50 protein-coding genes (2 of these 50 cut by a window edge) are annotated in these 57,671 nt (G+C 40.1%); 21 read left to right on the forward strand and 29 right to left on the reverse strand.

The window, feature by feature from the left end; genetic code table 11:
- The 6 genes from PHAL_RS0101350 to PHAL_RS23730 form a co-directional block, all read right to left on the reverse strand.
- Window positions 1–492, reverse strand: the 5' portion of a protein-coding gene (locus tag PHAL_RS0101350) for a DUF3450 domain-containing protein (RefSeq protein WP_016706601.1). 261 nt of this gene lie to the left of the window's left edge; only the first 492 of its 753 coding nucleotides appear in the window; its start codon is at window positions 490–492; its stop codon lies off the left edge, out of view.
- A gap of 276 nt (window positions 493–768) precedes the next feature.
- Window positions 769–1,386 (reverse strand): DsbA family protein, encoded by a 618-nt coding sequence (locus tag PHAL_RS0101355; protein WP_016706602.1) that lies wholly within the window; start codon window positions 1,384–1,386, stop codon window positions 769–771.
- 13 nt (window positions 1,387–1,399) lie between these two features.
- Window positions 1,400–2,485 carry a GGDEF domain-containing protein gene (locus PHAL_RS0101360; protein WP_016706603.1) on the reverse strand — a complete coding sequence of 362 codons (1,086 nt, stop codon included), beginning with the start codon at window positions 2,483–2,485 and terminating at the stop codon, window positions 1,400–1,402.
- A gap of 43 nt (window positions 2,486–2,528) precedes the next feature.
- Window positions 2,529–4,418, reverse strand: coding sequence for a methyl-accepting chemotaxis protein (locus tag PHAL_RS0101365; protein ID WP_016706604.1), 1,890 nt, complete (start codon window positions 4,416–4,418; stop codon window positions 2,529–2,531).
- 436 nt (window positions 4,419–4,854) lie between these two features.
- Window positions 4,855–6,126, reverse strand: a complete 1,272-nt coding sequence (locus PHAL_RS0101370; RefSeq protein WP_016706605.1) for a sugar MFS transporter — start codon at window positions 6,124–6,126, stop codon at window positions 4,855–4,857.
- Window positions 6,127–6,334: 208 nt separating this feature from the next.
- The gene (locus tag PHAL_RS23730; protein WP_084440771.1) at window positions 6,335–8,044 is read right to left on the reverse strand and encodes a polysaccharide lyase family 7 protein; all 1,710 of its coding nucleotides are present in this window, start codon (window positions 8,042–8,044) and stop codon (window positions 6,335–6,337) included.
- 360 nt (window positions 8,045–8,404) lie between these two features.
- Here PHAL_RS23730 and PHAL_RS0101380 point away from each other — a divergent pair, with 360 nt between their 5' ends.
- Entirely contained in the window at window positions 8,405–9,160 is a 756-nt protein-coding gene (locus PHAL_RS0101380; RefSeq protein WP_016706607.1) for a hypothetical protein, read from the forward strand.
- 5 nt (window positions 9,161–9,165) lie between these two features.
- On the opposite strand, the gene PHAL_RS0101385 is transcribed toward PHAL_RS0101380, so the two are convergent.
- From PHAL_RS0101385 to PHAL_RS0101395, 3 genes are all read right to left on the reverse strand, one after another.
- Window positions 9,166–9,678, reverse strand: a complete 513-nt coding sequence (locus PHAL_RS0101385) for an RNA methyltransferase (protein WP_016706608.1) — start codon at window positions 9,676–9,678, stop codon at window positions 9,166–9,168.
- Window positions 9,678–10,175: a YcgN family cysteine cluster protein gene (locus PHAL_RS0101390; protein WP_016706609.1), complete on the reverse strand. Its 498-nt coding sequence runs from the start codon at window positions 10,173–10,175 to the stop codon at window positions 9,678–9,680. The genes PHAL_RS0101385 and PHAL_RS0101390 overlap by 1 nt, the downstream gene beginning before the upstream one ends.
- Before the next feature lie 90 nt (window positions 10,176–10,265).
- Window positions 10,266–12,083 carry a DUF885 domain-containing protein gene (locus tag PHAL_RS0101395; protein WP_016706610.1) on the reverse strand — a complete coding sequence of 606 codons (1,818 nt, stop codon included), beginning with the start codon at window positions 12,081–12,083 and terminating at the stop codon, window positions 10,266–10,268.
- A gap of 145 nt (window positions 12,084–12,228) precedes the next feature.
- Between PHAL_RS0101395 and PHAL_RS0101400 the strand changes: the two genes are divergently transcribed.
- Entirely contained in the window at window positions 12,229–13,497 is a 1,269-nt protein-coding gene (locus PHAL_RS0101400) for a Xaa-Pro dipeptidase (protein ID WP_016706611.1), read from the forward strand.
- A gap of 191 nt (window positions 13,498–13,688) precedes the next feature.
- Window positions 13,689–16,100: a TonB-dependent receptor gene (locus tag PHAL_RS0101405; protein WP_016706612.1), complete on the forward strand. Its 2,412-nt coding sequence runs from the start codon at window positions 13,689–13,691 to the stop codon at window positions 16,098–16,100.
- A 56-nt stretch (window positions 16,101–16,156) separates the two neighbouring features.
- Here PHAL_RS0101405 and adhP read toward each other — a convergent pair whose 3' ends face one another.
- Window positions 16,157–17,167: an alcohol dehydrogenase AdhP gene (adhP, locus tag PHAL_RS0101410; RefSeq protein WP_016706613.1), complete on the reverse strand. Its 1,011-nt coding sequence runs from the start codon at window positions 17,165–17,167 to the stop codon at window positions 16,157–16,159.
- Between the two features lie 228 nt (window positions 17,168–17,395).
- Between adhP and PHAL_RS0101415 the strand changes: the two genes are divergently transcribed.
- Together PHAL_RS0101415 and PHAL_RS0101420 are read left to right on the forward strand one after the other, a co-directional pair.
- The gene (locus PHAL_RS0101415; RefSeq protein ID WP_016706614.1) at window positions 17,396–17,941 is read left to right on the forward strand and encodes a GbsR/MarR family transcriptional regulator; all 546 of its coding nucleotides are present in this window, start codon (window positions 17,396–17,398) and stop codon (window positions 17,939–17,941) included.
- A 443-nt stretch (window positions 17,942–18,384) separates the two neighbouring features.
- Window positions 18,385–19,566 carry a hypothetical protein gene (locus PHAL_RS0101420; RefSeq protein WP_016706615.1) on the forward strand — a complete coding sequence of 394 codons (1,182 nt, stop codon included), beginning with the start codon at window positions 18,385–18,387 and terminating at the stop codon, window positions 19,564–19,566.
- Window positions 19,567–19,770: 204 nt separating this feature from the next.
- On the opposite strand, the gene PHAL_RS0101425 is transcribed toward PHAL_RS0101420, so the two are convergent.
- Window positions 19,771–20,787: a lytic murein transglycosylase gene (locus tag PHAL_RS0101425; RefSeq protein ID WP_029215971.1), complete on the reverse strand. Its 1,017-nt coding sequence runs from the start codon at window positions 20,785–20,787 to the stop codon at window positions 19,771–19,773.
- A gap of 4 nt (window positions 20,788–20,791) precedes the next feature.
- Window positions 20,792–21,073, reverse strand: coding sequence for a YcgL domain-containing protein (locus PHAL_RS0101430; RefSeq protein ID WP_016706617.1), 282 nt, complete (start codon window positions 21,071–21,073; stop codon window positions 20,792–20,794).
- A 155-nt stretch (window positions 21,074–21,228) separates the two neighbouring features.
- Here PHAL_RS0101430 and minC point away from each other — a divergent pair, with 155 nt between their 5' ends.
- From minC to minE, 3 genes are read left to right on the forward strand one after another with little or no spacing between them, the layout of a single operon-like run.
- Window positions 21,229–21,933, forward strand: a complete 705-nt coding sequence (gene minC / locus PHAL_RS0101435) for a septum site-determining protein MinC (RefSeq protein ID WP_016706618.1) — start codon at window positions 21,229–21,231, stop codon at window positions 21,931–21,933.
- Window positions 21,934–21,938: 5 nt separating this feature from the next.
- Window positions 21,939–22,748, forward strand: coding sequence for a septum site-determining protein MinD (gene minD, locus PHAL_RS0101440; RefSeq protein WP_016706619.1), 810 nt, complete (start codon window positions 21,939–21,941; stop codon window positions 22,746–22,748).
- Between the two features lies 1 nt (window position 22,749).
- Entirely contained in the window at window positions 22,750–23,016 is a 267-nt protein-coding gene (minE, locus tag PHAL_RS0101445) for a cell division topological specificity factor MinE (RefSeq protein ID WP_016706620.1), read from the forward strand.
- A 43-nt stretch (window positions 23,017–23,059) separates the two neighbouring features.
- Here minE and PHAL_RS0101450 read toward each other — a convergent pair whose 3' ends face one another.
- The 3 genes from PHAL_RS0101450 to PHAL_RS0101460 all read right to left on the reverse strand — a co-directional run bounded on the left by PHAL_RS0101450 (window position 23,060) and on the right by PHAL_RS0101460 (window position 25,698).
- The gene (locus tag PHAL_RS0101450; RefSeq protein ID WP_016706621.1) at window positions 23,060–23,431 is read right to left on the reverse strand and encodes a YciI family protein; all 372 of its coding nucleotides are present in this window, start codon (window positions 23,429–23,431) and stop codon (window positions 23,060–23,062) included.
- A gap of 31 nt (window positions 23,432–23,462) precedes the next feature.
- A complete protein-coding gene (locus PHAL_RS0101455; RefSeq protein WP_016706622.1) occupies window positions 23,463–24,320 on the reverse strand; it encodes a YciI family protein in 858 nt (285 codons plus the stop codon).
- A 100-nt stretch (window positions 24,321–24,420) separates the two neighbouring features.
- Window positions 24,421–25,698, reverse strand: coding sequence for an RNA polymerase sigma factor (locus PHAL_RS0101460; protein ID WP_016706623.1), 1,278 nt, complete (start codon window positions 25,696–25,698; stop codon window positions 24,421–24,423).
- 183 nt (window positions 25,699–25,881) lie between these two features.
- Here PHAL_RS0101460 and PHAL_RS0101465 point away from each other — a divergent pair, with 183 nt between their 5' ends.
- On the forward strand, window positions 25,882–26,232 hold the full coding sequence (locus PHAL_RS0101465; protein WP_029215972.1) for a DUF2200 domain-containing protein: 351 nt from the start codon (window positions 25,882–25,884) through the stop codon (window positions 26,230–26,232).
- 97 nt (window positions 26,233–26,329) lie between these two features.
- Here the strand turns inward: PHAL_RS0101465 and PHAL_RS0101470 are convergent, their stop codons facing one another.
- The 3 genes from PHAL_RS0101470 to PHAL_RS0101480 all read right to left on the reverse strand — a co-directional run bounded on the left by PHAL_RS0101470 (window position 26,330) and on the right by PHAL_RS0101480 (window position 33,377).
- Window positions 26,330–27,334, reverse strand: a complete 1,005-nt coding sequence (locus PHAL_RS0101470; RefSeq protein ID WP_016706626.1) for an isoaspartyl peptidase/L-asparaginase family protein — start codon at window positions 27,332–27,334, stop codon at window positions 26,330–26,332.
- 69 nt (window positions 27,335–27,403) lie between these two features.
- A complete protein-coding gene (locus PHAL_RS0101475; RefSeq protein WP_016706627.1) occupies window positions 27,404–30,253 on the reverse strand; it encodes a discoidin domain-containing protein in 2,850 nt (949 codons plus the stop codon).
- Window positions 30,254–30,395: 142 nt separating this feature from the next.
- Window positions 30,396–33,377, reverse strand: coding sequence for a TonB-dependent receptor (locus PHAL_RS0101480; RefSeq protein ID WP_016706628.1), 2,982 nt, complete (start codon window positions 33,375–33,377; stop codon window positions 30,396–30,398).
- A gap of 395 nt (window positions 33,378–33,772) precedes the next feature.
- On the opposite strand from PHAL_RS0101480, the gene PHAL_RS0101485 reads away from it, so the two are divergent.
- Together PHAL_RS0101485 and PHAL_RS0101490 are read left to right on the forward strand one after the other, a co-directional pair.
- Window positions 33,773–34,513 carry a copper homeostasis protein CutC gene (locus tag PHAL_RS0101485; protein ID WP_016706629.1) on the forward strand — a complete coding sequence of 247 codons (741 nt, stop codon included), beginning with the start codon at window positions 33,773–33,775 and terminating at the stop codon, window positions 34,511–34,513.
- A complete protein-coding gene (locus tag PHAL_RS0101490; protein ID WP_016706630.1) occupies window positions 34,506–35,381 on the forward strand; it encodes a BadF/BadG/BcrA/BcrD ATPase family protein in 876 nt (291 codons plus the stop codon). Before PHAL_RS0101485 ends, PHAL_RS0101490 begins: the two co-directional genes overlap by 8 nt.
- Here the strand turns inward: PHAL_RS0101490 and PHAL_RS0101495 are convergent.
- Window positions 35,378–36,103: an AraC family transcriptional regulator gene (locus tag PHAL_RS0101495; RefSeq protein ID WP_029215974.1), complete on the reverse strand. Its 726-nt coding sequence runs from the start codon at window positions 36,101–36,103 to the stop codon at window positions 35,378–35,380. The genes PHAL_RS0101490 and PHAL_RS0101495 overlap by 4 nt on opposite strands.
- 159 nt (window positions 36,104–36,262) lie before the next feature.
- Here PHAL_RS0101495 and PHAL_RS0101500 point away from each other — a divergent pair, with 159 nt between their 5' ends.
- The 7 genes from PHAL_RS0101500 (at window position 36,263) to PHAL_RS0101530 (ending at window position 43,887) form a co-directional block, all read left to right on the forward strand.
- The gene (locus tag PHAL_RS0101500) at window positions 36,263–37,423 is read left to right on the forward strand and encodes a Gfo/Idh/MocA family protein (RefSeq protein ID WP_016706632.1); all 1,161 of its coding nucleotides are present in this window, start codon (window positions 36,263–36,265) and stop codon (window positions 37,421–37,423) included.
- 7 nt (window positions 37,424–37,430) lie between these two features.
- Window positions 37,431–38,486, forward strand: coding sequence for a sugar phosphate isomerase/epimerase family protein (locus PHAL_RS0101505; RefSeq protein ID WP_029215975.1), 1,056 nt, complete (start codon window positions 37,431–37,433; stop codon window positions 38,484–38,486).
- Window positions 38,487–38,501: 15 nt separating this feature from the next.
- A complete protein-coding gene (locus tag PHAL_RS0101510) occupies window positions 38,502–39,719 on the forward strand; it encodes an MFS transporter (RefSeq protein ID WP_016706634.1) in 1,218 nt (405 codons plus the stop codon).
- Window positions 39,720–39,755: 36 nt separating this feature from the next.
- Window positions 39,756–40,448, forward strand: a complete 693-nt coding sequence (locus tag PHAL_RS0101515) for a 3-keto-disaccharide hydrolase (protein ID WP_016706635.1) — start codon at window positions 39,756–39,758, stop codon at window positions 40,446–40,448.
- Between the two features lie 2 nt (window positions 40,449–40,450).
- A complete protein-coding gene (locus PHAL_RS0101520; RefSeq protein ID WP_016706636.1) occupies window positions 40,451–42,130 on the forward strand; it encodes a GMC family oxidoreductase in 1,680 nt (559 codons plus the stop codon).
- Window positions 42,131–42,132: 2 nt separating this feature from the next.
- Entirely contained in the window at window positions 42,133–42,891 is a 759-nt protein-coding gene (locus tag PHAL_RS0101525) for a gluconate 2-dehydrogenase subunit 3 family protein (RefSeq protein ID WP_016706637.1), read from the forward strand.
- A gap of 129 nt (window positions 42,892–43,020) precedes the next feature.
- Entirely contained in the window at window positions 43,021–43,887 is an 867-nt protein-coding gene (locus tag PHAL_RS0101530; RefSeq protein ID WP_016706638.1) for a sugar phosphate isomerase/epimerase family protein, read from the forward strand.
- A gap of 44 nt (window positions 43,888–43,931) precedes the next feature.
- Here PHAL_RS0101530 and rnd read toward each other — a convergent pair whose 3' ends face one another.
- The 3 genes from rnd to PHAL_RS0101545 form a co-directional block, all read right to left on the reverse strand.
- On the reverse strand, window positions 43,932–45,062 hold the full coding sequence (gene rnd / locus PHAL_RS0101535) for a ribonuclease D (RefSeq protein WP_016706639.1): 1,131 nt from the start codon (window positions 45,060–45,062) through the stop codon (window positions 43,932–43,934).
- A gap of 49 nt (window positions 45,063–45,111) precedes the next feature.
- Window positions 45,112–46,764: a long-chain-fatty-acid--CoA ligase FadD gene (fadD, locus tag PHAL_RS0101540; protein ID WP_016706640.1), complete on the reverse strand. Its 1,653-nt coding sequence runs from the start codon at window positions 46,762–46,764 to the stop codon at window positions 45,112–45,114.
- A gap of 121 nt (window positions 46,765–46,885) precedes the next feature.
- Window positions 46,886–47,737: an alpha/beta fold hydrolase gene (locus PHAL_RS0101545; RefSeq protein ID WP_016706641.1), complete on the reverse strand. Its 852-nt coding sequence runs from the start codon at window positions 47,735–47,737 to the stop codon at window positions 46,886–46,888.
- A gap of 100 nt (window positions 47,738–47,837) precedes the next feature.
- Here PHAL_RS0101545 and PHAL_RS0101550 point away from each other — a divergent pair, with 100 nt between their 5' ends.
- A complete protein-coding gene (locus PHAL_RS0101550) occupies window positions 47,838–49,127 on the forward strand; it encodes an alkaline phosphatase (RefSeq protein ID WP_016706642.1) in 1,290 nt (429 codons plus the stop codon).
- On the opposite strand, the gene PHAL_RS22675 is transcribed toward PHAL_RS0101550, so the two are convergent.
- The 5 genes from PHAL_RS22675 to PHAL_RS0101570 all read right to left on the reverse strand — a co-directional run bounded on the left by PHAL_RS22675 (window position 49,128) and on the right by PHAL_RS0101570 (window position 54,099).
- A complete protein-coding gene (locus PHAL_RS22675) occupies window positions 49,128–50,513 on the reverse strand; it encodes an EAL domain-containing protein (RefSeq protein ID WP_232321807.1) in 1,386 nt (461 codons plus the stop codon).
- 62 nt (window positions 50,514–50,575) lie between these two features.
- Window positions 50,576–51,058, reverse strand: coding sequence for a hypothetical protein (locus PHAL_RS24455; protein WP_232321806.1), 483 nt, complete (start codon window positions 51,056–51,058; stop codon window positions 50,576–50,578).
- Between the two features lie 96 nt (window positions 51,059–51,154).
- The gene (locus tag PHAL_RS0101560; protein ID WP_016706643.1) at window positions 51,155–51,484 is read right to left on the reverse strand and encodes a hypothetical protein; all 330 of its coding nucleotides are present in this window, start codon (window positions 51,482–51,484) and stop codon (window positions 51,155–51,157) included.
- Between the two features lie 64 nt (window positions 51,485–51,548).
- Window positions 51,549–52,259, reverse strand: coding sequence for a tRNA (adenosine(37)-N6)-threonylcarbamoyltransferase complex dimerization subunit type 1 TsaB (gene tsaB / locus PHAL_RS0101565; protein WP_016706644.1), 711 nt, complete (start codon window positions 52,257–52,259; stop codon window positions 51,549–51,551).
- Between the two features lie 13 nt (window positions 52,260–52,272).
- On the reverse strand, window positions 52,273–54,099 hold the full coding sequence (locus PHAL_RS0101570; protein ID WP_232321811.1) for an ATP-dependent DNA helicase: 1,827 nt from the start codon (window positions 54,097–54,099) through the stop codon (window positions 52,273–52,275).
- Window positions 54,100–54,507: 408 nt separating this feature from the next.
- Between PHAL_RS0101570 and PHAL_RS0101575 the strand changes: the two genes are divergently transcribed.
- Window positions 54,508–55,782, forward strand: a complete 1,275-nt coding sequence (locus PHAL_RS0101575) for a cation:proton antiporter (RefSeq protein WP_016706646.1) — start codon at window positions 54,508–54,510, stop codon at window positions 55,780–55,782.
- 21 nt (window positions 55,783–55,803) lie between these two features.
- On the opposite strand, the gene PHAL_RS0101580 is transcribed toward PHAL_RS0101575, so the two are convergent.
- Complete coding sequence (locus tag PHAL_RS0101580) at window positions 55,804–56,769, reverse strand: GGDEF domain-containing protein (protein WP_016706647.1); 966 nt, start codon at window positions 56,767–56,769, stop codon at window positions 55,804–55,806.
- Window positions 56,770–56,853: 84 nt separating this feature from the next.
- Window positions 56,854–57,087: a hypothetical protein gene (locus PHAL_RS0101585; RefSeq protein WP_016706648.1), complete on the reverse strand. Its 234-nt coding sequence runs from the start codon at window positions 57,085–57,087 to the stop codon at window positions 56,854–56,856.
- A 357-nt stretch (window positions 57,088–57,444) separates the two neighbouring features.
- Here PHAL_RS0101585 and hisG point away from each other — a divergent pair, with 357 nt between their 5' ends.
- A protein-coding gene (hisG, locus tag PHAL_RS0101590; protein WP_016706649.1) for an ATP phosphoribosyltransferase crosses the window boundary here: on the forward strand, window positions 57,445–57,671 show its 5' portion. The gene runs 673 nt beyond the window's last position; the window shows 227 of its 900 coding nt (coding positions 1–227); it begins with the start codon at window positions 57,445–57,447; its stop codon lies off the right edge, out of view.

Here is a 57,671-nt window from a genome sequence, read left to right on the forward strand (position 1 = left end):
ATCAACTTCCACTTGGTACGCTTCTAAAAGGCGGCGAAATTTCTCACTAGAGTTGATATCTGCACGATCCATCATGTCTTTTAGTGAAGCAATGCGCTTCGCACGCTCTTCTTTTAGAAAAGGCACATCAAGTGCAACAAATTGCTCAAGACCTGTGACCATGCGTAGCATTAATGGGGTAATTTGACGTTCAATAATAGAAACCTGATCCATTGATAGGTTAATGGCTTCCATTTCACTGATTTGATTACTAAGCTGTTTGCTTAGTTGAGCGTTATAAACCGTTAAACCATCAATTTCTTTATTGAGAGTTTTAAACTGTTGTAAACGCCCTTGCATTGAATCTGCAATCTTGTCTATTTTTGTTTGTGATTGCGCAGCTGATTGATTAATTTCACTGCTTTTATCGATAACCTTATCTAGATCATTTGCTTGCACTGTTGCACTCATGGCAACAATACTAGCTAATATCAATGGTTTAACGCCTTTCATCGCATACACCTTTACTCGTTAAATTAGCGGATTTGCTAGTTGCTTTATATCAATGCACGAGATTCTATAGATGAAAAATGACAAAGGTGTTGCGGTAAAAAGTCTGTTTTATGACAACAGCAATAAATTACAAAAAATGCCAACAAACGAATAATGAATTACTATTTAAGGTACCGCACGCTGAAGTACACGCTCATAGCGTAATAAGACTATGCAGCTAGGTAAACAACAGATGCGCTCTATCAGCAAGCACCTGCTAAGCTGCAATAAAATTTATCAATTAAGTACCGCTCGTATGCGGTTTATCACATCATCCGCATCGGTATAATTAACGGCAATGGCATGATACTGCTGCTGATGACGCAGCACTAACGATGGAAAGCCTTGTACTGGTAATTGCTGAACATAGGCTAACTCTTGTTGTAATTGCTGTTCAAGTTCAGCACTTTGCATTCGCGCTAAAAAAACGTCACTGTCGAGGTTAAGTTGCTGTGCAAAGCTCACAAGTGTGGATAGATCTGACGGGTTTTGTGCTTGCAAATAATAACCCTGTTGAATTGTCTGTAACATGGCTTGCTCTTTATCAAATTGGCGAGCAGCAATCACAGCACGACATGCCGGGTATGTACTGCGACGAGGCTGACAGTTTTTCCAAAAGTCAAAATTAAACCTTGCCCCCGTCTGAGCAGCAATTCGTTGCCAAGTTTGTTGTAAAAAGCGTTGCATATTCTCAGGCATTGGCTGATCAGAATCAGCAGCAAGTCCACCGACTTTATAAACGATATCGAGCTCAGAGGCTAACGCAGCGTAAATTTTTTGCCAACATTCTTTAAACCCCCAACACCAACTGCACATTGGGTCGTATACATAGATAAGCTGAGTACTACTGTTCATTATCATCCCCTTGCTAATTGCTTGACACTATTTTATTACGACCTTCACGCTTGGCTTGATATAAATACTCGTCTGCCAGCTTAACTGATTTATTAAAATCATCAATTTTTGTAACTTGGGCAGCTCCAATACTACAGGTGAGCCGCGTTAATTGCTGCTGTGTAAACGTTATCGTTTGTGCGGCAATGTGTTCCCTAAACTTATCAGCAACACTCAGTGCTACAGTCAGCTGAGTTTTTGGCAGTATTACCATAAACTCTTCGCCACCGTAGCGAACTTTTATATCAGATAAACGTAACTGCTCTTCAAGCATATTACTAAACTCAATGAGTACGTGATCGCCAAAGTCATGACCAAAGTTATCATTAATCTCTTTGAAATGATCAAGATCGATTAATAATACTGTAAAAGGTAAATACTGCTCAGGTCGTGATTTTGCAAGTGGCAAAAAATGGCTACTAACAAAACGACGATTTGCAAGCCCAGTTAACTGATCTGTATGTGCATCTTGCTTTTGCAGTAACGTCATCCGGGCAATTTCTAAGTGGCTTTTATTACGAAAGTATTCACCTATGAAGGTAAATAAAAACACTAAAATGAATGAAGCTGTAAAACGCACTTTTTCAGCATGACCATAACTTACTTGACCTATATCAGCACCAAATAAAAAAAAGCAAGTAAATGCTAATAAAACTGAGACGACAAAAAAGCCAACCCTTAAGCCTAATGTTGAAAAAGCGACAATAGGGTAAAACATCAACCAATAAAGCGCGGTATTTTGCTTACCACCGGTATACACTAAGGCTAAACATAAAACACAAATAATACTGAGCACCAATATTGCTACACAAGTTAACCGCCCAGTCGAAACAAAGTAAACAGCACAACCTAACAAAGTCACATCGGAAATCAAGAGCATTACCGTTAATAACGTTGCATAAACCGTATAATTGAGAATAAGTAATGTTGAAATCAATACCACTGCTATTGAGATCATCGTGAAAAATGTAAATGCACGACGCTGTTTTTCAGCGCTGTAAACACTTTCAATATTAATTAAATTTAGCCAACTGGGCTGACTTGGTTGTGACTTAGGCATTATTTATCTTATTTTTTAAAAATCATAACAACGAACAATCTAACTAAACTTTAAAACGTAATACCATTTTCTCAAGTTCATCAAACTGTTTTTTTAAGCGCGTACATTCTGCCAAGGTATTATTTAAGTTTAATTGGCCTTGTTGAGATAACTCACTTATTGTATGAATGTCATTATCGAGTGATTGAATAACTTGATTTTGTTCTGCTGTTGCATTGGCCACACCATGATTAACATCGTCAATTGCTTTAATTGATTGAGTGACCGCAGCCATTTTATCGCCCGCTATATGCGCTTGTTTTACGCTGTTTTCGCTTTCAACTAAGCTGTCTTTCATAACCGCGACAGCCTCTGCTGAGCCCTGTTGCAATTGACTTACTGTGTTTTCAATTTCTTGGGTTGATAATTGAGTACGATGAGCGAGTTGCCGTACTTCATCCGCCACAACAGCAAAACCACGACCAGCTTCCCCTGCACGCGCCGCTTCTATTGCCGCATTTAGTGCTAGTAAATTAGTTTGCTCACTAACCCCTTTGATCACCTCAAGTACTTGCTCGATACTAGCTGAATGCTCCGCCACACGATTAATAATATCTTGAGCTTGTTGCATATTGTTAGATAACACACCGATCGCGTTAATATTATCGGTTAATGAATTTTGGCTTTGTACAGACTGTGTATTTGCTTCCGTTGCAAGCGTAGATGCATCAGTAGCGCTATTCGATATCTCAATCGCACTGGATGACAATTGGTTGATTGCCGTGGCAACATTATCTGTACGTTTAGTTTGGTCGCTATACATTCTTAATGTTGATTGCGTTTGCTCGACTAAGCTTTCTACCGAACGCTCAAGTTCCACTGTAGTGGTTTTAACTTGTTCGATAGAGGTGTGAATTTTGTCTATAAAGGCATTGAAGTAACCTGACAACTCACCAAATTCGTCATCATTTTCAATTTCTAAACGGCGAGTTAAGTCACCTTCTCCTTGGGCAATATCTTTTATTGCTTCATTCAAACGTTGCATTGGTTGCATTAAATAACGCAATGAAAATTGCATCATAAAAATAGTTACTACAATCCCTAATAACATGTAGATAGCCGCCATGTTTCGAAATGAAGCAACCGAAGAAAAGGCAATATCTTTGTTGATCACAACGCCTAAATACCAATCAACATTTTCAATTCCTTTAATGCGTGTAAAAGAAACTAAATGCTCGTCACCATTGACTTTAAGCTCAACAAACTCAGGTTGTAACGCCAAATTTTTGCCAAATAAAGTAGCCATATTCTGATCATTAAACTCAGTATTAGGATGACTTAAAATACGGCCATTACTGTCGAGTAAAAACCCATAACCAAACCCTAAAAAGTCAATTTCATTGACTATTTTAGTGATTGTTTGCATATCAATATCTGCACCGGCAACCCCACTAAAACGGCCATTATTTAAAATGGGTGCTACCGCAGAGATCGTTAATTCATTCGTGGTCACATCAACATAAGGAGTGGTAAAAGCTGTGCTGGTTTTGTTTTCAACTAATTTATACCAAGGGCGGGTTGTTGCATCGTAATCGGCAGGTAGCACCACAGTTTGGTCATTAAGTACAAATGTACCATCAGGCTTGCCTATGTAAGTATTTTTGAAATCCCCCGCCATTTCGGCAGTGTTAAGCTGATTGAGCGTTAATGCCTGAGGATCATTTTGCTGATGAGTATTTGCTATCGATTTGACTATAGCAAGCTTATTATTGAGCCAATTCGCTATATTTTGAGAAACTGATTGAGAACTTTCTTGTAATACTAATGACAGTTGCTGTTGTGTCTGCGCGCGCATTGACATAAAGTTATTGATAGTGAATAACCCCAGCACCAGCACAAGTACAACGGACGCTGCGATAGTCACCTTAGTGGTAAATTTAAGCGAGCTGTGCATAACATACCTATTTTTGTTTTTATCATTGTTAACAACTTACTTTTTAACAAAATAAAATTACTTTGTCTTAACTATTCCTAAAAAGTAGCCATATCACAGACAAAAATACGACAAAAGCATGGTTAATATCACAGTGTCAAAATAAAAAATCAACACGCTTAAGCAGCACAGCTAATCAGATCGTAGCTTTAAACCAATTCAGCAAGCCATTGATTGCTCAGGGTAACTACTTTGGAACGTTCCACTACATTTTTAATAGCAGCCTACTGAATACGTATTCAATAGTAAATCAACGCAGGTTATTTTGTTGTTTTGAAACTCGAAATGAGTATAGAGAGGCTGCTTTATGGATTTATACGTTAAAAAGTAACAATGCACTTACTGTTTGTAAGTGCATTATCGTGTCTCAAAAAATTTTACAGAGCATATTTGATATTTACTTTATAACGTGTTGCCACTTGTCAGTAAGCTTAACAACATTCAATCCATACCATGCAATAAAGACATAACATAGAGCAGGAATAATAAAGCTGATCTGAATATTCACCACATCAGCAACCACCCCCTGAATTAATGGTATCAACGCACCACCAACAATAGCCAAACACAACCAGCCTGAGCCTTTACTGGTCAATGCACCTAATCCTTGAATAGCCACTGAGAAAATAGTTGGAAATAATATAGAGTTAAATAAGCCAATCGACAGGACTGCATATAATGCGATATTCCCTTGTGTGAAAATAGTGACTAGCAATAGCACAATTACCACAGTGGCATTGAATGCAATGGCTTTTGATGGCGCTATTTTTTGTAGTAAAGCAGAGCCGATAAAGCGCCCTACCATAGCTCCTCCCCAATAATAGGCAATTAAAGCTGCGGCCGCATGCTCTTCTAGGCCTGCAATATGTGCTTCACCGAAAAAGTTAACTAAAAAACTACCGATCGCTACTTCACCGCCTACATAACAAAAAATCCCCACAACTCCCATCACTAGATGAGGAGCTTGAGTTAAAGAGTGACCTTTCGTTTTACAATCTACTTCTTCTTTATGCGATGCTATTTCCGGTAGTTTTAAAAAGGCGAACACCACTGCAATGGTTAATAACGCAGCGGCCAAAACCAAATAAGGGATTTTCACAGACTCAGCAGTGGCTGCCGTTGCAGTTAAAGACCCTGCGGCACCAAAAAATAATATACCGCCCACATAAGGACCAACAGTGGTTCCCAGAGCATTGAGTGCTTGAGCTAAGTTCAATCTAGAAGAAGCTGTTTTCTCAGGACCAAGTGCAACAACGTATGGGTTAGCAGAAACTTGCAGAACAGTAATACCACCAGCCAGTACAAATAAGGCAGTTAAAAATAACCAGTATTCGTGTACAACCACCGCAGGGTAAAACAGCATACACCCTATTGATGCAACAATAAGCCCAGTAAGCACCCCATTCTTATAGCCAAATTTATTGACTAGCAGGCCGGCAGGTAACGACACGATAAAATAAGCACCAAAGAAACAGAACTGTACCAGCATTGCTTCTGTGTAGCTTAAATCAAACACCCCTTTTAAACGTGGGATCAACACATCATTTAAAACTGTGATAAATCCCCAGAGAAAAAATAGGGTCGTCATGGCCGTTAAAGGTAACAGGTAGTTTTTATTTTGTTGCGACTGTTCGGTGACAAAGCTTTTATTTGTATTTATTTCACTCACGTGATTTTCACTCCATTAACAAGTTAAGAACGATTCTACACATTGAGAAAATAAGATCACAAAATTTTAATTGGAACGTTCCGCAAATTGTGACGCGATTCATAAACATGCTAAGCTCAAAAAGTATTACTTAATAGTATTATTTACCAAAAAATAAAAGCTTCATTTATTAACAAGGGCCACAAAGGCCCCTCAGTCTATTTTTATTTTAGTTATGGCTATTCGATAAGCTATAAAAAGAGGCTTGCACGTAATCATTCGCATCGCCGGTATTATTCTGATTATAAACACCGGCTTTAAAATACATATATTGATCATCGCCTGTATGGTAACCACTTTTACTCATATCAACCTTTTGCGTAACATCAGGTTTGCCATCACGCATAATGGTGACCAACAGCGTGTTGCCAGTTACTTTAATTGAGTAACTAAATATCTCTCCTAACTCAATACCATCATTCGGATTAGCGGCACTGCTACTACTTGTGCCAATCAAGTCGTATATTTGATCACTGCCACCACTGGGTTCATGGGCTAAATAAATAGATCCTTTGCTATGGCCGCTTAATTTACGATAGTAAAGACGAGCAGGTTCATCATCCTTGGCATGAATTTGGCCAATGATAACACGCCCTACTTGTGAGCTATCGCCTGTGGTTGTTACGTGATCGACTTTCAAGGTAGCTGTTAGCTCGCCATCAATTCCACCAGCGGCATTTTTATCTTCTGTAGAATAGCTTGAAAACACCCAATTATTTTTGTTGATGCCTTGAGTACTAATACTCGTATCACCAGCGCGAAGCATTTCACGTAGCTCACTTCGGCTATAGCTCGTGTTAGTTGATGTTTTTGGCGCATCGATTTCCACTTTAAAAACCATAGCCCCATCAGAGCCTGTATAAAACCATTGCGGATGTTCATAACCTGCAGCGAGCCGTGTTTCAGATATAGAATCTGATTTACCATCTCCATTTTCGTCAATTGGCACACCTAAGTACCAATCAGTTAAGTCAAAGTTAGCTGAAGGCGCTACATTAGGGTTTAAAGCAGTTAACTGTGCGGTATTTTTATATAAGTCAATCCAGTTCAGTTCGAAATCGCCATCAGTCATAGCGAGCTTTAGCGTATGCACTCCCGTGGTTAAAATTCCTAAATCAACACTTTTTGTTTCCCATTGTGTTGTTGCAGGAACAATAAAATCAGTTTTTTTTATGCCATCAATAAGCAATCTAATTGAGCCACTACCAGTAACAGATGCAATACGCAAATTGGCAGTGTATTGGCCACTACTACCAACATTAATTTCGTACTCTAACCACTCTTCATCAGTTATAGAACCTATGCTATAGCTTCCAGATGAATCGGTTGTTTGCCAAATATCTACATCCCCCTCACGTAATTCACCACCTTGATTTCCTGGCGTAGAATCATATGAGGAAGTGTAATTTTCAGCTTCAATCAAACCAGGGATAACTAAGGCACCTTCATCGGTTTCTGAAGTGAATTTTATGTGCGTTATATTATTCGCAGTCTCATTGCTATCACCCAAATCAACAATTCTAAAATAGCGTGCAGTAACATTATTAGCTAAGTAAAAAGATTCGAACTGAGTCGTATTGGCCGAACTCCCTGTATCTAATAAGGTGGTCCAATCCTGATTATTGTTAGATGACTCAAACTTAAAGTAAGTAGTACGTTCATCCCCTTTATAAAATACAAGATGCACAGCACTTAATGTTACAGGAGCAGAAAAATCAAAATTGATCCATTGATTTTCTAGTTCATCAAATTCATTTTCAACAGCATTGCCATTGTTATTTGAAGTATTAACGCTCGATGGCGTTGACGAATCACAGCCAACAAGCCCAAACAACAACGTGCAGACTAAAATACTACAAAAAAGCCGTATAAACCTCATTACTTACCCTTACATTTACAGTGTGTGCGACCCAAAAAAGGTTAAAACCAATTAGTTGAATTGGTAAAAACCATAAGTAACAAAACTCTAACACAACATCAAGAAATAACTAACAAAAAAACCACGCTCAATTATGGAAAAACAAGCCACATATAAGATTAAAAATAAACACATTCTAAACAATCACTTAATTAACGACTGTGTTTAACAATTATTGAAGGACAGCAACAAACATTACCAATTTAAGTTACCAATACAAAATACCAATTTAATATCAATAATAAATTAAAAGACCAGAGCAAAACAAAAATAGCGAACTATACTAAATTAGTGATACTAATTTATGCACAAGGACTAAACATGAATAAAACACTTCCTTATTTGCTAACAACTATTTCTTGTTTCGTTAGTTCATATGCTCACAGTGAATCATGGGATTTGAAAATTGAACCTTATTTGATGTTCACCAATATCGACGGTGATTCAACAATTGGTACTGTGGATACACCGCTGGAAGTGAATTTTGACACCATATTAAACAACCTTGATAGTGGATTTATGCTTAGAGGTGAAGCTTTTCATGAAAGTAATTGGGGCTTAATGTTTGATTGGGCTTTTATGGATTTAAGTAAGTCTTTGTCACAACCCGCTTTAGGCGTGCTTGATGCAAGAGTCAGGCAAGGCGTATTAGAAGTCTCCGTTGCGTATAAACAGTCTAGCCCTAGTTTAGGAGAATGGATTAATTATGTTGGTCTACGTCGTTGGGATAACAGTTATGAATTTAACCTTGAGCCCAATAGGTTACCATCGACATCATTAGTCGACCGAGATGAAGATTGGGTCGATCTTATATTAGGTTTTAAAGTGGATAAACAGCTTGCAGATAACTGGTTATTCACTTCATCGGGCGATATAGGTGGGTTTGGCTTATCGGCCAAACTAACAGCAAGCTTAAAACTAGGGGTTAGTTATAAGTTTAGCGATCATTGGGACGTTTCTGCTTTGTACAAAGGCACATACGTGAATTACCATACAGGTGATGAAGATGATAAAAGTTATTTTGAATACAAAACCATCACCCATGGGCCAATTATTAGTGCATCGTATCAGTTTTAACAATACTATGCTTTTGCCCATCTCATTTTATTATTTGTATCGCGGCTTTTAATGATTGTTTTATCTGAACTTTCAACACCGCCAAGTTTAGCCAAGCGGTCATAAAGCACTACATTGCAAGTGGCCGCTAAGTTCATACAGCCTATAGTTGGAACGTACACCACTTCATCACACCATTTCAGCACATCTTTACTAATAGAGCCATCTTCAGGGCCAAAAATATAAAATGCATTGTCAGGATGAACAAATTCAGGCAATGGGGTGGCCCCTTCAATAAGCTCAATCACCACAACTGTTGCCCCTTCAGGTTTAGCTTTTGCTAAATCAGCGACAGGCGTGAGTGGGATCCGCTCCACCACATTCTTTGTATCGGTATGGAATTTTTTAGCATTTAAATACCGTGTACCAGTAAAAAATACCTGATGTGCATCATAACAACCGGCAGCTCGTAATACTCCCCCCACATTGGTTGGACTTTTAGGGTTTATCAGGCCAATTGTTGCCATCAAATTTGTCATTAATCGCAATCCTTCATCGGCCATTGAGCAACATACAAGTCAAAGTCATCAAAATCGACATCACAATCTTTGACCGTTTTACCCTGAACTGAAATATCAAGCTGATGCATTTTTTCTTTACTACCGTTATTACGCAACGGGTGCCAAGATGCCAGCCCTCGCCCTTCGTGTAAACGTCTATAGCTACAACTTGGCGGCATAAAGAAAATACTCGCCAAGTTTTCTTTAGTTAATTTGACACAGCTTGGGACAAGCGTTTGACGATTTTCATAATCACTACAGCCACAGCTTTGTTCATCTAAATACTGACAAGCAATATTAGTAAAAAGTAACTCTTCACCTTCGCGCAGTTGCTCTGTTACAGTAAACTCATCATCATAATCACTGTCAATGAGTGTATTTAAACAACATTTACCGCAACCATCACAAATAGCTTCCCATTCATTTTGTGACATTTGCTCAAGTGATTTTTTAAGCCAAAATTGGTTTTCTAACATAGTTAAACTCAGCGCCCCATTGAGCGCGCATTTTAACGTAATCAACTACGACGCGCAAAGCCCAATAGCTTTGTGCGCCGTTTTAAGTGATTATTGCTGTTTTTCAACCCAACGTTTGATCTTGGCTTCTAGGATTGGCATTGGTAATGCACCATCAATCAATATTTGGGTATGAAATTCTTTGATATCGAATTTATCGCCTAAAGCCTGTTTACAGTAATCACGTAGCTCTTGAATTTTAAACTGACCTAATTTGTAAGACAGTGCTTGGCCAGGCCAAGCAATATAACGCTCAACTTCGGCCACCACATCTGTAAATGCCATCGATGAATTAGCAAGCATGTAATCAATCCCTTGCTGACGCGTCCAGCCTTTGGCATGAAAACCGGTATCGAGCACTAAACGCATGGCACGTAATTGCTCATCAGATAAACGACCATACCACATATATGGATCGGTAAATAAACCCAGCTCTTTACCTAAGCTTTCTGCATATAAAGCCCAGCCTTCTGCGAATACCGTGTAGCCACCAAATTTACGAAATTCAGGAAGTGACTCAACCTCTTGCTGCAAGGCAATTTGAAAATGGTGCCCAGGCGCCGCTTCATGGATAGACAATGTTTCTAATAAAAATTTAGGCTGTGCTTTTAAATTAAAGGTATTAATGTAAAAAATACCTGGTCGAGAACCATCCGGCGCGGGGGATTGATAAGATGCACCAGCGGCAGATTCAGCACGAAAATCTTCAACGGCTTTTACAACATAGTCGGCTTTAGGCACTATGTTGAATAACTTAGGCACACGTGCATCAATTTTTATTTTCACTGCTTCATAAGCGGCAATTAGTTGCTCTGGTGTGTCAAAGTAGAACTCATCAGAATCACGTAAATGGGTGAAAAACTCACTTAAGTCACCTTCAAAGCCAACCGTCTCTTTTACTGCTTTCATTTCATTTAAAATGCGTGACACTTCTTGTAAGCCAATTTCGTGGATTTCATCAGCGCTCAAGTTCAACGTTGTATTTTGCTTTATTTGATACTCATACCACGCTTTACCATTTGGTAATTCGCTGTAGCCGACGGTTTCACGGCTATTGGGAATATATGTGGTGGCTAAAAACTCACTCATGTTCGCATAAGCAGGCACTAACTTATCCATAATGAGTACACGATACTGCTCTGTAAGTTGTTGCTTTTGCACTGCGCTGAAATCTGCTGGTAACTGTTTTATAGGACTATAAAAAAGCGATTGTTCAGCACTACTAACTACATGCGCTTGAAATTGTGGTAATAACTTTTCAGCAAGCGGCTTAGGTAACACCACACCTTGTTTTATGCCTTGGCGCATTGCAACTTGTACCGATGATAACCAAGTCACAAATCCCTCAGCACGAAGGATGAAATCTTCGTAGTCTTGAACAGTAACAAAAGGTTGTGCACTTTGCGCTGAACCAAAGCCTGCAAAAGTATTGTGCGCGCCTGACATTTGGTTGATTGGTAATAAATAACGAGGGAATTGAAAGCCTTCTATCGTTAATGCTAAATCTCGCTCAAGTATTTCGTAACTTAATAACGCTTGACCAGTTAAATGCTGCTGATCTATTGCTGCCAAACGCTGCTGATAGTCTTTATAAAAAGCGTACTGCATAGCTCTGTTTTGTTCATTGCTGGGGGCTGTAAACTGGTCATTGTATTGACGGTATCCAATATATGTCGCATCAAGTGGGGAAAATTGTAACGACTCTACAAAGTACTGCTCGACTAACGCATCTAATTGTTGGCTTGCAGTAGTAGCAGTTTCTGAAAGAGTTGCTGTTTGTGAAGTGGGATTATTATTGACTGTGTTCGAACATCCAACTAAGGCGCTAAGCACGCCGGCAACCAACAAAGTAATCTTAAATGTATTCATAATTTTCCCTGAGTGTAAGTATTACCAATAATTATGCGACTTTGCTGCAGCTAAATAAAGAAAATGCGACGGTCAACGCGTTTTGTTTACAGGAGAAAAGCTCCCTGCTACATTGCCATATAAAATAACCAAAAATTAGAAAACAATGAATAAATTATCATTATCGGCTTCATTAAGCTTACTGTTTGCCAGTGCATTTAATGCTCAAGCTTCTACGTACATTACAGCTAAAGCAATGCTTGATGTTAATAATGGCAAATTAATTAATGCTCCCCTTATTCAAATCGACGATGGAATTATTACCAAAGTAACCAAAGGTGCAGTACCGCAGCTGCAAGCAGGTGATCACCATATTGAACTCTCTGAGCTAACGCTTGTACCAGGTTTAATGGATATGCATGTGCATTTAACTAGCGATCCAACCGTACCTCGCAGCGAACGTATTGGTCAGTCAATACCACGCAAAGCAATAAAAGCGGCTTACTTTGCCGAAAAGACGCTTATGGCTGGATTTACCACATTACGTAATGTTGGTGCAGACGGTTACAGTGTCATTGCTGTACGTGATGGTATTAATGCCGGTGATATTATAGGCCCGCGAATTTGGGCTGCTGGTCCATCATTAGGAGTTACGGGTGGCCACTGTGATAACAACCGCCTACCGCCTGAAATGAAATACACCGCTGAAGGCGTTGCCAATGGCCCATGGGCGGTGCGCGAAAAAGTGCGTGAAAACATCAAGTACGGTGCCAATGTTATTAAGTTCTGCGCCACGGGCGGGGTGTTTTCAAAAGGCACAAAAGTGGGCATTCAACAATATAGTCAAGATGAAATGAACGCGATTGTAGATGAAGCCCACATGCGCGGCCTAACTGTAGCAGCTCATGCTCACGGTACAAGTGGGATAAAAGCCGCGATTGTCGCCGGTGTAGATAGTGTTGAGCATGTTAGCTTTGTTGACGATGAAGCAATTGCACTTGCAAAAAAACATGGCACCTGGTTTTCAATGGATATTTATAACACTGAATATACCCTCACCTTTGGTGAACAAAATGGGGTTGCTGAAGAAAACCTAGCTAAAGAGCGCCAAGTTTCTAAAAAACAACGTGATAGTTTTAGCCGTGCAGTAAAAGCCGGCGTAAATATGGTGTTTGGTACTGATGCTGCAATTTACCCTCATGGTGATAATGCCAAGCAATTTTCACGAATGGTTGAGTTTGGTATGACACCACTGCAAGCTATTCAAGCCGCAACAATAAATGGCGCTAAATTGCTAAAAGTTGATAATCAGCTTGGGCAAATTAAACAAGGTTTTGCAGCAGACATCATTGCAGTCAAAGGCAACCCTTTGCAAGATATTACCTTGCTAGAAGATGTCGCATTTGTAATGAAAGCAGGAGTAACATACAAATAAGTATTGGTGTGGGGGCTGATAGCCCCCTCGCTTTTGAGGTGGCTATAAAACACACTCCTTGTAAACCATTGGAAAACAAAAGGTAATAAACTTTCGTAAAATAAAATAATTTGCCTGTTCTAGGTAATTAACACTTGAAATACAAATGCAACACATTATCATTGCTAAAAACAATTCAATGATAACATTTTATGACGACCCATAAACTTTCACTACTTTCCCTCGCCTGTTTAACATCTTATAGCACTTTAGCTGCTGAACAATCAGATATTGAGCACATCTCAGTTTATCAAAAGCAAAACCATGTCGTGCTTAATTCTGGGTTAGCGACTAAGTCTGATATGTCGCTAATGGAAACTCCCGCACCAATTGTAGTCGTTGACCAAGAACTGATAAATTCGCAAGATGTCGATAACTTACAAGATTTAGCACGTAATATTAGCGGCGTAACACAAGCCGGTAACAACTACGGCATTGGCGATAACTTAATTATTCGTGGCTTAGGTGCAAATTACACCTATGATGGCATGTACGGTGGTGCAGGTTTAGGTAATACCTTTAACCCAACACGGTCACTGACTAATGTTGAAGCCGTAGAAGTTCTTAAAGGTCCTGCTACAGGTTTATATGGTATGGGCAGTGCGGGTGGTGTAATCAACCTAATTGAAAAGAAACCAGAGTTTGAAGCTAAGCACACAGTTCAAGCTGAAGTAGGCCAATGGAATACTTACTCGCTATCGTTTGATAGTACTGACGCGATCACAGATAACCTTGCATATAGAGTGAATGCTAAAACTGCACGTAGTGATGGTTATCGTGATTTAAAAGATGACAGAGATGAAATTTACAGCGCATTGAAATATGTGTTCGATGACAAGCAAGATATCATGATTTCAGCAGCTTATATTAAGGATGCCATTGCTGTTGACTCTATAGGCCACCCTATCCGTATTTATAATGCGCAGTCTGTAGATGGTAAAACAGCAGGACAAGTTACAGCAGATGATTTAGTTAACGATCCAACCTCTGCCGGTCTGCAATTATCAGATGCGCAACGTGAGCAATTAGCTAATTCACTAGCTGATAGCGATGGTTTAACCCCGTATAAATTCGGTCATCGTGGTATTATTTCACCAATGGCGAAAGATAATGAAGGTGAAGAATTACGCTTTAAGTTGACGCATAACTATTATCTAACTGATGATTTATTTTTGAACCAACAATTACAATACCGTAATTATGAATCGAGTTTTGCCCGTCAAACCGGTGCATACAATTATGTGTATTGGCAACGCAATGGGGTGATCAATGCAGATCCTCGTGCACCTTTGGTGGTTGATGATGTGCTATATCCATTTGCAGCACGACGCCAAGAATATCGTCAAGTTGAGGCAGACGAAAAGTCATGGCAATATTTTGCAGATTTACGATACGACTTTACCCTTGCAGATATTGATAACGAATTCTTAGTAAATGCAAACTACGAAGACCGTGATATCCGCTTTACGCAGTATTCTATTTGGGATAAAGATTACGTTCTAACCGATAAAAACGGCGATGTAACTTATCAAGGCGCTTTACCTTATATTTTAGATATTCGTAACCCGAATTGGGGCGAAGGTCAATTTAGTGATTACGATCCGCTAAAAACCAGTAATTATAATAAAAAAGTACAAGCCTGGGGGTTAGGTTTACAGCATGTAGCCTACATTCACGATACGTTTACCACACGAGTGGGCATCGCTTACAACGAAATTACCCAAAAGTATGAACATTTAGGTGTTGATGCCCGGTACCGTGCAAGTGCCGCTGCAGCAACCCCAGAAGCCAGTACCTCAGATAACGGCTTGACCTATAATCTAGGTGCGACATACAAACCAAGCGATGACGTTTCTATTTTCATTAACCATTCAAAAGGTCGCACAGCATATAGTGTTTTAGGTTCAGTTGCAGGTAATGAGGCCGACCGTGATGATGCGCAGTCGCTCAGTACTGATTTAGGTATTAGAATGAAAGGCTTTGATGATCAGCTCCTCGCCTCATTAGTGGTGTTTGATACCGCAAGAACTAACTTAGAGTATGTAAACCCTGCATTTGACGACATGAATCCTGATCCATCAATACCAGAGAGTTTTTTTGATGGCGAAGAAAAAACCCGCGGTGTGGAACTTGATTTAAACGCCTATTTAAATGAGCAATGGAAAGTGAACATCAATGGTGTTTATCAGGATGCCCGTGATAAACAAAACCCCAACTCAAGTACGTTTGATACCCGTCAAAAAGGCGTGCCATATGTCACTGCAAGTAGCTGGTTAACATATAGCGCTCACTGGTTTGAACTTTCACAGCCACTAAAAATAAGCGCCGGTGTTAAATACGTTGATGATCGCAGTACTAACTCATCATCATTTGGCATCCCCGATGGCTATGTGCCAAGTTATACTATTTATGATGCCGCATTGAGCTACAACACCGATAAATGGGGATTGCAGCTCAACTTAAATAACTTATTTAATAAAGTGTATTATTCAAAAGCCATGTTTTTAGGCGGCATGCCGGGTGAAGAGCGAAATGCGAAGTTAACCTTAAGCTATAAACTATGAGCTAAGTGAGGATACGAAGTTAAGCGCACAAACTGTGCGCTTTGCATTCTTTCTAATTAAATTGTTACGACAATTCGGCCGTTAATTTCACCTTTTAACATATCGTCAAAAATGTCATTAATATCATCAAGGCGCTTTTCCTCAATAATTGCTTTAACTTTGCCTTGAGCCGCAAACTCTAAGCACTCTTGTAAGTCTTTACGCGTGCCAACAATTGAACCAACCACTGAAACCCCGTTTAACACGGTATCAAAAATCGGCAGCGGCATTTCCTCTGGGGGTAAACCGACTAATACACATTTTCCGCCGCGACGTACACTTTTGTATGCTTGTTCAAATCCCGCTTTAGACACCGCCGTACATACAACAGCATGTGCTCCCCCTACTTTGTCAAAAATAGCTTCACTGGGTACGCATTCTTTAAAATCAAGTGTTATATCTGCACCAAGCTCAGCAGCTAAAGCGAGCTTCTCTTTTCCTGTATCAACAGCAATCACGTTTAAACCCATAGCCTTAGCATATTGCACAGCAAGGTGGCCAAGCCCACCTACACCGACAATGGCAACCCACTGCCCAGGCTTTGCGTCCGACACTTTCAGTGCTTTATAAGTGGTAACACCGGCGCAAAATAATGGTGCGGCTTCTGAAAAGCCTAAACCATCAGGAATTTTAACTACATAATCACCATGCGCTAAACAATATTCTGCATAACCGCCATCAATTGAATAACCCGTATTATGTTGCGATAAACACAAGGTTTCTTTGCCATCTAAACAAAATTCACAATGCCCACAAGCGCTATAAAGCCAAGGGATACCCACACGATCACCGACTTTTAAATGAGTAATATTACTACCGAGTTGTTCTATTACCCCCACACCCTCATGGCCTGGTACTAACGGCATTTTTGGCTTTACTGGCCAATCACCATGACAAGCATGTAAGTCTGTATGGCACACCCCACATGCGGCAATTTTTACCAGCACATCATTAGCTCCCACTGCGGGGATGGGTAAATCAGTAATTTCTAAACGGCCTTTGTATTGTGTATTAATTGCAGCTTTCATATTCATTCCTTCGGTTGTGAGAGAGTCAGTAAATAACGGTTAATTATAGTTATGATTAAGTCATAACTTAACATAGCACGACTGCACAAATATTAATCTATATCAAGTTTTTTTGCGAATAGTTTTTATACTTAATTCGATGATAAACGCTAAAGCATTGCTTAGCACTTGCTATCACCTTCCAGCGTGCTAGCATAGCTTTCATTATTTATTGAAACTTGAGCAGCAATGACATTATCAGATAAAAATTTTGCTTTTGTAATGCACTGTGGTGAGATGGGCAGCCGCTGGGGCTTTAACCGCACAATTGGGCAAATGTGTGGGCTTTTGATCATCACTAAAGAACCAATGACAGCAAATGAAATTGCCGATGCTTTAAGCATCTCGCGCGGTAATGTCAGCATGGGGATCAAAGAGTTACAATCTTGGCGCTTAATTAAAGTGCAGCATATTCCCGGTGACAGAAAAGAATACTACGCCCCCGCCGGTACTATTTGGGATATGGCCAACCGCGTATTTGAAGAGCGCAAAAAACGTGAAATAGACCCAACCTTAAGCCTATTACGTGACAACATATTAGAAGAAGCCCACAACGATGATGAGCGTTTCGCTCAGCAACAAATGCAAGAAATTCACGACTTGTTAGAGACCGTCACAAAGTGGTCATCAGAACTACAACGCTTAAGCCCTGAGCAACTGCAAAGCCTAATGAAGCTAGGCTCAGGCATCGGCAAAGTACTCGACTTTAAAGATAAGATATTGAAGAAACCGTAAATTAGGTTCTAGATGCTAGGTTCTAAAAATTTTAACCACAGAGTTCACCAAAAAGTAAATAAGATCAAAAAATATTACTCTGTGCAGCGCGAAGCGCCTCGGTGTTCTCTGTGATTAAAAAGCATATAAAACTCTGTACTAAACCTCTTCACATCGGAGATATTGTGTTTAATCTGATTGAAGCTTTTGAGCGAAGTCTCGATGCTAAAAAGTTAAACTTACTCCTGTTTTAATAAGTCGGCCCCTATTTTGTCCATAGAGATTATTTTTCGCCGTTTTTGTGCAAAATAACAAGCGTAATTCCCTGCTATTTTAATTAGTTGTTTACAAAAATAATTATTGGTGGAACTATCAGTGTATGCAATATACGTCGTTTTGTGTGATGTAAACCACCAAAACAGTTTTCAATAAACCGTTAGCCCACTTACTAAGGTTAGACGTAAATGAAACGATTAAAAAGAAATCCTGAGGTCTTTGAACCAATTGATCTCTTTAGTTCAATTGGTCTTGAATATAATTACAATATACAAAATTCAGATCATCAAAATGACTTTATTCAAATAATTTCGGACTCCTTAGTATCAGCAAAAAATACACCAAGGGTCTTATTTGGTAAAAGAGTTGAATCGTCTTTTCCTATAGTGCTTGGTGCTCTAGGGAAAGTGTTATTCATTAAACAAGAAGACTCTGGGGCAAGTTTTTCAACTAATAAAAGTATAAAGTTGCCCGATTATAGAGTTACAACTGAGAGCGGAGAACAATATTTAGTTGAAGTTAAAAATTGTCATTCTGAAGACTTGCATTATGAATATCCATTTCGGAATGACTACCTTGAGCAGCTTCAAACCTATGCAGACATGAATAAAGTCCCGCTCAAACTCGCAATATATTACTCTAAATATAACCAATGGGTATTATTAGATCCAACTTCTTTGATAAAGCAGTCTAGAAGGTATGTTACAGATTTTATAAATTCTGTAGCAAAAAATGAAATGGGCCTCTTTGGAGATGTTTTAATAGGAGCAAAACCTAATTTAGAATTTATTATTGTCAATGACCTAGAAAAAGTATCTCCGATTGCTGAAGATGGTCAAGCATTATTTGTAATAGAAGATATAAAACTAAAATGTGACGGCGTAGAACTTAAAGAAGAAATTGATAAGAAAATTGCATTTTATTTAACTCGATATGGTGATTGGATTGAATCTTCAGTAACACCTTTAGTCGTTGATAATAAAGTTGAATCAATTACGTTTATTTTTGAGCCGGAGCATGAACCAGACAATAAAGGTTTTGAGTTCATTGGATACCTTAGTTCTATGATTAGTACTGCTTATCGTGAGCACACAATTATCGATGGTAAGGTTGTTTCGGTAGATGCAAATGTAGATCCTATTCAGTTTAACATTAGTATCCCTGATGATCATAAAAGTGATGAATTACCTCTGTGGAGATTTAACATACAACCAAACTTTGAAACTAAAGTGAAAATGTTATCATCTAAAACAAAGGGCAAATCAGGGAGCAGGAGAGCTCTGATTTCCAGTCCTCAACCACATATCATGCGGGTCCGCAATATAAAAGACAAAAGGATCAATTATTGTCTTAATACATCAAAATTTTAAACTCTGTTCTTATGACGCTAAGCTTTCTATTTTCTACCTTGTTACTTATAAATTTTAAAGTCTTCTCTTAAAGCGCAGCGTCTCATAACCTCTTTGTGAATAATTCTCTTAAAGATCTTTCACACTAATGTTTTACAAACAAAAGCGCGAGATAAACTCGCGCTTACAGTAAACTCCCCTAGCGCCTAGTCACCTAGTTACCTATTAAATCGCTGGATAACCAATTCGGTCTGATAAGTAACCCACGCTGGTGGCGAAGTAGTATGAACGGTTCCAATGCATCAGTGCTTTGTAATTGTCATACGCTAAATACATTCGACCGCCCATGTCATCTGGCATAACTAAAGCGGCAGTTACATCTACTTTTGGTAAATCGGTGCCATCCATTTTACGCAGGCCAAGTGCTTGCCAATCCGCAAGTGAGCGCTCTGATTTAGCCCAATATTCTAGCCACTGCTTACGTGTTTTAGTGCCGCGTTGTAATACGTAATTTGAATCAAACCCTTCTGGTAATTGCACCTGGCGACCCCATGTAAGGTCGTCATTCCAACCCGCTTGTTTTAAGTAATTTGCAATCGATGCAAAGGCATCAGCTTGGGTAGTCCAAATATCTTTGCGGCCATCTTTGTCGTAATCTACCGCATAAGCGTTAAATGAGGTTGGCATAAACTGTGTTTGCCCCATCGCACCAGCCCATGAACCTTTGAATTTGTCTAAAGTGATATGCCCTTCTTTAAGAATATCGAGGGCAGCCCACAATTGATTTTTGTACATGGTTTCACGGCGGCCATCAAACGCAAGCGTTACCACTGATGAAATTACATTGTGACCACCTTGGATTTTACCAAAGTTACTTTCAAGGCCCCACAACGCAACAATAAAACGTGCTTGTACGCCAAACTCCGCAGCCACTTGCTCTAAGATGTCTTTATTTTCAGCGTATAACTTACGTGCGCGGTCAATTTTCCACTGCGGTACACGTTTCGGTAAATAGGTTTCTAACGTTTCTTTGACTTCGGGCTGATTTTTATCTGCTGAAATCACCTTCTCTTTAAAATGAGCAGTAGCAAATGCATCTTCGATTAATTGGCTATCATAGCCTTTTTGCGCAGCTTCTTGTTTTAAGCCAGCTACATATTCATCAAACTGTGCTTGAGTCTTGGCTAGTGCCGACGTACTAATACAGGCACAGCATAAAATTGCAGCCAATTTTGTCATTATATGTTTAGTCACTTTCAACTCCATTTTGTTTTCTGTGCTCAGCTAATAAGTTTGCTTGTGGTGGCGGTATTTGCAAGTAAAACCCATTATCAGTTAACGCTTGCTTAACTTGCTCTAAATCAGCCACGCCTAACTGTACCCGCTTCGCTAAATTTATTAGCATCACATACTCTGGTTTGCCAAACATTGCCATTAAAGGTTCCGGAACCTTGCTAAAATCATCTCTTTTTTCTACAAAAAGGAAGGTATCCGCTTTTTTCTTACTTTTATATACCGCAGTCAGCATTTTGACCCTATAAAATCTTGCTTAACAGTGCTGCACACTATAACATGAGACTTATAATAAGTTAGAAAAATTAGATTGGAAATTTCAATTAAGGCCTTATTCAGCCTGTGTTTATCTAAAATTGATTTCTGATCATACAATTCAATTGAGCGTGTATGTCGGACCAAACTTTTGAGTTAAAAGGGAATCTTTTTACGTTATCAGTTTTACATCTTTATAGTACTGATATTAACCTTTTAGCAGAACAACTGTATGCAAAAATAGCCCAAGCCCCTCGTTTTTTTGAGGGTGCGCCTATTGTTGTAAATTTAATTGAAATAAAAAATAATCTTGTTGATTTTGTACATTTAAAATCATTAATTGAACGAATGAATTTTAATGCTGTGGGTGTGTGCAATGGTTCAGACGAGCAACATGCGCAAGCGAAAGCCGCAGGACTCTCTGTTTTAAATTATGCGCAAGACGTTAAGAGTGAACAAGTTAAGCAACAAAGCAATACTTCGATTGTTGAAAAAACTGTTTACCTACCTGCGCAAGTGATTAATGGCACTGTTCGTTCAGGGCAGCAGGTATATGCAAAAGACCGGGACTTAATCGTCTTTGGTGCAGTAAGTCACGGTGCAGAAGTTATAGCAGACGGTAATGTACATATTTACGGCACTTTGCGCGGCCGTGCAATTGCAGGTGCGCAAGGTTATAACGAAGCCCGCATTTTTTGCCAAAAACTAGAAGCAGAACTTGTTTCTATCAATGGTAATTATTGGATCAGCGATTCTCTGCAAGGTGAGTTCTGGGGCAACGCAGCACAAATCCAACAAAAAAATGAATCATTAGAAATTTCAGCTTTGGTTAAAGGATAAATCTTATGGCAAAAGTAATTGTCGTTACGTCAGGTAAAGGTGGTGTAGGCAAAACTACATCAAGTGCTGCTATTGGCACAGGTTTAGCTCTAAAAGGCTATAAAACAGTCATTATTGACTTTGATATTGGGCTACGTAACCTTGATTTGATCATGGGTTGTGAGCGCCGTGTAGTTTACGATTTTGTTAACGTTATCAATGGCGAAGCTAACCTAAATCAAGCGTTAATAAAAGACAAACGTGTTGAAAAATTATTTTTACTGCCAGCCTCACAAACTCGTGATAAAGATGCACTGACCCGTGACGGTGTTGAGCGCGTATTAAATGAGTTGAAAAAAGACTTTGACTACATTGTCTGTGATTCTCCAGCAGGTATCGAAGCCGGCGCAATGATGGCTATGTACTTTGCAGATGAAGCAATTGTAACAACCAACCCTGAAGTATCATCAGTACGAGATTCAGACCGCATTTTAGGTATTTTGCATAGCAAATCTAAGCGTGCTGAAGAAGGCCTTGAAAATATTAAAGAACATTTATTATTGACCCGCTATAACCCTGATCGCGTAGCCAAAGGTGAAATGTTATCAGTGGAAGATGTACAAGATATTCTTTCTATCCCTTTACTTGGTGTTATCCCAGAGTCACAAGCGGTATTAAGTGCATCAAACTCAGGTCAGCCAGTTATTTTAGACACTGAATCTGATGCAGGCCAAGCCTATGCAGATGCGATTAATCGTTTATTAGGTGAAACAGTTGATTTTCGCTTCTTAGATGTAGAGAAGAAAGGTTTATTCAAACGGATATTTGGAGGTTAACGTGTCACTACTTGACTACTTCCGCTCAGAAAAGAAAAACACAGCGTCACTAGCAAAAGAGCGATTGCAGATCATTGTCGCGCATGAGCGCTCACAACGTGGTACACCCGATTATTTACCACAATTGAAACAAGACATTCTTGATGTTATTCGTAAATACGTCAACATCAATACTGATGCAGTACAAGTACAATTCGATCAAAATGAAGACGACTTAGCAGTATTAGAACTCAACGTCACCTTACCTGACGAAGAGAAAAAACCATAAATAATTAGGGCGCACTTAAGCGCCCTTTTTTATGTTTACCTACCTAATAGCTTTGATTGCCAGTTGCTTGTAGCTCTCTGACGGGCCTTATTTCTATACTACCATAGCGAGCTGGCGGTATTTTACTAGCGACTTGAATAGCTTCATTGAGGTCTTTTACATCTAACAAGTAAAAACCTGCGAGCTGCTCTTTGGTTTCAGCAAAAGGGCCATCGGTTATTTCTACTTGACCACTGCGAACTCGTAACGTGGTTGCAATTGTGGTTGGCTGTAACGCCTGCCCCCCTAGCATATAATTTCGTTCACGCAAAGAGTCACCACAGGCAATGCATTCTTGATTTAATTCGTCCCATTGCTGTTGCGATAAAGTCTGCATTACTGCTTCATCGTAATAAACCAGTGCAACATATTTCATAGTAATACCTGCTTATTATTAATAATATAAATTAGTTGTCACTCGGCGTTGGTAACATTAGCATCCAACCAATACCGAACTTATCCGTTACTTGCCCGTATAAAGGTGACCAAAAAGTCTCTGCTAATGGCATCCTAACCTGACCGTCCTGCGATAAAGCAGCAAATATTCGACGCAGCGCTTGCTCAGAGTCAATCGTCAACGTTAGATTAAATCCTGAGTAATTAACTTTATCAACGCTATCGCTACACCCATCCGTAGCCAGTAGTTTCATATCGCCAATAGTAAACTCACTGTGCATTATTTTGTCATCAAAATTAGCGGGGATCGCTCCCTCAGGTATCGGCTCAGGGCTTTCATTAAAACGAAACATCATGCCTATTTTTGCATCAAGGTGAGTTTGATAATAAGTCAATGCTTCTTCACAGCGCCCAGAGAAAAACAGGTAACAACTTGCTTTCGCCTGATGCATAACAATACTTTGCTGTTGTCTCTTTTCTTGTTCAGCAATCTCACCATCATTATCTATCTCAGCGAAGTCTGCCATTTCATAAAATGGCCTAATTTCGATATCTGATTCTTCTAGCATCGGATTCGGGCACTTCTTAACCCATGCTATTGCTTCATCCATTGAGTCTATTTCCCACACCCAGTAACCTGCGATCAGCTCGTTCGTTTCAGCAAAAGGGCCCTTGGTTACTGTTCGATCAGTCTTACTAAAGCGGATACGATATCCCTCACTGCTTGGTCTTAAACCATCGCCCGATTTCATGATCCCCGCATCAATAAGGGCTTGGTTATACTCCCCCATTGCCGTCAACAACTCTTTGTCTGGTAAAGTGCCTGTTTCTGAGCTTGTTGTTGCTTTAACTATTACCATTACTTTCATTTTCATGCTCCTTTATGTTTTTAAATAAATTGCTTTCAGGTAATAATCGAGTGGCAAGGAAACAATTCGACAATTAGTTAAAAATTTTTATTAATATTTTTTAACTGGCAGATAAAGCAGCTAATTTGGATTTTAAAATGCGCTGCTCAGGGGCTTGTTTAGTCAGTGTTAAAGCATGTTTAAGTGCCGTGCGTGCCTCATCTTTACGCCCGACTTGGCCTAACAATTCTGCGTAAGTTGCAAAACACAAGTGGTATTTTTGCATTACTTTTTGCTGTAATAGCTGCTCAACTAACAACAGCGCAGCTTCAGGGCCATGGTGCATTGCAACTGCAACAGCGCGATTTAGCTCAATTACTGGAGAAGGTGCTACTTGTAACAGCAAAGAGTACCACGTCAAAACCTGCTGCCAATTGGTGTCGTTCGCATTGCAGGCTTGAGCATGTTCTGCGGCGATAGCAGCTTGGAGAGTATAAAAACCATATTCCCCCCCAGCAGTACTACTTTTGACTAATGCAATGCCTTCTTGGATCAGCGTTTGATTCCAAAGACTACGATCTTGCTCAGCGAGGAGAATAATGTCGCCTTGTTTATTAATTCTGGCATTGCGGCGAGATTCGTTAAGTAACATTAACGCAAGCAAGCCAGTTATCTCTTTGTCGGCTAAAAATGACTGTAGTTGCCGCGCTAAACGGATTGCCTCTGTGGTCAACTCAGTGCGTGTCACGCTATCTCCTGCAGAAGATGAATAACCTTCGTTATAAACCAAGTAGATAACTGACAGCACGGCGTCAATTCGCTCTTCCAGCTGTGCTTGTGGCGGAAGTTGAAAAGGGATATGTGCAGTACGAATTTTTTGTTTGCCACGCACAATACGCTGTGCCATAGTCGATACAGAGGTTAAAAATGCACTGGCAATCTGTTCTGTTGTTAAGCCACATACTTCACGTAAGGTCAGTGCAACTTGTACCTTGGTATCGAGCGCAGGATGGCAACAAGTAAAAATTAAGCGCAGCTGATCATCAGCAATCAACTGTTCATCAGCTAACAAAAACTCATCGTTGGCTAGGTCTTGGTCGGGAAGTTCGCTCGCTAATTGCGCCACAATTTCGCGATGGCGATGTTGGCGTCGTAATTGATCAATTGCTTTAAAACGGCCAGTAGAGACAAGCCAATTAGCAGGTTTGTTTGGGATCCCCTCTACTTGCCACTTAGTCATCGCGATACTAAAAGCATCATGAAGCGCTTCTTCTGCTAGCTCAAAATCACCTAACAGGCGGATCAAGGTTGCGTAAATGCGGCGTCCTTCATCACGGTAGATAGCCGCCAGCTTGTTTTTAACAGCTTCAGTTCTGACGAGCGTATTTTCTTTATTCATCAACTACCTAGCGCATTATAGTTTATGCTTAATCACTTGCATTTCAGCTTGGGGCTACAAACAAGCCACCTTTTGCACAAAACAGTAGCGCAGCGAAGCACAATTATCAAACAAAAACATGCTAGCATACACAGGCTAATTTATGGGATAGTTATCACTGCTGAGTAGATGAAGGCGAATAAAATGCACAATCAGAAAATATATTCTATGGCATTTGCCAAGGTTTACCCTTTATATATTAATAAAGCACAACGAAAAGACCGTAGCAAAGAAGAAGTAGACCGTATTATTTATTGGTTAACGGGTTATAGTGAAAAACAATTATTAACTCTACTTTCTAACAACACTGACTTTGAAACTTTTTTCAAACAAGCCCCACTCCTAAATCCTGCGCGTAAGCTAATTAAAGGAGTTGTTTGCGGGGTACGTGTAGAAGATATAACGGAAACCTTAATGCAAGAAATTCGCTATCTTGACAAACTAATCGATGAATTAGCAAAAGGAAAATCCCTAGAAAAGATCTTACGGGCATAGCTTCCACATCATTGCATAGCGAAGTCACTCTCATATCCACGTCACAACGAAACTAACGCCATTTACTTATTCTTACTTTAAAGGACAAGCTACTCCTTTATGCTTTAAGAATACTCGCCGCATCAAGTAATTTACTTCCCGCTTTTGATGTCACTGCATAGTTAAAACCTGGTTGAATACAGAACGAGCCATATTCTCCGGATTTACTCAACGCTAAAAACCCTACTTGAAACTGCTTATAATCGCCTAACTTATTTGCAATGCGTTCAACGGCAGCCTTGCAAGCCTGCGTGGGGGTCATGCCTTGGCGCATCATTTCAACTACTAAATGGCAGCCCACAGTTTTGATCATCAGCTCACCCATACCTGTTGCTGTTGCAGCTCCCACCTCATTATCAACATACAGTCCAGCGCCAATAATAGGTGAGTCCCCTACTCTGCCTGACATTTTGAACGCTGCGCCGCTAGTAGTGCATGCGCCTGATAAATCACCATTGCTATCAAGCGCTAACATGCCAATTGTGTCATGATTTTCAATATTGATCACAGGTGCATATTTTGATTCCACTAACCAATCTTGCCAGGCTTTTTTGGCTTTACTAGTCAATAGGTTTTGCTCTTCAAAACCCTGTGATTTAGCAAATTGAAGTGCGCCTTCGCCCACCAGCATTACGTGCGGGGTTTTATCCATCACTAATCGGGCAACAGAAATTGGGTGCTTAATATGTTGTAAAAATGCGACAGAGCCACAGTTTTGATTTTCGTCCATAATGCAAGCATCAAGCGTTACATTACCTTCTCGATCCGGGTAACCACCATAACCGACCGTCATCACATCTGGATCCGCTTCAGGGATACGCACACCCGCTTCCACTGCATCAATGGCTTTACCGTGCTTGGCGAGAATACCCCAAGCTTCTTGATTGGCAGCTAATCCATGTTGCCATGTCGATACTACAATCGGTTTAACCTGTACGTTTGCAACAGCTGCAGGTTTATTTAACGGCTGTTCTTGAGCAAATCCCTTAGCAGTCAAAGCGCTTGCACCTAAGGCAAGCATAGTTGTGATTGATTGCTTTAAAAACTCTCTTTTACTATTCATAGCTATATCTTTTGTCATTGTGAAGCATAAAGGCCAGCAGATAAATTGCTGGCCTTGGGTCTGTTAAAACTATTTTTCTAGTCCAAGTAACTCTATTTCAGCTATTTGTAATAGGCCGTCGTTATTGGCATTTTTACTAACACTCAGACGATAACTTAAAAAAGCAAAACCATTATTAAACTCAAATGAGCGCCGCTCTAAACGTTCATTCCAGCTTTCACCAATCCATTTCGATACAAGTGTCCATGTTTGCCCACCATCGTTTGAGCCTAATAAACTAAAGTTTTCAGGATCACGCTCTGGTGCATCATTAGCACTGGTGATAGCAAGTCCACTAACTGCTTGAGGTTCGCTGAAGTCAACTTGGATCCAAGCAGGATCTTCTTCTGTTGGCGGACCTTGCCAATCATTGTGATCAAGCCATTTAGTTTCATTATCATCATCGAATGCTTTATCTGCACTTTCTGTATCCCCGATACTAAAACGTGCGCTAAAAACATTGCCAGCCAAAGTGCTGAGATCGCTAAACGCATAATCAGGGCCAATCAAACCAACTTCTGCTATTTGCACTAACCCATCATTATTTGCATTTTTACTAATGGCTAACCGATAGTAATTATATGCCAGCGTATTTGCTACAGAGAAACTTCTTTGCTCAAGTCGTTGCTCAAAACTTTCGCCAACCCAAGAACCTATACTATGCCAATTTTCACCATCATTGGATGCTAATAGCATAAATGAATCAGGATCACGCTCCGGAGCATCACCAGCACTGGTCAGTGTTAACGTATTAACGGCTTTTGCTTGTGGCAGCATCACTTGTATCCAAGCAGGATCTTCAGCTGTAGGTGGACCCTGCCAGTCATTATGATCGAGCCATTTTGTATTTAAATCACCATCGAATGCCTGTGCGGCACCTTCGCTATCGCTAATACTAAAACGTGCGCTATAGCTTGCGCCTGACATTTTACTATGATCGGCTCCTGGTTGTTCAGGACCAATTAAACCAACTTCAGCGATTTGTAATAAACCATCATTATTCTTGTTTTTGGTCACTTCTAATCGATAACTATCAAAAGCCAATTGGTTTTGAAAAGAAAATGTTTTCCTCTGACCTCTTTCTTCGAATGATTCACCCACCCAGCTTGCAAGTTTTTGCCATGTTGTACCGGCATCGTTTGAGGCTAAGATAGCGAAGTTTTCAGGGTCACGCTCTGGTGCATCATTTGCACTAATAATCATTAACTGATCAACCGCGACAGGGCTTGCAAAGTCCATTTGTATCCATGATGGTTTCTCTTCACTTGGCGCTCCTTGCCAATCATTATGGTCTAACCATTTCGTTGCAGCGTCATTATCAAATGCTTTATCGTGATTTTCAGCATCGCCAATACTGTTACTTGCACTAGCTGCACCGCTGCTTGTATCGGTATGATCCACACTACTAAAAACAGGGCCAACCATTTGAATTTCTGACAGTTGAACTAAGCCATCATTGTTTTTATTTTTAGTAATGTTGAGGCGGTAACTCAAATACTTTTGTCCATTGATAAAGCTAAACTCTTGACGAGTAAGGCGCTCATCAAATGATGCACCTACAATATTTGCAAGTGTTATCCAACTTTCTCCACCGTCATTAGAGCCAACTACAGTGAAATTTTCAGGGTCACGCTCAGGAGCGTCATTGGCACTGGTAATAAACACACTATTAACCGCCTGTGGCGTAGCAAAATCAACTTGTATCCAAGATGGTTCTGCCTCTGTTGGGGCGCCTAGCCAGTCATTATGGTCAAGCCATTTAGTGTCAAGGTTGTTATCAAATGCTTTACTCGCGCTTTCTGCATCACTGATTGCATTTCTTGCTGAATAAACAGCATCGACTAAATTGGCTGACGTTGTCACTTCCTGCAATGGCCCCGTAGAGATCGCTTCATCGAATAATGGCAAAGACAAATCAACGATTGAATCTGCGCTCAAACCCAACTCAGTTGTTAAAGGATGAATACTGATGGCATCATAAATACGCTGGCGAAACGCTGCTAATGCTTCGCTATCTTCTAAAAGTGCAGCGCTGATATTTTGTTTTGCGTTGTCCATTATCAATTTTAGACTTTCAGATTCACTAAATTGAGCAAATGAAGCATTTAACAGCGAAAGTTTAATCGTTGCTTCATCGGCATATTGAGGCGGGCATTCTTGCTCAGCACTGTCGCTATCTTCACACGTTTCATCGCTGATGAAGTTTTCAAGTTTATCGGCACTGATCACTGGCATCGAAAAAACATTGGTATTACCGGTTTGCCAGCCCATAGCCCGCAGTAATAACGCTGACATCTGCGCTTTTGCCAACTCCATTAGCTCAGGCGTTGATACATTGCGCCCTTGTGCAATTTGCTGTTCAACCAGCTCTGTTGCTAGTGTAGTCAACGCGTTCACTTGCAAGTTAGTATCTGCAACTGCATCCGCATTATTTCCATAGGGCACTTGCAATAACCCCAATGTTGAAAATTCGGTTCCTGCAATTGCTGCATTGCTGGTTACTTGTGTGAATTCTGCATCACCACAGCGCATAGCATCACAAAGCATTGTAGCGTCTTCACCTGTAGCAATTGTCAATTTAACGGTGGCATTGATACCAAAACCTGCGTCGCTAGTCAGCTCAATAAAAAAGTCACCTTGTTGATCTGTTTTATTAGCCGTGCCTTGTGCCAGATTACTGCCATTAAGTGCTGTGACAGATACATCCGCATTCGTGACAATGCCTTTGATTATGGTTCCTGCGATTTGTGCATGTGTTATGTCTGGCGTGACGGGAACATTATTTGCTTGCGGATCATTGCTCGAACCACCACATCCGCTAAGTAAACTTGCTGCAAGTAACGAGGTTCCTGCAAGTTGAAATAGATTAAATTTATACATAATTTTGCCTTTAATAATCAGGTGTCGATAACACGTTAACTCGCCGCTTTCATTTGCTTTATTATTGAACGGCTGCTATTTATAAATGAGCTAATATATAGTTAACGTGTTGATATTAATTACTTATCAAATTTTGTAATGATCAGAATCGATAGGTAAGCCCAGCATAATAACGACGACCACTGTAGCTACTGCTACGAAGCCGTGCCTCGCTATCATCACCGTAATAGGTGCGTGATTCTTCTTCTGTTAAATTGATCACTGATGCTGAAAGCACTAAATTTTCCATCACACTGAATGACGCATTTAAGTCAACTTGCTGATAAGGTTCTTGCGATACGGTTAAGCCATCAGCTAACCCTAAAGCCATTTTTCCACGGCGGTTATAAGATGCTCGAACACTATAATTATCGTCTTCAAAATAAGCTGAAAAGTTAAATTGGTCATCAGCACTGCCTACTAAAGCTGACTCACCAACTTTTTCACCATCAACACTAACGTCTGCTTGATTGGTATCATTGAGGGTGTAATTGGCATTAATGCCAAAGCCATTCTCAAATGCGTGTTGAGCAAATAATTCAATGCCGCGTGAGGTTGCATTTGTGCCATTAGCTGTGGTTGTAAATGGCGATACAGTGATAGGTCCTGGCGGAACAATTTCTTCACCTGTATAAGGGTTTGTGAAACCATCAAATGGTCGTTCAGAGGTAATGATCAAAGGCACAATAAAGTTATCAACGTCCTTGTTAAATAATGCGATCCCAACAGCAGAGCCTATGCCATAATAATATTCAGCAGACAAATCTAATTGTACTGATTCAAACGGTTGTAATGCTTTATTACCACCAGAACCACTCCAACCTTGATCAACTGGGTTTCCTCTAAACTCTAGTCTGTCGTCAGCCCACTCTTGTGAGATAAAAGTGAGTTGTTCAGGCGCGCCTAAATCATTAAAAGGAGCCCGTGACATTGTTTTAGCCGCGGCAGCACGTATAACAAGTGAGTCACTCGCTTCCCAAACAAGATTAAGGCTAGGTAGAAAACGATCGTCTTTAACAGAGCGTAATGTAGTAGTTTCAACATCAACTAAACGTTCATCGCCTAAAATATCTTCTCCCGTGGCATCATTTATATCGTCTAAGAAGTAGTTAATTTTGTCTGATGACATTATTTGTGTTTGCGTTTCTACATAACGTACACCAACATTGCCGCGAAAATCGCCAAACGAAAAATCGGCTTGCAAGTAAGCGGCTGTAATTTCTTCTTCGATATCAAAAACAAAATCGGGTTCCCGGCGGGTATATTTAACATATTCATTAGTGACAATATCTCGGTACTGCTGCCAATTGATGGTTGGCATAGTATTGACTTCAAAGCCACCGGCAATATTCTTTTCAGACTCCTTGTTTAATATATCCTCAAGGTTTGGCATTCCGCCAATCCATTGATAAGCCACTTCATCTATTGCCCCTTGGCTAAATGGATCGAGATCACCACTGGCAATACGATCCGCACCATCTTGAGTAATAAAGAATGTGTTATTAGTTTCTCGATGCAAACTGGCTTTACGATGCTTTACCCCTACGCGTAATGTATCAACAATGCCATAAGCAATATGGTAGTCTAAATCGAGTTGACCATAATCTTCTTTTAAATCACTGACGATAAAACTTGAACCTGTTGAACCTGGATCGGGATCGCCAGCAATTCCTGCTTGTAAATTTGTCAGTAATGCAGGATCTGCATACATAGAAACACGATCGCCTAAGCGCCAACCTGCAAATGAGGCTGCATTTTCATTTTTACCTGAATCACTACGACTGCCAGGCTGGCCACTTTTATATGCCGCATTAAATGATTCTGATGGTCCACCGCTTGCTTCTGTACGGCCAAATTTACCTTTAAGGTCAAAAACATCACCAGCGTATTCAAACGCAAAATCATAGGTATCTGAGGTGTCTTTTTCTTCTGTATAACCACCTACGATCCAAGGAAATTCTAAATTACCTTCACTGCCACTTGCGCCACTGGTAAAGTCCATGCCAGTCACAATTGAACCGGTTTCATCAAGGGTCACCCCGGTTAAATAATCAGGGTTATATTTCCACTCAGGGATCATCAATTGAGAAGTCGTGCGATCTTGACCTAATTCAAAGTGAAAATGATTAAATGTGAGCTCTAAATTATCTGTTGGACGCCATTGCAGCGTTGCCTGTATACCCACCCGTTCGCGTTTTTCTTTAGTAACGCCGACCCCAGCAACTTGAGGTGCCCAAACGCCATCATAAACATTTCCATACGCATCTTCTAATGCATCAAAACGTCGAGTACTGTCAGTTATTTCTTTACCATTTGTATCCGTTGCCGGTAAATCACTGCCTGTTGCCCAGCGCCAACCTCCTGCACCAGACATATCACCTGTGAGAGTACGATTTGTGCGATCTTGCTTTGTATAGCCCAGTAATAGGCCGAAGTTTTCATCGTCGTTTTTCCATGAGTAAACGCCGCTAAAATTAGGCTCATACTCTTCGGTCACATCTGCATATGTATATTCAACGTTAAATGCACCAGAGTTTGCTTCCATATCTAAGGGAGTGCGACTATGTAAAATAACCGTACCACCGACACCGCCTTCATCTAAGCGAGCTTCTGAGGATTTAAAAACTTCAACTGATTGCACCATTGTCGAAGGCAATAAAGAGTAGCTAAAAGAGCGAGATGGAGAGCCTGGTGATGAAGCAATAAAGTTTCCGTTAAGTTGTGTAAGAGTTAGATCAGATGACAAACCGCGAATGCTGACATTTTCGCCCTCACCACCACTGCGTGAAATCACCACACCTGGAACACGTTGCAATGAGTCAGCGACATTTTTATCGGGAAATTTACCTATATCCTCTGCTGTGATTGCGTCTACAATCGAATTAGAAAGGCGCTTAATTGATAAATTCTCCGCCATAGAAGCGCGAATACCACGAACTTCTATCACTTCTAAATCATCATTCTTGGCACTTTGCTCATCATTTGCAGCGGCTGTATTAAAGCTTGCCATAACAGCAAGTAATAGTGCTGACTTCTTAAATCGCCTTGAAAGACCTGAAGCTCCTCGGCTGTTATTATTATTCATGTCTATCTCCAGTTTTGTGTGCGTATTTTGTTGTGCTTGTTATATGACCCTGACATGACGGCACCTGATTATGTTCAGATGATTCTGTTCGGGGTTAACATGTTGTTAAACTACATTTCAAGAATAGGGGGCAGTTAACGGAAAGTGATAATAGAAATTCGGTTGCTAGTAGGACAAAATCGGCGCATAGCATAAAAATAGATCCAATTAGTTGTTAGCTAATTTATAGTGGGAAAACTGAAAACAGCATTAGCATTGCGTTTTTTAGTATCAAAAATGTACACAATAGAAATATAACCGCATGAATTTAAATGCTATATTTTATTATCACATTGGCCGTGATAATACTAAATAATTTATCAAAGCCAATCACCTTAAGATTAAGGAATTACTCGATGGGTAAAAATTTAGAAATTTGCTTAAATGCAGATGATCATATTAATCTCGTTAATAATGTAAAAACTGCATTCAAAGCAGGTGCGAGTCGCATCGAACTGTGCGGTGCAATGCACCTCGCTGGATTGAGCCCAACAGTAGAGGAAATTGAATCTGCCGTATCTGCATTACCTGCAAATGGCGAGTTACTGGTGATGGTAAGGCCAGTCGCTAATCAGTTTAATGTTGATGCCGCATTACTTAAAACCATGACAAACCAAATCTCGCGCGCTGCAAAATTGGGTGCCACAGGCGTTGTATTTGGCGCAATTGAAGGTAATAAGCTTGATATTACTGTGACAACTGAACTGGTTGAGTGCGCTAAACATTATCAGCTAGCAACCACGTTTCATCGGGCTTTTGATTGCATTGATGATAGTCGTAGTGCTATTAATACTTTAACCGAACTTGGAGTAAATCGCATTCTAACTAATGGCACCCGCTGGGGTGAAAATAAAAATATCTCACAAGAGCTTGATCGGTTACAGCGTATTATTGCTAACGCGAAAGGACAAATAGAGATCGTTATTGGTGGTGGTGTCACTGCTCAAAACGCGCACAGCTTATGGCAACTTGGCAACGAAAATGTAATCTCATTACATGCCTACTCAGGGGTACTTAATAGTTGTGGTTTGGTAGACCCATCATTAATTAACTCAATTTTACAAACATCAATTAACGAGCAAACATCCCATGACTAATCAATCCCACGCTGCGTTATTCTTAGGTATTGATGGCGGTGGCACTAAATGCCAAGTTCGACTTGAAAACGAGCACGGGGTGTTATTGGCACTTGCACAAAGTGGCCCTGCGAATATAGCCACTTCAGTAACCATTGCTCAACAATCAATCCTTGCAGCCACAGCATTGGCACTACAAAAAGCAAACTTGCCAGCCACCGCCATTGCTAGAATTCACGCTTATGCAGGTCTTGCTGGCGCAGGACTCAATGGTGCAAAAAGTGCTATGACACTCTGGCAACATCCATTCGCACAATTTAATTTCTCTACTGATTTACATATTGCTTGCAAAAGTGCACATGGTAACAACAGTGGTGCAATTATTATATTGGGTACTGGATTTTGTGCAGGGGCAATAAAAGATCACCAAATCATAGAATTAGGCGGTCACGGCCTACTTTTAAGTGATGGTGCAAGCGGAGGTTGGATTGGCTTAACGTTATTTCGCTATGCATTGGAAGTATTAGATGGTCTGTCACCTTCGAGTCCATTAATTCAGTGTCTATTGAGCGAACTTGGATGTAATACGAGCAATTTGCTAACAGAACGGGCTCTGAACGAAAAACCCGCCTACTTTGCAAGCTTTGCTCCTTTAGTGTTTAAGATGCAAGATGACCCCGTAGCACAATTAATACTCTCGCAAGCAGCCAAATTTATTACCCGCTATATCGAACATTTAGTTAAGCTTGGCTATCAAAGGATTACATTGATGGGCGGTACCGCAAAAGCAATTACGCCTTGGTTATCATACACAACACAAAGCTATTTATGCGATGCACAACGCTCGCCTGAGCAAGGTGCAATTCAATTAGCTAAATTGCACCTTTAACGTTCAATATGAGCACGCATCTGCGATGGAATTTCACCAAATAAGCGCCTGAATTGCTTACTAAAATAACTAGGTTCAGCAAAGCCACATTGATAAGCTATTTGTGAAATCGGTAAACGCGTTTCAACCAGTAACTTACGGGCATTTTCGAGACGTATTTCATTAATAAATTGGTTCGGTGTTTTTGCCAAATGTTTTTTAAAACGCCGCTCTAATGCACTTACAGATAAATGCGCAAGTTCGGCCAGCTCTTCAATACAAATATTTCTATGGTAATGTTCACGAATATAATTAACCGGACCTTCAATGGCTCTAACATTAGAAAGTGCCTTGGAGGTTTTCTGTAAATGGCGAGTTATGCCGTAAGTCCCAAGTATGTTGCCACCATCATCACAGATCATTTTTTTCGACGTTGAAAACCAAGCTAATTCACCATTTGATGTCTGATTTAATTCCAATCGGTCTGTAACAATGTAGCCATTCATAACACGTTTATCATCATTCACATATTGAAATGCAAGGTGCTTTGAAGAGAAATCAAAATCCGTTTTCAGTAAAATTTGCTCTAAAGACTTATAACCTTGATGCTCAACAAAGTGTTGATTAGCATATAAAATTCTACTTTCAATATCTTTTACCCAAAATAGAATATCAGGTAATAAATCAAATGCAGCAATTAATTGCTTCACACCAGCCTCATCTATGATCGTGTCAAAATCCATCCTATCAATCTCTGCAATGCTAAATTCATTAATAATATAAAACGCCGATTTTATTGCATTGTCAACCGAATTTATATTACCCCTACTGTGAGGCATTCCCTATTATTAATAACATGATATTAACTAACTTCAGTTGTCAGTACTGAAATGGAACTTTTAATGAATAAAACAAAAGTCCGCATGGGCATGGTCGGTGGTGCACAAGGAGCCTTTATTGGGGCGATTCATCGAATTGCAGCTCGTTTAGATGGCTTAATTGAATTAGTCGCGGGTTCTTTTAGTGCTGATCCAGCTCGCAGCCAAGCAACAGCAACCATGTTAGGTATCGATCCCAGTCGCTGTTATGACAGTTATCAGCAAATGTTTATTGAAGAAGCTAAGTTACCTGCTGATCAACGCATTGATTTTGTCGCGATTGTAACACCTAACCATTTGCACTTCCCCATCGCAAAGCTGGCCATTGAAAGTGGTTTTCACGTTTTATCTGATAAACCAGCGACCTTGAATTTACAAGAGGCCTTGTTATTAGAGCAAATCGTACAAGCAAGTGATTGCTTGTATGGCTTAACCCACACTTATACGGGTTACCCGATGATCAAAGAAGCTCGCCACCGTATTGCTCAAGGTGAGCTTGGGACTATTCGTAAGGTGGTTGTTGAATATAGTCAAGGTTGGCTTTCTAGTAATGAAGACGAGCAAGCTAAACAAGCTAAGTGGCGTTTAGATCCGCAACAAGCTGGTATTAGTTGTTGTATAGCCGATATTGGTGTCCATGCTGCAAACTTAGCTGAATATGTCAGTAATCTAGAAATTACTGCATTATGCGCAGATCTAAACCAGATTGTACCAGGTAGAGCGCTTGATGACGATGGTACGGTATTACTGCGCTTTAACACAGGTTGTAAAGGCGTGTTAATGGCAAGCCAAGTTGCATTAGGGGAAGAGAATAACCTTAATTTACGTATTTACGGTGATAAAGCCAGTATTGAGTGGTCGCAGATGGAGCCCAATAGTTTATGGCTTAAAAGTCATAACGCACCAACAACATTACTACGTGCAGGAGTCGCATTAAAAAGCCAAGCTGCTCAAAACGCTTTACGGGCTCCCGCCGGTCACCCTGAAGGTTACCTTGAGGCATTTGCAAACATCTATGTCAATTTTGCTAAGCAGATCGAAGCGAAAAAAGCCGGAAGCTTAGCCGCTAACGCTGACTTCGATGTTCCTGGTATTAAAGAAGCCATTCGTGGCATGGCATTTATTGAAAATGCAGTTGAGGCATCAAGCAAAGACACTAAATGGCAACCATTTCAAATTGGATAAGCAAACTATGAAAAAAATAAAAGGCCCAGCAATATTTTTAGCGCAATTCATCAGTGATGAAGCCCCTTTTAACGACTTTAAAAGTATTTGTCAGTGGGCAGCCAGTTTAGGTTATAAGGCAATTCAACTGCCAACATCAAACCCCGCGATATTTGATTTAGAAAAAGCTGCTCAAAGCCAAGATTACTGCGATGAGGTGACTGGTATTGCGGCACAAGCAGGGCTTACAATTTCAGAGTTATCAACACACTTACAAGGTCAATTAGTTGCAGTACACCCAGCATACGATGAAATGTTTGATAACTTTGCACCAGAACAATTACGTGGCAACCCTGCGAGTAGAACCCAATGGGCGATTAAGCAATTAAAGATGGCAGCCAAGGCCAGTAAACAGTTAGGTTTGACCACCCATGTTACTTTCTCTGGTGCTTTACTTTGGCATACCTTCTACCCTTGGCCGCAACGACCACAAGGCCTAGTTGACGCTGGGTTTACTGAACTTGCTAAACGTTGGCTGCCAATACTTGATTACTTTGATGAAATGGGCGTGGATGTTTGTTACGAGCTTCATCCTGGGGAAGATTTACACGATGGTATTACCTTTGAGCGTTTTTTAGCCGCGACTAATAACCATCCACGGGTAAATATTCTTTATGATCCGAGTCATTTTGTTTTACAGCAACTTGATTACCTTTCGTTTATCGATATTTACCATCACAGAATAAAAGCATTCCACGTTAAGGATGCAGAGTTTAACCAAAATGGCCGTAGTGGCGTTTATGGCGGCTACCAAAATTGGCAAGACCGTCCAGGCCGGTTTCGCTCATTAGGTGATGGACAAATTGATTTCAAAAGTATTTTTAGCAAGTTAACCCAATATGGGTTTGATGGCTGGGCCGTTTTGGAGTGGGAGTGCTGTATTAAACACCCTGAAGATGGCGCCCGTGAAGGTGCTAAATTTATACAAGATCATCTGATCCGCCCAACAGCTAAAGCATTTGATGACTTTAGTGCAATGGACACTAATGATGATCGCAATAAGCGGATATTAGGCATTAAATAAACAGGATCACACACAATGAATAATAACAATAATCACCGTATTATTTTTCGGCTTTGCTGTATTGCACTGATTGTTACATCGATGACATTTGCAATAAGGGCCGGTATCTTAGGTCAATTAGGCGAGCAATTTGGCCTCACGGGTGCTCAACTAGGCTGGGTCAATGCCATGGCTTTTCTGGGCTTTCCGGTTGCAACTATGCTCGGTGGCATTATTTACAATGCTATAGGTGCTAAGAAACTAGTGACACTGGCATTTGTTTGTCACTTAGCAGGGTTGCTTTTAACTATCATTGCAGAAGGCTTTTGGGGATTACTTATCTCAACCTTTTTAATTGGCTTTGCCAATGGCTCAGTTGAAGCTGGTTGCAACCCTCTCATTGCACAAATGTATCCAAAGAACACTACAACCATGTTAAACCGTTTTCACGTGTGGTTCCCTGGTGGCATAGTTATCGGTGCACTGGCCTCAAACGTGATGACCTCCTTTGGTTTTAGTTGGCAATGGCAAGTAGCGTTAATCCTTATTCCAACCATAACTTATGGTCTAATGATGATTAAAGCACAGTTCCCACAATTTAATACTCAACTAAATTCAACAACTAGCAACTTAAAGCATCTACTTTCGCCTTTATATTTGTTTTTAATTATTTGTATGACCCTCACCGCTGTAACCGAATTTGGCACTCAACAATGGATTGAGCAAATTCTTGGCTCATCAGGTGCCTCGCCTATGGTGATTTTGGCACTAATTACAGGGTTAATGGCATTAGGGCGTTTCTTTGCTGGGCCTATTGTGCATCGCTTTAGTCCTTCGGGCGTACTGCTGGGTTCAGCTGTGTTTTCAACCATTGGCATATTTTTAATGAGTCAAGCACAGGGTAATGCAATTTACTTTGCCGCCGCTTTATTCGCTATTGGTGTGACTTACTTTTGGCCGACCATGATTGGTTGTGTTGCTGAATACACACCAAAAACGGGGGCACTGGGAATGTCTTTAATCGGTGGCGCCGGTATGTTTGCGATGAGTTTGTGGAACCCAGTAATTGGTTATTGGATTGACAATGCCAAACAGCAAGCTCAGCAAACACAACTCAGTACAGAACAAATAGAAATAGTTGCGGGGCAAGCTGTATTACAAAACCTGTTACTCTTTCCAATAGTACTGGTTGTGGTCTTTATTGGCTTTCACCTGTTTATAACAAAACAAAAAAATGTAGAAAAACACGTTTAATAGCAATACGTCACACACAAAATAAAGGGGTACTTTATGCTTAAAACAATTTCAGTATTATCCATTGCACTGGCATTTAGCAGCGTAGCATTTGCCAAAACAGCTGATAACCAGCTGAGCAAAGAAGAACAAAAAGCAGGCTGGCAATTACTGTTTAATGGCCAAGACATGTCGCATTGGCGTAATTTTAAAAGTGATACGATCAGCTCAAAATGGATAATTGACGATGGCGCTATGCTACTAACCAAAGGTGGCGGTGATATATTAACGAAAAAAATCTATGAAAACTTTGACTTAAAGCTTGATTGGAAAATCAGTGAAGTCGGCAATAGTGGCATTTTTGTCCTAGCCGATGAACTTGGTAAATATATATACTCGCACGCACCTGAAATCCAAATTATCGATAATGAGCGCCATTCTGATACCAAAATTGACTCTCACCTTTCAGGCTCTATTTATGATTTGCTAACAGCACCGAAGTCGGCCCATAAGCCTGCAATGCAATGGAACACGGTACGCATCAAAATGCTCAATAACCATTTACAGGTTTGGCAAAATGGCGTTAGCACAACCAGTATTGTTGTTGGCAGCAGCTCATGGAACACCTTAGTTCAAAACAGTAAATTTGCGACTTGGTCTAACTTTGCCACTGCCAATAAAGGCCGTATTGGCTTACAAGATCATGGTGACAAAGTGTGGTTTAAAAATATTAAAATTAAGGAGCTATAATTATGTCAACGTTTGATCATAAAGTGTTAGTTGTTGGCTCTGGAGCCGGTGGTGCTATGGCTGCATACACCCTGACAAAACTAGGTCATAAAGTATTATTACTTGAAGCAGGCCGTAATTACGACCCTAAGACAGAAAGCCCCATGTTTCGTCGTAACAGCGAAGCTCCCCTGATGGGCGCAGGTAACAAAGATAAAAATTTTGGTTTTTACGATGCCACCGTTGATGGCGGTTGGCAAGTACCAGATGAGCCTTATACCAGTGCTAAAGGCAGTGATTTTTATTGGTGGCGTGCGCGTATGCTCGGTGGTCGAACTAACCATTGGGGTCGTTATTCATTGCGCTTTAGTGAGCACGATTTTAAAGGTAAAAGCCGTGATGGTCACGGCGCAGACTGGCCATTTGAATATGCTGATTTAGCTCCTTGGTACGATAAAACAGAAGAACTTGTAGGAATATGTGGTACCAATACGGGCCATGAAGATATGCCTAATTCATCGCCAGGTATTTTACAGCCACCACCTAAACCTCGTGTACCAGAGCTATTAATAGCAGCGTCGGCTAAAAAACTAGGCATTGATGCTGTGCCAATGCACCGCGCGGTTTTAACACGCCCGAAAGATGACCGTATGGCCTGTTTTTATGCGACTCCTTGTGGCTCTGGTTGTTCTATAGGAGCAGCATTCCAAACCACAACATCGCTGCTACCAATGGCAAAAGCAACCGGTAATTTAAAAGTAATAACCGACGCCATGGTTAAATCAGTCAAGGTTGATGAGCAAGGAAAAGTAACCGGAGTGAGCTATGTTGATAAACACACAGTAACAGAGCATGCCCTTGATGCAGATGTGGTTATCTTAGCGGCCAGTGCCTGTGAATCAGCACGTATTTTATTAAACTCAAAGAATAAAAAGCACCCTAAGGGCCTGGCTAATTCAAGTGGTCAAGTTGGCCGAAACTTAATGGACTCGACCGGTGCATGGTTAGGTGCACAAATTCCAGCACTTAAAGGTCGCCCACGCTATAACGAAGATGGCCATACCGCCAATCACTTATTTATTCCGTGGTGGGGTCACCAAGCACAAGCAAACAATGAACTGGATTTCCCACGGGGTTATCACTTTGAGCTAGGAACAGGGTTTGGACAACCTGGCTCCGGCGTATCGGGTGACAAAAATGGCTATGGCCCTGCCCTTAAACAACAAATACGTGATGCCTATGGCTCGTATGTAGGGTTTGCACTACGTGGCGAAATGTTACCTAACAAAGATACTTACATGGAAATAGACGAAAACGTCAAAGATAAATGGGGTATTCCGGTTTCAAAATTCCACTTTAAATGGTCAGACAGGGAATTAAAGCAAATTGAGCATGGCTTAAAAACCGCGAAGCAAATCCTAGAAAATATGGGTGCAACCGTTGGTGAATTGCCACCAGCTGAAAAAGCGATTTCAAAAGGCGGTGAAATCATCCATGAAGTGGGCACAACCCGAATGGGTAGCTCAAAGCAAGACTCTGTAACAAACCAATGGGGTCAAACATGGGATTGTAATAATCTTTTTGTAATGGATGCAGGTGTATTTGCGTCAAACCCTCACAAAAACTGTACGCTCACCATCATGACACTGGCAATGCGTAATTCAACTTGGCTTGCTCAACAAATTGATAACGGGGTACTTTAATTATGCATCATCGTAACGAACACGACTCATATAACTATGTTTCTAACATGAGCCGCCGTGAGTCATTAAAATGGCTTGGTTTATTAGCTGCGGGCTCTGCTGTTGGTTTAACTGCTGGCTGCACAAAAGCACTTGAAGATGATGTGCCAGTTTCTGCAAAAGAGCATTGGCCTGATTTAGATATTAAGCCTGTGACAGCTAAAGGCTATGGTCAAGATCCTAATTTGGTGATGCCACCAGAATCACCTTGGCCGTTGACATTAACAGCAGACGAGCTTACCTTAGTTGCCCTATTAGCTGATTATATCGTACCGCGTGAAGGGGCTATTCCTTCAGCCAGCGAGTTACAAGTACCCGCGGTGATCAATGAGTGGGTTAGTGCCCCCTATGAAGGCCAGCAACGGGACCGAATTAAAATCTTAAATTCACTCGCGTGGCTTAATGACGAAGCACAGCTGCGTTTTAAAAAACAATTTGTTGCACTTAATGAGCAACAACATCGTGCAATCTTAGACGATATAGCGTTTTTGAATGAGCAAACACCCACGCAGTTTAAGCGTATTGGAAAAGCATTTTTACGCTTTAAAGAATTAGTGCTCGCTGCCTTTTTCTGCACGCCTGAAGGCTGTAAAGACATAGGTTATCTGGGCAACGTACCGATTGCAGGTGATTACCCTGGACCATCTGACGAAGCAAAAGCCCATTTAGATACTGTTTTAAATGAGCTTGGTTTAAGTGAATTCGCTTATAAGGAGCTGTGATCACAACATAGAGTTTTACCCATCAAGTTAAGTCTCTAACCATTTATTAGCGTGCTAAAATGGTTAAGATGCTATTTGCCCAGACCAAAGCAGGGATTTATTCCCTGCTTATTTTTTAGGTATTTTATTATGTTTAAAGCCAGCTATTTACCATTTTTTAAAGCTATCGTAAGTCTGTTAGCCATACTTGCACTGCACTCTTTTCCTGCCTCTGCAACTACTAGTGAGCCTGTTAAAGTCAGCGTGCAATTGTGGTCGGTTAAAGATGCATTAAAAGCTGATTTTGATGCAACCATCACAGCGCTTGCAGAGATGGGCTTTCAAGGGCTCGAATTTGCAGGTGATTTTGGCCCTTATAAGAACAACCCTCGTGCACTTAAAAACAAACTTGCAAGCTTAGATTTAGTGGCCAGTAGTGCGCATATTGGTTTTGATGCATTAACGGATAGCCACTTGATGGAAACCTTGCTGTTCTATAAAACACTTGGAGTAACCACTTTGTTCGTGCCGTGGGATGAGCGCGCTTGGGATCCTAAAGGTGTAATGCAACTATCAAAGCAACTCACAGAACTTAATAACATTGCGCAAAAATATGAGATGAATATTGGTTTTCATAACCATAATAGAGAGTTTGAATCATTCAATAATGCAACTTATTGGGATGCAATTGCTACTAATACTCCTACGAGTTTGCCACTGCAACTTGATATTGGCTGGGTGCATTACGCAGGCAAAGAGCCGCTTTATTTCATCAAGAAATACGCAGGTAGAACCTACGCGACACACCTAAAAGTTCGGACCCACGAAAATGACGGCTTAAGCCCTATTTTCGGTGAAAATAATTATCCTTGGGGTAAAATAATACAGTCGCTAATTACTGATGGCGCCACCAAGTGGTTGGTTGTAGAGCAAGAAGAATATCCAGACGGTTTAACTCCTCTACAAAGCGTTGCTAAATCAAAAGCCAATTTAGATAAAATACTACGCAGCATGTAATGTTGAACGTTAGGAACTCGCTTAATAAACGAGTTCCTATTTTATTACACATCCCACTCTTGCAGTGCATCTTTAACGTACTCATAACGCCATGAGTTCAGTAGATCCGGTTTAGGAGAATTTGCGCGTTGCTCTGGGGTTAGCTTCCAGTTCCAACTTATTAACTGGTTTATTTGCTTTTTAGATGCCAGTACATCTTCAGGTATGCCCTGCTCTTTCGCGGCTTTAGTTATTTTTTGTTTAATGTCTTTAGCTACTTTTTTATAAGCTGGAAAGTCAATCAAGCGTTTTAGTGGCTCAGGAAAATCTGACACCGGCACTACCTTGGCTTTTTCTATACACTTTAAAATTTCAACACCAGAGCGGTTAACTTCGATATTTTCAACTTCGGGGATGCTGCGTAATGCATTTAGACTGCTTGGTTTACGTTTCGCAATTTCAACCAAATTATGTTCTTTTAATACAAAGTTAAGCGCTAAGTTTTTACGAATAGCTTTATTTCGTCGCCATGCTGCAAGCTCTCTTAGTACCGCAAGATCCGCAGGTTTCAATTGCCATGAATTCTTTATATCTTGATACAAGAGTTCGTCTGGCGTTTGATAGGCACGTTTTTGCGCCACAAGCTCACTTTCATTGATCACAATATCAAAAAATTCAGCTTCATTGATTTGCTTAATAATAAGGTCAAAACACGGTAATAGATGAAATACATCAGCCGCGGCATAATCAAGCTGCTTAATTGTCAGTGGACGCTGTAACCAGTTGGTACGTGACTCACTTTTATCAATTTCAATATCCAGTAAGTTTTTAACCATATGTGCAAAGCCCATACAGTTACCGCTACCTAGTAATTGCAGTGCAAATTGCGTATCGAATAATGGCATCGGCACAAAACCGGCATATTTTTGAAATACTTCAATATCTTCAGATGGGGAATGCAATACTTTAAGAACAGTGGGATCGCGTAAAATCTCCCAAAAATCAAATAATGACAGTTCAGCAAGGGGATCAATTAACGCTAAATGCTCGCCATCATATACTTGAATAAGCGCCACTTCAGGATACAAAGTACGCCGGCGCATAAATTCGGTATCAATTGCTAAGATAGGCTTGTTGCGAATTTGCTCAACAAACTCATTTAATTGATTTTGGGTTTGGATCAATTGATATTGCACTTAATCTCCTACAGTAAAAAGCCGACAATGATGTCGGCTTTTTAGCTTGCTAATCTTTCAAGGCTCGTCTGAGTATCTTGCCAACGTTTGTTTTTGGCAATTCATCCCTAAACTCAACCAGTTTCGGGACCTTGTAATTAGTTAAATTATCACGACAGTGGTTTATTATATCTTTTTCAGTTAAAGATGGGTCTTTTTTAACTATAAAAACTTTAACTTGTTCGCCGCTAACATCATGTGGGATGCCAATTGCCGCAGCCTCAAGCACGCCGTCATGCATTGCAATCACTTCTTCAATTTCATTTGGGAACACGTTAAAGCCAGATACAATAATCATATCCTTTTTACGGTCAACAATGTAAAAGAACCCTTCATCGTCATAAGTAGCAATATCGCCAGTTGCAAACCAACCATCTTGCAGGCATTCAGCTGTTGCATCTGGACGATTATAATAGCCAGCCATAACTTGCGGACCTTTGACCCAAAGCTCACCAGGCTCACCTTTGGCGGCTTCTTCACCATTATCTAACATCAGTTTTAGCTCTGTACTTGGCGCTGGTAAACCAATCGAACCATTGTAAGAGTCTAGATCATATGGGCTGACAGTAACCAATGGCGAACACTCTGTTAAACCATAGCCTTCCATTAGTTTACTGCTGGTAATTTTTTGCCATTTTTCAGCAACAGGGCGCTGTACAGCCATCCCCCCACCCAATGACATTTTCAGACTTGAAAAATCTAGTTCTGCAAAGCCAGGGGTGTTGAGTAACCCATTAAATAACGTATTTACACCGGTAATCGCGGTGAATTTATGTTGGCTTAACTCTTTTACAAAGCCTTTCATATCACGAGGGTTGGTGATCAATAAATTTAAGCCACCGTATTTCATAAAGGTTAAGCAGTTAGCTGTTAGCGCAAAGATATGATAAAGCGGTAATGCAGTGACCACGACTTCTTTACCGCGCTCTAATACTTTATCTAAACAACCTGATACTTGCTCTAAATTACCGACCATGTTGCCATGGGTTAGCATTGCGCCTTTAGAAACACCCGTTGTACCACCGGTGTATTGCAAAAATGCCAAATCAGATAAGCAAACTTCAGGCTTATTGTAATCAGCTTCATTAGCGCCAAGTAAAGCGTCAAACTTAATTACCTTAGGCAGAGAATAGCTTGGCACCATTTTCTTGATGTATTTAACAACAAAGTTAACCACATGCTTTTTAAAACCACCAACCATATCACCGACTTGCGTAACAACTATGTGTTTTACATTGGTTTTTGGCAGTGCCTTTTCTAGCGTGTCAGCGAAGTTAGCAAGGATAAAAATTGCTGAAGTTTGCGAATCATTTAACTGATGCTCAAGCTCGCGAACTGTATAAAGTGGATTAACATTTACCACTACACAGCCAGCACGCAAAATGCCTAATATTGAAACTGGAGTTTGCAATAAATTTGGCATCATCACTGCCACTTTATCGCCTTTTTTTAACCCTAGATCATTTTGAATATACGCTGCAACACGCTTAGTAGCGCTATCTATTTCAGCATAACTCAATGTTTTACCCATATTGGTAAATGCAGGCAAGTCTTTGTAATCAGTGAAGCTTTTTTCAAACACTTCTAACAACGAGTTGTAGTGCTCAGGATCGATTGTTTCAGGCATACCCTCTGGGTAGCGCTTCAGCCAAATTTTTTCCACTCTTAGCTCCTGTTCTGTTTATAATTTATTTTTATTAAACCTTAAACTAAGTAAGGCAATTCCACAATTGAGCAATAACTCTAATTCTGCAAATATTCCCACATTTTGTGCAAATATACAATTAACATGCACCAGTTTGCAGCATAAATGCTTGAACGTGTTGTAAACATTCACTCGGGCTTTGCATATGACAATGATGTCCGCCCACAACCTTATTTACTATTAAACCTTTGTAATAACAACCATATTTATCTAAATTCTGCTTCACAAATGGATAACCTTGATGCCCTAATATTAATTGGCACGGCACATTTATTTCGCTTATAGCCGTTATACATTGCTGCTCGTCAAACCTAAAACCTGAATGATTTTTAAGCTTTGGATCCGTACTTAATAGCCAGCCTTGTTCACCTTTGATTATATTTCGCTCCATCAAAACTGTCACTAAATCAAGTGGCAAATCACTCACCTGCGCACGTGCTTGGTATAGTGTTTGTTTTGAGTCGTAGTATCTTGGCACTTTTTGCTTAATGCGATGGCGGTTTAAAATAGCCTTGCGTAATTGCGTCACCACTTCTTCGCTGGGAGTGGTGATAACGCCAAGTCCTTCAATCATAGTCACTGATTTTACTTTTTCAGCAAAACAACTAGCAAACAATCCTGCAGCCATTGCGCCCATCGAATGGCCAACCAAGTGTACTTTTGCAACTGAGAGTTTATCAATTAAATTATAAATATCATCTATATAATCAATAAAATAATAATGGGCATCAGCCCCACGCCAGTCAGACTTTCCATGCCCTGGAAAATCTATGCAATACCAGGTTGCTGATAATGTATTGTTTTCTAACATAGGTAAAAAACTATGACAGTTATCTAACCAACCGTGCAATCCGATCACTATCTCCTTGCCTTGGCCAAAGGTTAGGCCATGAAGTGTTAATTCGCCACTTTGTACAGAAAATGGATGCACTTTGTAACTCCTCTTTCTTTTTAGGTCGTTTAACGAAAAAGACATTTATTTATCATACAGTGGGTATACAATAACACCACATAATAAACAGGGTACAAAAATGAAAAAACAAATAAGCCTATTGGCATTATTATGCTCTGCAAGTGTATATGCAGAGCAAGCACCAAAGAACATTATTTATATGATTGGTGATGGTATGGGCCCCGCTTATACAACAGCATACCGCTACTTTAAAGATGACCCATCAACTAAAGAAATTGAAAGCACTGTATTTGACACTATGCTTACTGGTATGGCGCATACTTACCCTGATGATCATACTTATGTAACAGACAGTGCCGCAGGTGCAACCGCGCTTAGTTCAGGTCATAAAAGCTACAATGGTGCAATCGCTGTCGATACAGCTAAAAAACCACTTAAAACCATGCTAGAAATCGCCAAGCAGCAAGGCATGATCACAGCGTTAGTTGCCACTTCACAAATAAACCATGCAACGCCAGCCAGCTTTGCTGCCCATAATGAATCACGCCGTAACTATGACGAGATTGCCAATGATTACATTGACAATAAAATTGCGGGTAAGTTACCTGTCGATTTGATGCTAGGTGGTGGTACCAAATATTATATCCGCGAAGACCGTAATTTAGTTGAAGAATTTAAACAAGCAGGTTACCAATACAGTGATGATTTCGCTGCATTAAAAGATATAAAACAAATTCCTGCTTTAGGATTGTTTGCACCGGTTGCACTTGATTTTGCATTAGATAAAAACCCCACACGTTTAACAAAAATGACCAATAAAGCGCTTGAATTATTGGATAAAAATAAGAAAGATGGCTTTTTCGTTATGATCGAAGGCAGCCAGATTGATTGGTGCGGCCATGCCAATGATATTGCCTGTGCAATGGCTGAAATGGACGACTTTGCAAAATCAATTGAGCAAGCAAAAGCCTACGTCGATAACAACCCTGATACTTTATTGGTGATCACAGCCGATCACTCTACTGGTGGGTTAACACTCGGTGCTCATGGTCAATATAAGTGGGAAACTGAAATCGTAAAGGGCGTTAAAGCAACCGCTGTTACTTTAACTAAATTAATGAGTGAGTCTAGTGACTTAAAAGCAATTTGGACTGCAAACACCAGCATTGATTATACACCGGAAAATCAAGCTAAGCTTGAGCAAGCTAAAAAATTAGGTGACAAAGCACTTAATTTGGCAATTAAAGATATCATCAGCAATGCCAGCTTTACTGGTTGGACAACAGGCGGCCATACAGCAATTGACGTACAAGTTTTCGCTCACGGTAAAGGGGCTGAACACTTTACCGGTTCACTGAATAATACCGATATAGCAAATAAACTAATTAGCTTTATTGAGCAAAATTAATTAGGGTTTATGTTGTTTTTGTAAAAGCTCAAGAACAATATTAAACGGCAACGCCTTATTATATAAAAAGCCTTGTGCACACTGTATCTTGGCTTTTTTCACCACATCTTCATGCAAATCATTTTCAACCCCTTCCGCGACAATATTAAAACCTAATTCATCACAAATTTTTGCCAAATGCTGATACAGCATCACAGACTTGCTATTACCGTGTTCAGGTAATAAGCTGCGGTCAAGCTTAATAGTATTTACATTTAGTTTGGATAATACGGATAGGCACGAATAACCGGTACCAAAGTCATCCATTGCACATTCGATATTATGTTCATTTAAATGCTTTACTAAATCAATAGTCGCATCAAAGTCTTCAATATAGCTAGACTCCAATATTTCAACTTCAACTTGATTAGGGTATCGGCTAAACGCTTTTACTACTCGTTTATAACCACCATCGAGTAAATTTTGTGGCGAAATATTAAAGCTAATTTTTGGCTTAAAGCCATTTCTGGCAAAATTACCTAAATCAACTTCAAGCTGATCAATTACAAAATCATCAATCACCTGCATTAAATTATTATGCTCTAGCGTTGCTAAAAACCAAGGACCTACAACTTCACCATTGCTTTTAATTAGCCTCAGTAACGCCTCAAAACCAATGATTTTCTGCGTAGTGGGGTCAATTTTTGGTTGATAATAAAGGGCAAGTGCGCCACTGTTTAGTGTATCGGTCACTGCCTTTAAACTGTATTGTTCAACAAGCTTTTTAGAATGAGCACTGGCAAAGCTTTGCTCTGCTTGACCCTCTACACTTAACCCTGCACTATAGCGTTTTACTAAAATATCCAATGACTTGCCCGTAATATTAAGTCGCTTATTTGCCAGCACAAATGGGTAGTAAATGGCTACATTAAGGGCAATTAATAGTAGCTGCAGCGCAATCCCCGTCCAATTATGAGTTGCCATCCAACCACTGAGTATTACAGGGGTAAACCATGGAATACTTTCACTGCTACTGAGTACTAAAAATCCATTATCAATTAATAAAAAGGCAATCCCGCCATTCAAAATTGGCGTAAGTAAAAAAGGAATAATAAAATAAGGATTAAACACAATCGGCAGTGCATAAATCATCACTTCACTAATATTAAAGACAGCCAATGGTGCTGAAATTCGTGCAATACTTCGCTCATGCTCTGCATCTTTAATTAAATAGCACGCAATGATCAATCCCCATATACAGCCTGTACCACCTAGCAGAACAAAGACACTAAAAAAATTATAACTTGTTAATCCTGCTAACACTTCATAGTCAGTATAGCTAACTGGCGCTAAAATATGATAAGCGTTATCACCATGAACACCAAAAAACCACAAGGTGTGTGCCATTATCATCTGCAAACTAACTTTCTCAAAAGTACTGGTTGCAACCGCATCACTGATCATGGATGTTAAAATAAACTGATCGTGCTAATGCCAACTAGTTTCAAAGCTTTGATGGATGAAAAGTAACGTAATGAATAACAACAAAAAATTGGCATTAAAATGGAATAAAGAACACCGGATTTATTGTCAACATTAATGCCTGTTGAGTCAACATACACATAGCCAGTACTGGCGCAAAAACAAGTAACGACTAGAACAGGTGCTGCAATCGTATGTAACTGTAAATTTTTAGAAAGATAATAACTAAAAGAAATCAATGTGATGAGTGGAAATAACGCCCACACCAATAAGTTAAACTCATTAAGGAAAACATGATTACCTGTTTTATCCGCAATATTAAACCACTGATTTAGGAGCGTAATAACAGAGGCAACAATAAAGAATGGAATTAAAGCAATATACCCTTCGCGCAAAGACAATATAATTGTATTCGATGAAAGCTTTACAGCACTTTGATTAAATTGATTAAAAAACGTAGTGAGTAACACAAGTCGATCTTATTCTTTTTTCACCAACAATACCTAGTTTAGGAAAATAAACAAGCGAAATACGTTAACAGAAAGTGAAAAAAGCTCATGCTCATTTTAAGCGTAAATATCAACACCGATCAAGTTTTGTACTTCAGCTCGGCGTTCAAGGTTTGCAAACTCGGTGTAAGTAGAAATTGCACGACTTACTTTTGCAGTAGGTTGGTCATAAATTGTTTGTCGATAATTAGGCGTTAGTGTTTCACTGTGTAGTTTATCGGCAAGCGCAATACCTGCTTGGTTAGACTTAACAAATTCGACAGACTTTTTACCCTCGGCAACAGGCTGCTCTAACAAGCCTTGCGGTTTATTAGTTATACTCTGTTTTGTGGTGATTTTACCCGGGATATCTCCCGTGTAAAAACCTGAACCAATCGGTATAGTCACAGTTAGGTCTCGCTATTTAAGGTTATTAAATTATGTGCCATATTTAATAACCTTGCAAGTTGCGTTATTCGCGCCCTGGTAGTTTTTTCCAGGTCACTGTATCACGTACATATTTTGGCTGAGCTTGCGCAGCAGATACAGTACGTTGCTCAGCAAATTCATGGCTAACTGTGGATAACATAAAACCCGCATCGGGTAAGGTGATCTCGTTATTTAACTGTATATTCGCATTATTATGTAATACTTCAGGGTATGTTTGCCACCCCGTGCCAACAGCAATACCTTGTTTACCTTCAAGTGTTAACTGCGCTGGTTTCAATACCTGCTCTTCACCTTGTAATGTCATGATCCCCAGCTCATTTATCATATAGTGAGCGAAATAAATTTCCCCCATCCGTGCATCAATAGCACTTAAAACACTCACCTGCCCGGTCTGCTGATATGCTTGTTGCGCCATCATTTGCAAGGTTGATACTCCAACTAACGGTAACTTACATGCATAAGCAAGTCCCTGAGCAATCGCCACACTGATACGCACTCCAGTAAAACTACCAGGGCCTTGACCAAAACCAATCACATCTAAATCAGTTAACTTACAACTTGCTTGCGCTAGTAATGAATCAACCAAAGGTAATATCTTTTGGCTATGTTGCTGTGGGCACTCTTCAAAATGATGAAACAGCTGACCGTTATAACTAAGCACTAAAGACAGTGCTTCTGTTGAGGCATCAAGCGCCAATATGTTTATTTTACTCGCAGTTAGTTGCTCATTCATGGCAATTATTTCTCTAATTAATATGTTCTAAAAATTCGCTGGCAACTGCCAAACTTCGGGTGCGGCGCATTGGCGGTAAGCTTTTTAAGAATACCTGGCCATAGTGTCGTGTCACTAGGCGGTTATCACAAATAACTAATACGCCTTTATCTTTATTATCACGAATTAAGCGGCCAACACCTTGTTTGAGTGCAATAACAGCTTGTGGCAGTTGTATATATGCAAATGGGTCATGGCCTTGTCGTTGTGCATCCTGCATCTTAGCTTGTAATAATGGATCATCTGGTGCTGCAAAAGGCAATTTGTCAATAATAACACAGCTTAACGCACTTCCTCGCACATCAACCCCTTCCCAAAATGAAGCTGTGCCAAGTAAAACAGCATTACCATGGCGGGTGAATTTTTCGAGTATGATACGTTTAGACATTTGCCCTTGCATGTAAATAGGGTAATCAATTTGTGTACTTAGCCCCTCAGCCACCAAGTGCATCATACGGTAGCTGGTAAACAACACAAAGCAGCGTCCTTTTGCCGCTTTTATTAAATCTAAGGTAAGCTTCACGATTGCATGGGGCATATTTGCCGCGTGTGTCTCTGGTAAATAACGTGGTAAACATAAAAGTGCCTGCTGATAATAGTCAAATGGGCTGTCTACCATCATGCTTTTGGCAGGCTTTAAGCCTAGGCTTGCATTAAAATGTTCAAGGGCATTATCGACAGACAAAGTTGCAGAGGTAAATACAAAGCCAGCGCCGGTATCTTTCATCATTTGTGCAAATTTAACAGACACATTCAATGGTGTAACGTGCACAGTCAAATAACGGCGAGTGGTTTCATACCAATAACTGTAACCTGTTTGGCTAATATCGAACACACGCTCTAATTGACCTTTAAATGCGAGTGTACGCTCAAATGGGTGTTCTATTTTGTCACTTCTATCTAAACAATGTTTTAACACTTGATATAAAAAATCAAGGTCACTAATCACCCGGTGTAATGCGGCACAAATTTCTTTGCTAGCGAGCATTTGCCGCCAATCTCCCCGACTGCTATCAATGCCAAATTGTAACCGTAAGTCAGCGACACTGGTTTCTAATTTATTGAGCGTTTTGCCCAGTTGCAGCATATCAGGTATGTCTGCTCTATAAATTGCCCGCAGATCATTGATTAAATCGACCAGCTTTTTAGTACTGACACTTTCCCCAAAATAATCACTGGCTATTTCACTCAGCTGATGTGCTTCGTCAAAAATATACGCGTCAGCAGTTGGAATAAGCTCGGCAAAGCCAGTGTCTTTCACTGCCATATCGGCAAAAAATAAATGATGGTTTACCACCACCACATCGGCATCCATAGCTGTTAATCGCGCTTTACGAATATAGCAATCTTGAAAATCAGGGCATTCTTTACCTAAACAATTATCGGCGGTAGAGCTTACATAAGGTAAAACTTTGGCGTCTTCTTCAATACCAATACAATCTGCTAAGTCACCGGTACGGGTCTCACTGGCAAATTTAGCCACCATAGCTAATTGATGCATCACGTCTGAATCATCTGTCGGTACATGGGCAACATGCTGATTTAGCCGATAAATACATAAGTAATTACTGCGCCCTTTCAGTAAGGCGGTTTTTTTACTGGCACTCAGTGCTTTTACTAATTGCGGTAAATCTCTGTGGTACAACTGTTCCTGCAAGGCTTTAGTACCAGTAGAAATAATAGTTTTACCTTTAGATTTTAATGCAGGAGCCAAATATGCATAGGTTTTACCTGTTCCCGTTCCTGCCTCAACAACCAATTGCGTACGGTTCTTCAAAGCATCACTAACGGCCACCGCCATGTCAATTTGCGGCTGGCGCGGCGTATAACCATCCAAAGACAGTGCTAATGGCCCATCTGCACTAAAAAGCTGTTTGATAATAACGATCGCTTTACTAAAAATAATAGCTGGATTTTACGTAAGGTATGACTGTAGAGCAAGTCAATGCAACACTCAGTCAAATATTACTCCGTTGCATGCAATAATTTATATAAAAATAAACGAAATCGCATAACAAAAAGCGGTTTTCCTTGTGACTTATAAAAAAGACAGGAGTACCATAGCGCCACGGAAAAACTCCGCTAAATAGTAAATAGATTCATACTGTATTTGTAAGATTAACAAGTACTCTATGGAACATAACTATTTTATTAGGCTATATATTTTATTGGACTATAAGCACCTGTACATATTAATTAGGGTTAATCTATGAATGCTTGGTACCTCATCTGTTTTTTATCCGCACTGGCTATATTTATTGCTTTTGCTAATCAATACATCCTTAAGATGCAAACAACCATTGCCATCACTACAGGCTCAGTGGTTATATCATTGTTATTAATTTTAGCGGTTAAATTACAAGGTGACTCGACCGCATTAGAGATAACCCAAATCGTCTCAAGCATTGATTTTAATCAATTATTACTCAAAGGTATGTTGGGCTTTTTACTTTTTGCTGGCGCCCTTGAAATTAACCTTGCTGCACTTAAAAAGCAGCGCTGGGAAATAACAGCGCTGGTGTTATTTTCAACTCTCGCTTCAACCTTCATAATTGGTTATTTAAGTTTTTATTTATTCGCACTCATGGGGTGGCCTGTACCTTTTATTTACTGTTTATTATTTGGTGCCCTGATAAGCCCGACCGATCCAATTGCCGTACTTGCCATCATCAAACAAATGCGCGCTCCCGAGGGGATATCTGTGCAAGTTGAAGGCGAGTCACTGTTTAACGATGGTATTGGTTTGGTGATCTTCACCACCATTTTTGCAGTGGCATTTTATGGCACTGAAGCCACAGTGGCTGATATTGGTGAATTGTTTTTAGTCGATGCAATCGGCGGAATTGTATTTGGTCTTGCAATAGCCTTAGTGGGTCATTTTTTAATAATTAACAGCCGCGATGTAAATATTCGCTTATTACTTACATTAACCATTCCAACCGCCGGGTTTGCTGCAGCTAATATTTGGGAGATATCAGGTGCTCTGGCAATGGTAACCAGTGGCATATTGCTGGGTAATATAACCCGCACTAAAGCCACTGAACGCACCGGGCCTGAAGACACGCGTTATGTAAAAGACTTTTGGCATGCTACCGATAGCTTTCTAAATGCGTTATTGTTTTTGATTATTGGCATGCTCATTGTCACTATGCCCATCAGCCTTGCTGAAATTGGTTTAGGACTATTAATGGTACCATTGGTGCTATTTGCGCGTTTTATCAGTGTTGGCGCGCCGTTTGTGGTGTTCAAGAAGTTTAGAAAATACGACAAACACACCGTGAAAATCTTAACTTGGGGTGGTTTGCGTGGTGGCCTTGCGCTGGCAATGGCGGCAGCTATACCTCGCGATCAAGTATTTATTGGTAGTTCAGACCTACATAATCTGATTGTTATTGTCACTTATGTGGTAGTGATCTTTTCGATTATAGTGCAAGGCCTTACTATTTCACCGCTGATCCATAGTAGTATTAACTCTGCTAAGTAGTTTTATTCACGGCTAAAAAGGTTAACTTGCCTTTTTAGCCTCCTTATTTTTATACATATCGGCATCTGCTATTTGCAACAATTCTTCTAGTTCTAACGGCTGTCGGGGGTTAAACTCAGCAACACCAAACGAAAAACTCACAGTTGTCGAGCTGGGCAGTGACAAATTTAATGTAGCTGCACTTTTTTCTATTCGCGAGATAAGCCGCTGGCATTCACTCAGCGTAACCTGTGTCAACAAAAGCACAAACTCATCACCACCAAAACGACCGAATAGATCCGATTTACGGCACAATGAACTTATAATACTAGCAAACAGCTGCAGGACTCTATCACCTTCAGCATGACCATATTTATCATTAATTGGCTTAAATGAATCGAGATCAATAAAAATGACAATCGCATTAAACTGCTGTCTGATACACAAATCTAGATAGCGCTCAGCCATTAAAATAAAACCTCGTCGATTAGGAATATTTGTTAACTCATCACGAGTTGCTAATTGCATAATTGATATCTCACGTTGAGTTATCAGCGTAAGATCTTTTAATGCTTGTTTATCTTCATTAGAAAACGCTCGGGGTTTGATATCAATAATACAAAGCGTGCCAATACGCACACCTTCAGATAATTTAATTGGATAGCCTGCATAAAAACGTATCTTCGGTGTATTTAAAACCAGTGGATTATCTGCAAAACGGGGATCAGCAAGAGTATCACAAATAACGAGTGGGTCATCATCTAATATAGCGTGACCACAAAAAGAAATATCGCGAGGTGTTTCTTTAACATCAAGCCCTATACATGATTTAAACCATTGCCTATCTTCATCTACTAAGCTAATCAGTGAAATTGGTACATCAAATAAGTATTTAGCGAGGCGTGTAACTCTATCAAGTGATTCTTCACTTTGTGTGTCTAAAATATTTAGCGCTCTTAATCCTGCAAGTCTAACGTCTTCATTGTCAGGAAGTAATGGCTTATCCATCAAATACCTCAACGTACATATTTATTAATTTCTGTGTATATTTAATATAGCAGATTAAATAAATACTATGGATGTACTGAGCTTTTAGGCCCAAGTATCAAGATGTTTTTCGCCATTTTCATCTTCTGTTATTGCTGTTTTATCTGATTTTGGCTTTTTACCCTGCAATATTTCTTTTTGAAGTAGCTCTCTTTTTCTACGTTTTTCACGTTCAATTCGCTGCGCGTTCGAGTCTTTTACCCCCGCAATGTGAAAAGCACCTTTTGATTCAAGCTGTAAGCGAGTAATTTGCCCTAAATAAGGGATCATCATATCCATACGTTCCTCCTTTGGTTACTCTTATCATCGGCCGTTATAGCTTATTCTTTAATTTATGCAAAAAAAACTTGCCAGTTTAACCATTAAATGTTTTTCTATATGTGAAATTTACTTAAACAGATTAACAACTTTTGTTTATACACTGTAATGCAAAACGAAAGTTATTTAGGAAATATTATAATGCGCTTAAACCTGACAACAGTACATCATCACCACCATTCATCGGAATAACCTGTCAGGTCTTTCGCTGAGAGGTTATTCCTAAAAGGAACCTCTGGCGAATCAACATATAAAGATTCATTTTCGCCCTGAGGTTCCCTCGGGGTTTTTAGTTTTTAAATTAAAGGAAAATGAATAATGAGTAACAGCAACCGTCTACGTATCGCCATCCAAAAAGGTGGCCGCCTTTCTAAAGATTGCCAAGACTTACTAAAACAATTAGGTGTAAAACTTAATTTACGTGAGCAACGCTTAATCGCCCACTCAACCAATATGCCAATTGACGTACTGCGTGTGCGCGATGACGATATTCCGGGCCTTGTTATGGATGGTGTGTGTGACTTGGGTATCGTGGGCGAAAACGT

Origin of the sequence: Pseudoalteromonas haloplanktis ATCC 14393 (assembly GCF_000238355.1) — a bacterium.
Classification (GTDB): Bacteria; Pseudomonadota; Gammaproteobacteria; order Enterobacterales; family Alteromonadaceae; genus Pseudoalteromonas; species Pseudoalteromonas haloplanktis.

Excerpts from the sequence above, each read along its gene's own strand:
- PHAL_RS0101585 (WP_016706648.1), bottom strand. The coding sequence starts at position 57,087 with ATGGATATGATGATCCCTTATTTAGGGCAAATTACTCGCTTACAGCTT.
- PHAL_RS0101480 (WP_016706628.1), bottom strand. The coding sequence starts at position 33,377 with ATGAATAATAATAACAGCCGAGGAGCTTCAGGTCTTTCAAGGCGATTT.
- PHAL_RS0101485 (WP_016706629.1), top strand. The coding sequence starts at position 33,773 with ATGGGTAAAAATTTAGAAATTTGCTTAAATGCAGATGATCATATTAAT.
- PHAL_RS0101520 (WP_016706636.1), top strand. The coding sequence starts at position 40,451 with ATGTCAACGTTTGATCATAAAGTGTTAGTTGTTGGCTCTGGAGCCGGT.
- tsaB (WP_016706644.1), bottom strand. The coding sequence starts at position 52,259 with ATGAATGAGCAACTAACTGCGAGTAAAATAAACATATTGGCGCTTGAT.
- PHAL_RS0101475 (WP_016706627.1), bottom strand. The coding sequence starts at position 30,253 with ATGTATAAATTTAATCTATTTCAACTTGCAGGAACCTCGTTACTTGCA.
- PHAL_RS0101505 (WP_029215975.1), top strand. The coding sequence starts at position 37,431 with ATGAAAAAAATAAAAGGCCCAGCAATATTTTTAGCGCAATTCATCAGT.
- PHAL_RS0101390 (WP_016706609.1), bottom strand. The coding sequence starts at position 10,175 with ATGTTAGAAAACCAATTTTGGCTTAAAAAATCACTTGAGCAAATGTCA.
- minC (WP_016706618.1), top strand. The coding sequence starts at position 21,229 with ATGTCGGACCAAACTTTTGAGTTAAAAGGGAATCTTTTTACGTTATCA.
- PHAL_RS23730 (WP_084440771.1), bottom strand. The coding sequence starts at position 8,044 with ATGAGGTTTATACGGCTTTTTTGTAGTATTTTAGTCTGCACGTTGTTG.
- PHAL_RS0101510 (WP_016706634.1), top strand. The coding sequence starts at position 38,502 with ATGAATAATAACAATAATCACCGTATTATTTTTCGGCTTTGCTGTATT.
- PHAL_RS0101400 (WP_016706611.1), top strand. The coding sequence starts at position 12,229 with ATGAATAAATTATCATTATCGGCTTCATTAAGCTTACTGTTTGCCAGT.
- PHAL_RS0101430 (WP_016706617.1), bottom strand. The coding sequence starts at position 21,073 with ATGCTGACTGCGGTATATAAAAGTAAGAAAAAAGCGGATACCTTCCTT.
- PHAL_RS0101570 (WP_232321811.1), bottom strand. The coding sequence starts at position 54,099 with ATGGCGGTGGCCGTTAGTGATGCTTTGAAGAACCGTACGCAATTGGTT.
- PHAL_RS0101365 (WP_016706604.1), bottom strand. The coding sequence starts at position 4,418 with ATGCACAGCTCGCTTAAATTTACCACTAAGGTGACTATCGCAGCGTCC.
- PHAL_RS0101530 (WP_016706638.1), top strand. The coding sequence starts at position 43,021 with ATGTTTAAAGCCAGCTATTTACCATTTTTTAAAGCTATCGTAAGTCTG.
- PHAL_RS0101355 (WP_016706602.1), bottom strand. The coding sequence starts at position 1,386 with ATGAACAGTAGTACTCAGCTTATCTATGTATACGACCCAATGTGCAGT.
- PHAL_RS0101550 (WP_016706642.1), top strand. The coding sequence starts at position 47,838 with ATGAAAAAACAAATAAGCCTATTGGCATTATTATGCTCTGCAAGTGTA.
- PHAL_RS0101415 (WP_016706614.1), top strand. The coding sequence starts at position 17,396 with ATGACATTATCAGATAAAAATTTTGCTTTTGTAATGCACTGTGGTGAG.
- PHAL_RS0101580 (WP_016706647.1), bottom strand. The coding sequence starts at position 56,769 with ATGGATAAGCCATTACTTCCTGACAATGAAGACGTTAGACTTGCAGGA.
- minD (WP_016706619.1), top strand. The coding sequence starts at position 21,939 with ATGGCAAAAGTAATTGTCGTTACGTCAGGTAAAGGTGGTGTAGGCAAA.
- PHAL_RS0101575 (WP_016706646.1), top strand. The coding sequence starts at position 54,508 with ATGAATGCTTGGTACCTCATCTGTTTTTTATCCGCACTGGCTATATTT.
- PHAL_RS0101460 (WP_016706623.1), bottom strand. The coding sequence starts at position 25,698 with ATGAATAAAGAAAATACGCTCGTCAGAACTGAAGCTGTTAAAAACAAG.
- PHAL_RS0101395 (WP_016706610.1), bottom strand. The coding sequence starts at position 12,083 with ATGAATACATTTAAGATTACTTTGTTGGTTGCCGGCGTGCTTAGCGCC.
- PHAL_RS0101380 (WP_016706607.1), top strand. The coding sequence starts at position 8,405 with ATGAATAAAACACTTCCTTATTTGCTAACAACTATTTCTTGTTTCGTT.
- PHAL_RS0101385 (WP_016706608.1), bottom strand. The coding sequence starts at position 9,678 with ATGACAAATTTGATGGCAACAATTGGCCTGATAAACCCTAAAAGTCCA.
- PHAL_RS0101360 (WP_016706603.1), bottom strand. The coding sequence starts at position 2,485 with ATGCCTAAGTCACAACCAAGTCAGCCCAGTTGGCTAAATTTAATTAAT.
- PHAL_RS0101490 (WP_016706630.1), top strand. The coding sequence starts at position 34,506 with ATGACTAATCAATCCCACGCTGCGTTATTCTTAGGTATTGATGGCGGT.
- PHAL_RS0101465 (WP_029215972.1), top strand. The coding sequence starts at position 25,882 with ATGCACAATCAGAAAATATATTCTATGGCATTTGCCAAGGTTTACCCT.
- PHAL_RS0101515 (WP_016706635.1), top strand. The coding sequence starts at position 39,756 with ATGCTTAAAACAATTTCAGTATTATCCATTGCACTGGCATTTAGCAGC.
- PHAL_RS0101455 (WP_016706622.1), bottom strand. The coding sequence starts at position 24,320 with ATGAAAGTAATGGTAATAGTTAAAGCAACAACAAGCTCAGAAACAGGC.
- adhP (WP_016706613.1), bottom strand. The coding sequence starts at position 17,167 with ATGAAAGCTGCAATTAATACACAATACAAAGGCCGTTTAGAAATTACT.
- PHAL_RS22675 (WP_232321807.1), bottom strand. The coding sequence starts at position 50,513 with ATGGCACACACCTTGTGGTTTTTTGGTGTTCATGGTGATAACGCTTAT.
- PHAL_RS0101500 (WP_016706632.1), top strand. The coding sequence starts at position 36,263 with ATGAATAAAACAAAAGTCCGCATGGGCATGGTCGGTGGTGCACAAGGA.
- PHAL_RS0101450 (WP_016706621.1), bottom strand. The coding sequence starts at position 23,431 with ATGAAATATGTTGCACTGGTTTATTACGATGAAGCAGTAATGCAGACT.
- PHAL_RS0101470 (WP_016706626.1), bottom strand. The coding sequence starts at position 27,334 with ATGAATAGTAAAAGAGAGTTTTTAAAGCAATCAATCACAACTATGCTT.
- PHAL_RS0101420 (WP_016706615.1), top strand. The coding sequence starts at position 18,385 with ATGAAACGATTAAAAAGAAATCCTGAGGTCTTTGAACCAATTGATCTC.
- PHAL_RS0101405 (WP_016706612.1), top strand. The coding sequence starts at position 13,689 with ATGACGACCCATAAACTTTCACTACTTTCCCTCGCCTGTTTAACATCT.
- PHAL_RS0101525 (WP_016706637.1), top strand. The coding sequence starts at position 42,133 with ATGCATCATCGTAACGAACACGACTCATATAACTATGTTTCTAACATG.
- PHAL_RS0101495 (WP_029215974.1), bottom strand. The coding sequence starts at position 36,103 with ATGGATTTTGACACGATCATAGATGAGGCTGGTGTGAAGCAATTAATT.